The organism is Vibrio sp. 2130-1 (assembly GCF_033339515.1).
The window spans coordinates 346,028-403,698 of record NZ_JAWOUT010000004.1 but is presented as its reverse complement, the minus strand read 5'-3'; the positions used below and the strand labels follow the sequence as shown (position 1 = coordinate 403,698).

The following is a 57,671-nucleotide window of genomic DNA, read 5'->3' as shown; positions in this document are numbered from 1 at the left end:
TCAGCGTCTTGTTGACACTGCATATAGCGCTGACTGGCTTCGTTTAGTGACTGCTGCTTACCTACAGTTAGCGCATTGAGTTTAGAGAGCTCTAAAGTAAGATCATGCAGCTTTTTTAGATCCTGTAGCAGCCGTTGTTTTTGTTTTATTTCCGCATCGATGCTGCCAATAAGCGCAACATCAACTCGTGCTTTCTCTAGCTCCTTCTGTCCCTGCTGGGCCTGTAACGTTAACTTATCTTTTAGTTCTATGTACTGTTTTAACGTTGCTTCAAATTGTTGTTTTTGTTGATAACCCGCCGTTATTTTACTTTCCAAATTGTCTTTCTCGACCAACTTGTTTTTCATACTTTCAAGCTGATACTGCAGTTGCGTTAACTGCGGGACCTTTGCCGCGGCCTCTTTTGCACTTTGCTGCAAGTTTTCTTGTTCTCTCGCAACGACATGAGCTTTTTCGAGACTCTCTTTCAAAGCTACGATTTTTTGCCTAAGCTCTTGCGTTTGAGCTTTTGCATTTTGTAATGAGACGTAGGGCAACTCTATCTTATTGGCATTTTTAGCGTTTTCTAATTGCTGTTGACGAGCTTTTATCGAATCTGAGTGTTCTAGATGCAGCTTGAGTGCGCTTTCTGCTTGCTCTCGTTTCGAAAACTCTCCATTCAAGGTTTCCGCTTTTTGCAATTCAGATTTAGCAGTATTGAGCTTATCTAACGCTGCTTGCTCATTCTGTTTATCAGACTCTAATTGCTTAGTTACTTGTTCCAGTTGTTGTAATAGTTCTTGTTCAGAACTCGCTTCTGCAACTTGTAAAGCACCTCGAATTTGATTATCAAATTCGCCTTTCGCTTTACTAATTGCACTCGCTTTATCTTTGAGCGCGTACTCAATTTTTTTATATATGTCAGTTTGAAAGAGTTGGCCAAAAATTTCTTCACGCTCTTTAGAGCTAGCAAGCAACAGTTCTCGGAATTTTCCTTGAGGCAACACCATAACTTGACGAAATTGAGTTTCATTCAAGCCAATAATATTGCTAACTTCAGTTTTAACCTGAGTCGTCTTGCTGGTGATAAGCGTTTCAGTCTCACCGAGTTCATAAAGAGCAGCAGTGTGCTTTTTAATCGTCATCCCTTCACCACGGGCCTTGGGCGCTTTCTGCTCAGGGGATCGAACAACTCGGTATTGTTTGCCGTGTAACGAAAATTCGAGAACTACTTCGGTTGGTAAATCTTGCGCGGATAAGTCACACCGCATCTGAATACCTTGTCGCTCATTACCTGTGGTTTCACCATAAAGGGCGAAGCAAATGGCATCTAAGATCGACGTTTTACCGGAACCTGTAGGACCATTAATCAAAAATAGAGGGTTACTGCCAAGCTTCTCAAAATCAATGATTTCAGTTTTTGCAAACGGACCAAAGGCTTGCATGATTAGTTTAATTGGTTTCATCTTTGGTCCCTATTGCTGTGATAATTGCTTAATAATGTCAGTAACAGCTTGCTCTTGCTCTTTAGACAACTGGCTATCTTGCGCCTCAATAAAAAAATCTCGGAACATATCAATTTCGCTTCGCGCCAACTTTGCTTGCGCCATTTCCTGCTCTACCCCAATTAACATGCCAGGTTTCTCAAGGTGTAAAACGTTTGGATACACTGAACGAAGTTTTTCCATTGGGTTTAAAATCGCATGTTTATCCATCAAACGAACTAACAAATAATCTTCATTCTTAGGGTCTGTTTTTCCTTGCTCAATAACTTTATCCAGCTCGCCCTCTACAATACGCATTTCATGAGGAGCCGTAAGATCAATATGCTTTGCAGAAACGAATCCTTTCTTGTTCAGTTCAACTAACGTGAAACCTTTTCTCTGGTTCTGTTCACCAAAGCTATACTTCATGGGAGAGCCAGAGTAACGGATATGCTCTGCGCCTTTCTTTTGAGGCTGATGCAAATGACCAAGTGCGACGTAGTCAAAATCTAAGAAGTGTTCATGACTCACGCGATCAGAACCACCAATAGATAATGGTCGTTCAGAGTCTGACTCGATGGCCCCATCAACAAAACAGTGACTCACGAGTACGCGCTTTTGCTTAGAGATAAAGCGCTCTTTAATTTGCTCAACAAGCAATTGATGAGCCTCATCATGAGTGGATACCGAGGCTTTGTAGGCAAACCTGACCTGTTCAGGGTCGTTATAAGGCATACCATAAAACGCGACCTCATCCCCAGAATCCGTTTTTATGATGATGGGAGTGAGCATATCTTCAAAGTTGCTAACAATATGAAGACCTGCATTTTTCATTTGCTCTGAGCCGAAACCTAACCTTTCTGCACCATCATGGTTGCCAGATATCAATATCATTGGTGTTTCTAACTCGGTACAAATGCGTTTCACGACTCGATTTAACAGTTCTATTGCAACCGTTGGTGGCACCGAACGGTCATAGATATCTCCCGCCACTACAACTGCATCGACGGGGTTGCGTTCAATATAGTTAATCAGTTGTTCGAGTACTGCTTGTTGATCTTCGAGTAGTGATACGTTGTGGAATTGTCGACCAAGATGCCAATCTGAGGTGTGGATAAACTTCATTCGAATTCACTTTCCGCCAATTCTATGAGTAGGCTTGCTTCTGTCAGAGTCCATGTACCGTTTATAAAAGGGAATGCGTCACGGGTGGGATCTCGAACAAGCCAAAACTCAAGTTATTTTATATCGGTAAGGATATCTTGAGTCGAACAGCTTTTCATGTGGTTTGTGTTCTATGGCTGGCTATTTAATCAGAAAGCGAGAATAACACTGTAAAAACGCGGTGAGCAAAGCTATTTTGACAAGCAAGCTGCGCCTAGTCATTGTCCAAACATCATTAAAGGGCCAGTTTCGAGTCAATCCCCCATAACATTTGCATCACTAAAACCTCAGCTACTAGAAGGAAAAGCAATAGCCAGACCTATTCACTACGCCAATTGTATATTACTCCTACCGCATAGCCATCTGGCTCGATGTCGGCTTGCAACACGTGAAAGTCTGGGCAGGGGCTGCTTCTTTGAAGCTCATCAATCACTAACGCTTTTAAAACGCCGCCACATGCACCCAATCCGCCAAGTTTGATATCAACAAATTGATACTGAGTTTGATCGGTCACCCACGGAGACAAGAATTGCATTGAGTTTAACCATTGCGGTTCTTCCTCATTAACGGATAAATACAATTGACTGAGTGGATGTTCACAACTTACTCCTAATTGCTTAAACACTTTGTCCACGGCGATGCGTTGTTGTTTGGCATCTAAATCAATTCGAACAACATCAGGCACAAGACCTGAATGTCGAAAAAAACACTTGGTTAAAATGATAGAGCTTTGAGGTTTGACATGCCCTTCTACATCGCTCGTAACCTCTATAGCCAGTATCCAAGTCGCTTGCGTTTCATTAACTTCACGATTTATCCGATTTAGTGCCATCAAAAATGCAGCTTGGCCATAAGGATAAAAGTAAATTTCAGTATTGACAGTTTGGTCAACGAAAATAGAAAGCTCGCTTATCAATGCTTTAAGCAAACTTTTGTCTACCGAAGATGGTAAAAGAACACAGAGATTCCCCTTGATATCAGCTTGCTCAAGACTCTCGCGCTCAGAGCGCACGAGGCTTAATATATGCTCATCTATTGATTGAGCAAAGTCAGGGGGTCGGATTTCCTCGGACAATCTAAAAGAATCATCAGCTATCTCGCGAACGGTGTGTGAACGGCCATTAAAGGATAGAAGATGCGTTTGAAATGCGAGTGGCATCTAGCCTCCGATTAAAACCGTAGGCATACCAGATAGAATTTTGCCACCATGAGACGTTGAATCGCCGACTCTCGCGGCTGGTTTACCGTTGATTGTTACGCTAGAAGAACCTGCTGAGATACTATCCGGAGGACCGATACAAATAAGCTTGTCGCCTTGTCTTGCCGCAGGTATCCCGCCAATCGTTACGTTTGGTGAACCAACAACGACGGGACCACCGACATGCGGTATCTTTCCTGTTTTTTTAGGGCAAAGATGAAAGCTGCCCAAAATTGCGGCTGGTTTACCCACTTTAAATCACCTTAGTTCAATGAAATTTGCCCAGCTTTAAGAGCAATAGCTGAGCCGTTAATGGATATTTTATTACCTTTGATATTGATTTCTCCAGAGCTAGACATCTGAATAGAAGCACCACCTACTTTGATCTCGACGCTCTTTCCTGCATTAAAAGACAGTACTTCACCCGTTTCATTCGAAAAGTTTTTACCTACTTTCAAGCTCGCGTTCTGACCAACCTCTTGATTAACATCATTGGTCACTTTTTCGGTTTTACTGTTTTCAACGGCGATATCAACACAGTCTTCAACTAGCATTTGGAACAGTTTTTCAGCATGAAGATAAATGTGCTCTTCACCAGGCTTATCATCGAAGCGCAACTCATTAAAATTGGATGTACCTTTTTGTACAGAGCGTGATTTATAACCACTCTGAGAACTTTGCTCTGGTAAAGCGTAAGGAGGGAGTTGACTACCGTTATATAGTGACCCCGTTACGATTGGTTGATCAGGGTCTCCGTTGACAAACTCGACGATGACCTCTTGTCCGACTCTAGGGTGAAACACCGACCCCCATCCGTTACCTGCAATATTTTGCGCAACACGAATCCAACATGAACTATTTACATCGTATTTACCAACACGGTCCCAGTGAAACTGAACTTTGATACGGCCATGTTTGTCTATGTAAATTTCACCATCTTTGTTCCCCGTAACTACTGCGGTTTGCAAACCTTTCATCTGAGGTTTCGGGTAGTTAACTGAAGGACGCAGGATTGTCTTTGAGTCAACACAACTAAACGAGACTTTGACACCTTGCGCACCGGTCCCACCTTGACCAGTCTGGTTATAAACAGCAGCAGACAAAAAAACAGAAGACAGTACATATTCTTTGCCGACTCGAGATTTATCTTCATGCTTTTTAAACTTGAAGCACTTGCCTACACTGAATGTTCTGCACGTAGCCTCGCCACGACACAAATATGCACTTTGCTGTAGTGCTTCTATTGCATGCGTGTTTCTCAGTGCGTATTGATCATTGCTCTCCATTTCACCCATGTATTCAAAATACTCGCTTCCAGGTACTGTAAAAAAATCACTTTCACCCTTTGCAGTATTTTTAGGATTCGAAGAAGGCTTGAGCATGTTATAGCCTGACTTTTGACTCGCTTTAGTAGTCAGAATTTGCGTTTCATGCCAAGAAGAAATGTGGCTAGACTTCGCCGTACCTGTATCAAAATCGACTAAAAACTCAGTACCCGGCTTATAAAAACTGATGTCATCAAAAATATTGAGCGTATGGGCAGACTTAGTATGTGTAAAACAAAATGATAGCCCCTCCTCCGATAACAGACGTCGAACAAATTCAAGATCTGATTCTTCATATTGTACTTTGTATGTGTATTTAGGATAGGACTCGGTTAACTCAAAACTAAAGGCAACACTATGCTCCGATAGTACTTCAGAGATAATTTCCTTTATATCTTTATGCTGAAATATTCTGCAATTTTTTCGATATTCAGCGAAACGTAATTTAGGCTCTATTAATAATTCTATGTTTTTATAATTTTCGCCTTTATGTGTATTAGAAACCCTTTTCCCTTCTAATCTTGCAGCAGAAACATAACCATGCATATAACGAGGATTTGAAGAAACATCCTCATTATTTTCAAGGGTAATGGTAACTTCCTTACCAATAATTTCGTTTAACTCACTTCGTTGATCATTAAAGTAAGCTTTAGCACGCAATGAAAAAAGTTCTGAGATCTCTTCTCTATACTCAAACGAGTTTAGTATGATGGCATCTTTACCGAATGGCGAAGAAATTCGGATGAAATTGTTATCTTGAGTTGCTCTTTTCATTAAATACTTCTTTCAAAAAAATGCGGAGGAATACTCCCCCGCATGAAAATTACATTTGTTGACCTTTAACACCGCTGTAGCCGTATACCAATGGAGCAGAAGTGTTGTTCTTATCGTCAGTAGGAGTCACTGTCATCATCATTTCTGTGTAAGAAATTGTGATAGTTTCAACTGGACGATCGTCTTGGATAGAAACTGAGTAGTTAGAAATCATCGCATCAGTCAGTTCGATCTTCATGATCTCTTCAACCTTCTCACCCTGCTTAGTAATATGGAAAACCGCTGGTTTACCTTTACCAATCGTCGCTTCTTTAAATAAGTCAGGAGAAGAACGGTCTTGAAGTTTAGTGATAGTCAAATCATATAGACGAGTAGCGCTCGCTTCACGGTCCATCGCTGTACCAGTGTATGATGAGATCTCACGACCTACACTCCAATCTACAGATAGTAGTGTAATCAAATCTTTGTATTGCTCGGCTGTTGCCTCACCCTTAATATCTGCGTATTTAAGATACGTATTAGACTGCATGCTAATCTCCTATAGCATTATTAATTGACATATATCGTAATAATTTAATTATCTGACGTTTGGTGATAATTAGTGATTAATGTATCAAAAACTTCATTTTAAATACGCCCTGTTATATCTTTAAATAAGATTTAATTTAAGCGTTTTTTATAAAAAATAATAGTTAATATGAACCAACTCCCAATTATTATTGAGAGTGTAAAGGATGTTAAACTATTGAGACATCAAGTCCACTAGTTGTACCTTTAACAATAATTTCATCAAACGTCTTATCATTAAGAATTGCATGCAATATTTCATGAGAAATCTTCGGAAGCAATGTATTTTCTATGGTTGTTTGTACCACACGCGCACCACTCCCAGACTCATTGCTATTGTCTACAATATCATTAATTAGTTCCTCATCAAAAAACAGGTCAGCGTTATAGTGCTTACGAATACGAGTCGTAATTTTATCTAACTTTAATTTTGTTATTTCTATCAATACTTTTCTTGATAGAGGCAAATAAGGTAATACATTCACACGCCCTAAAAATGCTGGTTTAAAGTCAACCAACAAATCATCGCGTAAAGCATCTTTTAGTGCTGACGGCTCAGGCGCTAAATCAGGATCAGAATACAAAGACATCGTCGTTTCGGTCCCTGTGTTCGCGGTCATAATAATAATAGTGTTTTTAAAGTCTATATCTCGACCTTCACCGTCTTTAATTGAGCCTTTATCAAATACCTGATAAAAAATATCTTGAACACCAGGGTGCGCTTTTTCCATTTCATCGAGGAGAATTACACTATAAGGTTTACGTCTAACAGCTTCAGTCAGTACACCTCCTTCTCCATAACCGACATAACCAGGAGGAGAACCTAATAGCAATGAGACTTTATGCTCTTCCTTAAATTCCGACATATTGATAGTCGTGACATTTTCTTCACTACCATACACTTTCTCTGCAATCGCCAAAGCCGATTCGGTTTTACCCACTCCGCTTGGTCCGGTTAGGAGAAATACACCATTTGGTCGTGTCTCATCCGTGAGCTGCGCACTCGCGGTTTTTATCACTTCAGACATGAGCTCTAAAGCGTGATCCTGCCCGACAACTCGCTTACACAAACTTTCTTTCAAACCCAATACTGCTTGGATTTCATCATCCTGAAGTTTACCCAGCGGTATACCGGTCCAATCCGAAATAACTTCTGCGATTAGCGCTTCATTTACATGCGAAAAAACTAAGGGCTGTGAGTTAGCGGAGAGGTTATTTTCAAGCTCTTGTAACTTGTCTCTCGCAGTCTCAGAACCCTCCTGGATTATTTGGGTTCTAAGTGACTTAGCTTCACTTACCCATTCTTTTTCTTTTTCCCAAAGTACTTCTAATTCAATAATGTCATTAGATAGCGCATCAATCTCTTTTCGGACACTTTGCAGCTGTACATCAAGAGATGCTCCTAGCCGATTCTCTTGGCTAAGATGCTCATACTCAGCTTGCTTTGCTTTAAGTTTATTTCTTTTCGCATCTAGGCCTCCCGGTGTAGATGACTGACTTAACGCAACTCGAGAGCAGGCCGTATCCAAAACAGAAACCGCTTTATCTGGCAGTTGACGACCATTAATGTATCGAGCTGAGAGTTGGACCGCTGCATTGAGAGCTTGGTTAGTGATATGAACATCGTGGTGCTGTGCCATTACATCAAGTAAGCCTCGTAACATTTCGATCGCGAGTTCAGGGGCTGGCTCATCAACCTTTACGACTTGAAAACGCCTAGTTAAAGCTGCATCTTTTTCAAAATACTTTTTATACTCTGCCCACGTTGTTGCTGCGATCGTTCTGAGTTCACCTCTCGCTAATGCTGGCTTCAGAATATTCGCCGCATCACCTTGGCCCGCTTGCCCACCACCGCCAATTAGGCCATGAGCTTCATCAATGAACAATATAATAGGCTGTGGAGCGTCGTTTACTTCCTTCACAAGGTTCTTAAACCTGTTTTCAAACTCACCTTTCATGCCTGCGCCGGCTTGCAGTAACGCCAAATCCAGAGACTTAATTGCCACATTTTGCAGAGCGGGAGGTACATCGCCATCAATGATCTTTTGCGCCAAACCTTCAACAACGGCTGTTTTTCCAACACCAGCTTCTCCGGTAAGAATCGGGTTGTTTTGTCGGCGTCTTAATAAAATATCGATCATTAGGCGAATTTCATTATCTCTACCAATCACCGGATCTATTTTACCTTCCCTAGCTTGCTCAGTAAGGTCTGTTGTAAATTGATTCAAGGCGGAACTCGCGTTTGACTGTGCTAAGTCATTCGATCTTGATTGAGGCGCATTACTTTCTTTAAAGTTCAATAAGCGAGATGGTTCTATCTTGTTTAGTTCAGGACTAATCGAACCAGCCATGTTGACTAACGTATCATCAGACAAGTAGGCAAATAAAAGATGGATGCACCCCAACTGTTCTTGATTGAATTCAATGGTTGCAGACAACAAGGCATTTTGCATAACAGTCACCGTATGAGCTGATAGCCCAGGCACCGACTGGCATCCTGTTTTGTATTTTTCTAATGCCTTTTGAATATCGGTTTCAACCTTGATTTTATCGACATCAAATTCGTCAAAAACTTCAGAGTAAATATCGTCAGGATGGCGGATAATCATCATTAACCAGTGAGACATTTCAATACTGTGATGAGTTCGGGAGCTTGCCATCGCAGCTGCCTGTTCAAGTGTTTCCTTAGCCTGAGGAGACAATCTTTCGACCAACGCTGAAAGTGAGAGTGAAGCCATTACATTTCCTTTAAATAGTAATTGTTATAGTTCGATCTTTTGTACGTTCGTGTTTTTTAAGCACAGAACCAATACCTAACTGCCCCTGCTGTTTCGATAAACAAGCTTGTGGTAGCAAACTATGTTTGGTGGTGAGCTGCCACTTCAGTTGTTTATGTTTTCCAATCAACTCATAAGCAGCGTTCTTAATGATTGCTATATTGGGTTGGTTAGGAAGCAATTTACTAACTAGCTGTTTATCTTTTGGCAGAAATTCTATTGTTGTCCCCGCGTTGATATTCCATGCTTTCGAACCCAAAGACGCTCCTAAACCAAGTTGAGCAAACTGCCCTTCAGGCATAGTTCGGGATGCAAGGCGTGTTTGCTCTTCTTTCGTAAGGTGTAACCATTGTCCTTGAAATTCATGAACTTTTACTTGGCATCCAGATAAACATTCAAGAATACTTTTTAGTCCACCTTTACTTCTCACTGGTGAAGCAAACACACCACCATAGTGCCGGGACAGTGAACTCCCTTTCCCAGTTAATGCCGATTTACAGCTTTCTAACGGCGAACGCGCGCCCTGCGCATGCGCACGAGACTGAACAGTCAGCTGACTCAGTTGCCAACATCGATAATAAAGAGATAATAAGCGATGATTGAAAATATCGTAGAAGTCCACCATAGCCGTATCGCCTTCTTTTTGGCGATGTAAAGCTAATTCACTATAGTGCTGGGGAAGCACACCTTGCTCACCCGTTAGGCCTATTAAATTGGTCTCAATCTCTAACTTGCTGTCATCTATATTTTTCAGTTCACAAAGCTGAGCATTTTCAAAACCTAATGATGGATTAACCTTTAAGTTTAGCTTTTCATGCTTCGGTAACGCATCTGTTCCTATTTGCGCCTCTGCTTGCAGAACTTCGTGTTCAATAAGATGAATCGCTTCAAACAATGGATGTTGCTTTAATTCTCGATAAAATTGTTCCGCGCTCATAGCAACACCTTATCGCCAGTTAATGCGGGCCATAGGTGGAAAGACTTTCCTGTGGACTTAAGTCTTATTTCTAACTGCGTAAAAATGTTAATTTCAGCATATTGCGAGAAGTAAACAGATAAAACACTACCTAAGAGAAAGATCTGCTCTTTAGGTAAAATTTGATCAGAAACCGTCAAAATAATTTTTATACCGTGCGCAAATCCAACTTTGCCTTTCTGACTAATTCTTCCTGTAGTAGGCTCAAACTCTAACTTAGTTAAAGCATCGATTACCGCTTTCGTTTCTGCTGTCCCAGAAAATGCATAGAGATTAAGGGTCTGCTTCAAAGTTGCTAAACCATCTTCCTCGGTAAAATGGTTTAAAGTTAAAAGCTTAGTTAACTGCCATCGTGTGCTTTCATCCATTTCTGGCCGAATAGTTTCTGATAAAGAAACTAAACAACGAACAGATTCGAAATTGTCATTTACCTCCGGTAAAGATACTTGCGGCAGCCCACCTCCAAATGGAAGTTTCTGCGCTAAGTTGCGGTTACAGCACTCAGCTTCCACGTACATTAACCAGTTTTCCCGGCTATCCGGGCTGAACAATTGATGTTTTTTATCAACAAAAGAAATGTAAGTTTCTCTACCTGGCTCATCATACCCACCAGCCCAGTTCTTATCCTCACGTCTCATCAACCAATAAATCTCACTAGTGTTCGTATAATGCGTGTGCTCACCAGCGTGATAACATGGCAAATTGTGGTACGTTTTGTTCCAGTTTCTCAACGTTACGTCAGAAATTGAGACAACCTCATTACTTTCAGCTTCTTGGTATTGTGGAGACAAGTGGTAATCGTATTCAGTTGGTAGAATACGCTTAGGCTCCATAATACTTTTAAATAAGTTGATCACAGGCACACAGCCTACCATTAAGCTTTCTTCGTCCACTTGCTTTGGAAGCCAGTCATCGTTGGTATCAAAGTAAAAATACAGTTCGACTTGCTCTCTAAGATCTAGCTCTGATAATCCAAGTTCGGTGATATCAAAGAACATAAACTTCTCAGGAAAGTGTAAATACTCAACAAGTAATCTTGCTCCTGAAAAGCTTCTTTTACTGTATGGCACAACTTTCTCATCTTCTGAAAATCCCACTTCAGAAAGATGTCTTTTGGTTAAAGGACGAACTTCTTTGCCATCCACAACAACAGATAAACCAATTAGGTTTTGAAACAGCATTTGGTAGAGCTTAAAAGTCAATTGAGATTGACCGTTTAAATAGAAGCGCAGCCGTTCTACCCCCATTTCACCAAGAGGAGTCTCTTCATCTTGAGCCGTGAGCTGTACTTTCAAAACTGAATGAGCATTGCTTTCCCATCGTGAGCCAACTGGCTTGAAAGGCGCATTTTTAAAAACGCCAGAGGTCACATCAACAGGATACATTCTGACCGGATAACAAGTTCTAAACTCGCACTCATGATATCCAGGAGCACCGATAACAACTCGCTCGCCTTCTTCTACATCAAAATAAGAGGAAGTGGAGTTAGAACAGCTCATTTTAATGACTGACATTGACGGGATTGGGGCGTGAAAATCCGGATATAACTGTCCCATCAAAGACTCTGTAAACTGAGGGTAACTATTGTCTAAGCTTTGTCTAATCCTTGCTGTTAGGAATGCGCAGCCTTCTAACAATCTTTCTACGTGTGGATCGTCAACCTGTTCCTCACTAATACGAAGTCTCGCGGCAATCTTGGGATACTGCTCACCAAACTCTTGCCCTTTGTGACGCAAATAAGCTAACTCGCGATTATAGTACTTGAGAAACTCTTCACTCATTTTGCTCTACTCAGTTTCATACCTAAATTTACCGGCTCTACTTCAGAATTGAATCGCACTTCATGAATACTGTTATCAATTAAGCAAGTGGCATTTATCTGTAACCTCAATACCCTATCAATAGCGTTTTTCTCGTCCGAAATCTGGACATGAGGGTTCCTTAACCTCGGCTCAAACTCTTTAATTGCATCATGAACGATGTCGCAAAGCTGATTCTGCCCTTCTTGGCTGCTATAGGGCATTGAGGAAAAATCTGGCAGCCCATAATTCAATATTGAATAACGAACCTCTAGAAGATCATCAGGAATGTTTTTCCATCCAATACGACTATTCAGCATCGACTCTAGATCTCTAAGTAAGCTGCTCAACATCTGTTGCTGGCTTGCAGGGAAGTCTTTCTCATCTCGAGTGAGAGGATCACTATCTATCAATTTGTCGAGCAGAGAAACGGTTAACGACATGATATTTCTACGCTATTTGTTTCTGTTCTAATAATGTAGTCAAATCACAGATTGGAAGCGCTGAGTCACCGACTAACCAACATTTTTGACCCAAGCCAACAAAAGATTCTTGCTCACCAATCTGCTTCCAATCCGTTTCTCGACCTAACTTTTGCGCATCGGTCTCTGAGTCGACATACGTCAAAGGCATATGGCCTTCGCCTTCACCAAGTCCATCGATATCAAACTCGACAGGTCGCCAAATACTCTCTAACAAAGAAGTAGGTGCTTTAACTTCTAGCGTATGGATGCTCGATATGGGTACAAGAAAATAGTTACCTGCTGTAGAAAACAGTTCAATGTAACCACCTAAACGATCATCAATATCTCTAGCATCTTCGTAGTTTGTGCCGTTTACGTTAAACCCTTTAATAGTACGATGCTCTTCAATGCGATGTGATAGACGTGACGCTTCTTCGTACTCTTGATTTCCGAGAGCAAGATTAAATCGAACAAGATCTTTAGTTAATTCCTCATCACCTAATACTTTGGCACTAGCCGCACCATTAATAAAATCCTTTCTAGCTTGAGCTGCTTTCACTAAATGTCGCAGCTGACTTGCACCAGGCAGATACTCAGGAAACAATTTAATCGATTGCATGAGCTGAGCGTCCGCACGCTCGAAGTCCCCATCAATGCACAGAAGCTCAATGAAAGAACTTCTCAAGCTCGCATCTTTAGGCGTTGCTTTAATTTCATCAATTAATTGCTCTAGAGCGTGTTGCAATAGGCCTTGGGACAAAGCATTTTTCCATTGAGTCATTGTTATTTCCTTACACCATGTGCTCTGGTGATAATTCGGTAATTAATTTAATGCTAGATACCATTTGATCGAGTTGAAAATGCGGTCGCAAATGGATAACTGAGTAATAATGTCCAGGAGTTTCTCTTTTCTCTCGAACTGTAATTTTTGCTTCATTTAGGGGGTATTTAGCCCGAAGCTCATCAGACGCTTCATCTGATGCGGTAGTGTACTGGTGTAACCAGCGTTGAAAGTCACGCTCTAGGCTTTCCGCGTCTTGATACCCACCAATTTTGTCACGCCCCATAACCTTGAGATAATGTGCGACTCGCGATACACACAATGTGTATTGCAACATCGATGTCAGTTTTGCATTCGTTGAAATATGCTTTTCTGCGTATTGTTTGGGCTTGTAGAGAGATACATTCGAGGTCATCCCTACCATATCGGTCTCAGGTATTGGAGAAATAGAAATAAAACCGCACTCAGACAATTCTTGTTCTTTTCTCTCAGAGATTTTCAAGTTTAACGGACATCTTTCACGGTCATTCTTGCCATTAACACGCATCGTGCTCCTTGTAGGAGCGACGATAATACCCTGACTGTAATCGCCTTGTTTAATCCCTCGCATATGCGTGAACCAACCATGTTCCTGAAATGCTCTAATTGATACGGCAGCAAAACAGTACGCACTACTCCCCCACAGCAAATCTCGGTTGGAGTCGTAGATGTGTTCTTGAAAGTTGAATTTATCATTCCGCGAGCCATCACTTTTGTATGGCTGACGGAACAAGACGTTAGGTGCAGTCAAACCAATAAATTTAGCATCATCGTTGTCTCTCAAACTACGCCACTTTGCATAATCTTCCTGTTCAAATTGGGCTGCTATATCTCTTATCGCAGAGAGTTGAGCGAAACTATCAACACCAAACATCTCTGGCGACGCAGACATGATAAATGGGCTGAATGCTGCAGCTGCAGACTGAGAGATCTTACTCAACACAGACAGATCTCTATCAAAATAATTTTTACTAGGATCACAGCGAAGCTGATAATCTCCAACCACCACACCAAAGGGTTCTCCCCCTGCCGTGCCATATTCATTTTGATAGAGCAACTTAAATAGTGCTGATTGGTCAAACTCGATGGCTTTTAAAGCATCTTTACTGATTTCATTCCATGTCGCCGTTAAAACCTTAACTTTTACAGAATCCGATGAACGAGAATCAACCTGTTCACATAAATACCTAACTCCAACCCACCCCCTTTCGAGCTGTTGAAACTCAGGATGATGTAATATTTCATTGAGTTGAGATTCTAATAGCTCATCAATGCGGTTAATTGTGTTCATCACACTATGACGAAAGCTGTCCAAATCTCTTGAACGTGTACCTTCTAACCAAATTCGCGCTGACGCTACAAGATCAGAAGATTCATTGAATCGAGTCAACCACGGGCTATCAAGTTCAGCGTAGCCTCCGGTACTGAACTCATGTTTTAGCTTGCTAGGGTCGCGAAAGTTAAGTGACACTGCTAATTCCATCTAGAACATAAAGATTGGTCATGGCTGGCCTTTCGACCAGCCAATTCATTTCTTATCCACCTGACTGAGGGATCTTGGCCACAAGTCGCAAAGATGTCGTCAGTTCTTCCATTTGCAACCAAGGTTTCAGCCATGCTACGGCATTGTAAGAACCAGGTGCGCCAGGAATTTCCTTAACCTGAACACGAGCGTCTGCTAGAGGGTATTTCGCTCTGATCTCTTGACCACCGCCTTCAGAAGCATTGACGTAACCTAGGATCCAGCGGTTCAGCCAAGACTCAACGTCTTCTGCTTCCATAAAGCTACCAATTTTATCTCGAGCCATTACTTTCAAATAATGCGCAAAACGAGATGTTGCCATCATATAAGGTAGGCGGGCAGAAATGGCCGCATTGGCCGTTGCTTCAGGGGATTCATGATTCGCTGGTTTTTGACAGGTTTGCGCACCAAAGAACACTGCATAGTTGGTGTTTTTGTAGTGACAAAGCGGTAAGAAACCAAGCTTACCAAGCTCCGCCTCACGTCTGTCGGTAATACCAATCTCTGTTGGGCACTTCATATCAGGGTCGCCATCATCACTCATGAAGAAATGCGTTGGCAAGTTATCCACTCGACCGCCGCCTTCTGCACCACGGATGGCAGTACAAAATCCATATTTTGAAAATGCGTCGGTTAACTTAACACCAAGAACATACGAAGAGTTCATCCAACAGTAGTCGTTATGTTCAGCGTTAACAGCAATACCTGAAACAGGATCTACTTCGAACTCTTCAAACCCAAACTCTTCGACTGGAGCGGTAGCTTGTCCGTATGGCAAACGAGCAAGGACTTTTGGCATCGTCAGACTAACGAAGCGCGAATCGGCACTCTCGCGGAACGAACGCCATTGGGCGTATTCTAGTGATTCAAATACCTTATCTAGGTCGCGTGGTTTTGACAGCTCAGTCCACTCATCAAAGCCGAATAGTGCTGGTGAAGCCGCGGACAAGAATGGAGAGAAACCAGAAGCCGCTACATTTGACATTAGGCGTAACGACTCAATATCTTCTGGGTGGTTGGTAAACTCATAGTCTCCAATCAATGCACCATACGGTTCACCACCAGCACTACCAAACTCAGACTCGTAAACCTTTTTAAAGATCTGGCTTTGATCAAACTCAACAGCTTTGCTCAAGTCTTTATGTAGCTCTTTCTTGGTCATACTCATCATGCGAACTTTCAGAGTAGAGCTGGTCTCTGAATTCATCACTAGATAATTTAAGCCGCGCCAAGAACCTTCGAGTTTCTGTAATTCTGGGTGATGCATTACTTCAGACAACTGATCAGAAATCTGCCTATCGAGCAAATTAATCGCTTCACGAAAAGTTACTGTTAGGTTTTTGTTCCAAGTAACTGTCCCTTTCATTGCTTCTTCAGCGAGCGTTTTAATCAGCTCCTCAGCACGAGAAGCTTCGGTCTGCTTAGTCGCACCAATAGCTTGATCTAAGAATGAAGTTGTCTGTTCATTAACTGTTGGATCTAACTGTTTTTCAGCTTCAGTCGTCATTATTCCGCTCCTTCAGTACTGTCTGACTTCGCTTTCTTGTCAAGATCTAACTCGCCTGCAAGTCTTGCCAGATTGTCCGTATTGTTCAAAACATCCTCTAGGATATTTTCAAGCTCTTCTGAGCGGTCAACTTTTGTCATCAAATCACGCAGTTTATTACGCGTTTCCATCAATTGGCGTAGTGGATCAACTTGATTTACGATCGCAGCAGGCTCAAAGTCTTGCATTGATTTAAAGTTTAAATCGACCTCAAACTGTGAATCGTCATTCGCAAGCTTATTCGCAACTTTAAACTTCACCGATGGATTCATTTTTTTGAGTACATCGTCAAAGTTATCTCGATCGATCTGAATAAAACGGCGGTCTTTTAATGGCTTCAACGCTTCTGTGTTTTGACCAGCGAAATCACCCATTACACCTACAACAAAAGGCAGTTCTTTCTTAAGAGTTGTACCTTCAGTTTCAACATCATAGGTAATGTGGACACGAGGCTTCCGTACTCGTGATAGTTTCGAGTGGATACTCGTCATACCATTCTCCCTTTATTAATTTTCATTTTGTTCTGCTATGCCAACCAAACGGAAGTAGCTTTTCTTTGCATCCCCGTCGGAGATAAGTTCCGCCAGTAACTCCGGCAGAGGCATCCCACACCAACGAATGATCTGTTCGATGGAGTAAGAAACTGGTGAGTGAGGTTCACTCTCTAGGAAGAAATCAGCTACTTGCTGCAATTGTCTAATTGCCTGCTCTCGTGATTTCATGTTTGTCGCTAATAATGCATCACAACTTTGTGAACTTAACGGTTGTTCAGAAGAAGATTCATCAAGATCCTCTAGCTCTTCAATCACTGCTTGTGGTTGATTAAAACGATCTCCAAGAAGGTGCTTTAATGCCGAGTGTATTGATTCAAGTCTTTTTGATATATAAGAACTAGGAGTCACATCACCGACCGCTTCATCTAATCGCTGACTGAATTCATTAAATGATTCCTTAGCGAACTCCAAATCCGTGATTAATTCTCGATAAAACGTATCAGAAGTCGACTTAACCGTAGTTGTAATTTCAGATAGCTCAACAGCCCCAAGCTCGACTCGATTTCGGCGCTTATCTTCGTCTAAGCGCTCAAGCTCTATAGCTTGCTGATATTCCCAATAGGCATAAGCTTGCTCCACGCCTAAGTCAGTCAATGGTATACAAGCAATTGGAAAAATAAGTGTTCCTTCACTATCGATACCATTGAGGCCAATAATCGCCGATATTCTTGTCTCAATACCATCTTCATCAGGCATTGGGTACAGATCATCCCAAAAGTTCTCAATTAAACTGGTTGCGAGTTTGTAGCCAACGCCCATACCACGAAAACCATACAATCGAGTTAGGGCTTCTATAAGCCAGGCAACAAATTCCAAATCTTTAGACTGATTCGTGAGTATTTCTGGGACATCTTCAATAAATACTCGCCATAAATTACTGTGGGTATAGATACTTTCTTCTTCTATAAGAGCATTACGTTCAGCGTTGCGGGCGGCCATACGCTGATCTTTCAACCGATAGTAAGCAGACTGTGGTGATACATCCTCTCTAGGATCAACACCTGTAGGATTTTCTTGAGATATAGGGGCCAACGCTTGTTCATACCAATCAAACATTTCATTACTCATAAGCTCTCCCTCTTAGAAAGACAGGTATTGTCGCGTCTTCTCTAGTTACTGTTTCACACTCCGTTTGCGCTTGGCGAACTTTGATCAAAGCACAAGTTACGTTATCACTTGCGCCCCGAACCAAAGCCGAATGCATGAGCGCTAATCCAGCTTGGTTGACTGAGTCTGCATACAATGTCCGATGAATTTCCTCACTCGTAAGTTCCTTAGAGAGTCCATCGCTACAGAGTAGAAACTGATCGCCGTCAGCCAACTGCCCTGAAACTTGATCAATAGTGACACTTTCGTCGACCCCAACAGCTCTGGTAATAACATTTGCAAGAGGGTGAGATTCGGCATCTTCAAATGCCAATAAGCCCTGATCCACTAAGTCCATGACTTGACTATGATCACGTGTTTTTTGGACAAAATTACCACTTCTAAGCTGGTAAATTCGGCTATCACCCACCCAAAGACAGTGGTAATACCCATCCTGAATAAACAACAAAACAAGTGTTGTTCCCATCGTTTTACCGTCTAAGTGATTTTGTGCGTATTGGTAAATTTCTAAGTTCGCTTCTTGAACCACTCTTCGGATATCATCGATACTAGTATTGGAGACATCCTGCATGTGGCGCGCGACTCTATCCACTAGCATCTGGCTTGCTATATCGCCAGCACTGTGTCCACCCATTCCATCGGCAACCACCCAAATATGCTGTTCTGTCATATCCAACAGAGCATCCTCGTTATAAGGGCGTACTTTTCCTGCGTGCGATTTAGCAAAGGTAAAATAGTTCCAATTCATTCTTCTATCCTACCAATTCCACTTTTTCCAGCCGCCATCAAGCATGGCTGAAAACTGACCAATTGAAGGAAATCCACTAGTAATGAACATGCATGGTTCAACCTTCGTTGAACCTTCAGTCCACCAAAAACATGGTTTACTCAATTTTTCTTTAATGAGGTAATTCAAAAGCGTATTTTGATCAGTATTGCCGTGATCATGAAAAACTGTAGATATTTGGCTTTGATAAAGAAACTCTAGAGGCCTCACTTCACTTGTTACATTCGCAACGAGGTCATTTTTTTCTTGAGTACTCTTATGCCAAACATCAAAGACAAAGTCGTCCTCAAGTACTGAAAGAGCAAGAGCGGCACTGTCCTCTGTCCAAGCTCTGTCACCCCAATATTGCGCAGCTTCACCTTTTACGGCACGAGCTATAGTAAAGAAAAAGTATCTACCGCATGCATCAACACTAGGAATCATGCTACCAATGTAGGTTGAGTCTTCTAAATAGCTAATATCCAAAGCAAAGTGCCACACAGGAGCCGTTAAAAAGTGCTCATTCCAGCTTTCACCCAGTTGTTCCCTGCTGACTGCAATAACCGCCTGTTGCCAATCATGCCAACGCTCCGAGAAATCTTGTGATAAACCATCTTTCACAAAGTCCCCTTTTGCAGGCATTTTGCCGATATATCCCCAGCCTGATGTTATAAGGTTCGTGGACATCTGAACCTCTCCATTTCATTTGACCAAAACGGATTAATGGCACTAGAAGGAATAAGCTCTAGTTGCACCTTGTTTCCCTTTAAATCAATCATAACTATATTGTCTTTACGCGATTCTGGCCTTGCTTTAAGTGATTGATCCAAAAGCTTGAATATGCCCCACTCACCTTCATAGGTATGCGCAATTTCGCGTTTAGATTCAGGTGGTGTGAACACAATTCGAGTCTGATCTTGACCGGCAGGCCAACTCAACGATTTAGCTCTTGCTGGTCCATGCTTATAAACCAAATCTTGTCCACCCAACTCTAAGACAAATCGAGTAATGTGCTGGTCTAGATAAACAGGCTTCATCCCAAACTCTACGCGTAATGAATTATCAGATTCAAAGAAAGACTGCCTGATACGTTGCGCTCTTTGAAAGACCATTAGTGTTTCTGGACGAACTCCAATTTCCTTTTCTAATCGCCAACGACTTTTCGAAGTATCCACAAACGGTTCGAGGTATTCTTGGAAGAATGCGTCAAGAGTACCTCCATAACCAAAGAATCGCTTAAAGTCTTTCAATCTAACTTCTCTGCTCGCGTTGGGCTCGAATGGGTATCTGCCAGCAATAGTCCGCTGATAAGGGCGGACCACCTGTGTTACCCAAAGTTGATTTAGATGATCCTTCGAACCGCTCTCCGCAAACTTAACCGACTCTTGAGAAAGCTCACCTAGCCATTGATTAAATGGTCTCGGCAAAAGTTCTTTAGCACGAGCAAAGGAAGCTGCGACATCTTGTGTAACGGTTCCATCTAAAATACTTTTGTAGGCAATTTTCTGATTGTTACCAGAGCTTGATAAGTCACTTAAATACGAACGCAAGTTAACCATTGCTTGTTGAATATCATCAAAGTCTTGCTCACCAAGGCGTAAGATCTCTGAAAAATGCGATTCGACTTCTTTACCTGGCAGAGCAACATTGAAACCGTTTTCTTCAGGTAAATACATGTCTAGTCTATCTGCCGTATTTGAAAACTTAACTTTGGCAACTTTACCAGCAACTTCAGAAGCGGCTTTTTGATTTTCTGACAATGATACTTTTGATAGAGCAACCTCTTTTTGGATTGCTCTCAACAAAGATTCGATTGGTCTTTCAACTCCAGATAAAACCCTCGCTTGCTCTGTCGCAAGTTCTAGGCTCGGAGCCTGCTTCAATTGAATATCTTCGATCAACGTTTTCCATTCATTAACATAATCTTGATAGTATCGTGACTGAACGCCTTGGATGGCACTATCTTGATCAATTTCATGAGCCTTAAGATCGTCACCATAAACCCAGTTCTCTTCCATTAGGCTTTTTACTGTACGGTTGATCTGAATCTGAAAAATGCTATGAAAACCATTGTACGTGTAGAAACCCGAAATGCCTTGTGATAGCGGTTTTCCACTAGCTCGCTCGAACTGCTCAAGCCCTTTAGGTCCCAATACATCAGTCAAGCGAAATGAAGGTACATGACTCTTAGAAAATTGTATTTTCATTCGCTGATAAGCACGTTCAGGTAGAGACATTTGAGTCAACACTTCTCGAGCACTCGTCACAGCAGCAGTGTTGTAAGTAAAGCCTTGTCCATCGTTGCCTAATAAATATTGAGTGTGCTGTAGCAAGCGTCTTCTTAAGTCTGCGTTTAGCTCACCCGGATATTGACGTTCGAAATAAAAGTTAAACCAAGCCAACACTTCATCTTGTTGATATTTGTCTGGATTGAATAACATCAAATACGTTTTTAACGTTTCGTACAAATACTCACGATGCTGTTGATTGCTCTCCATTTCTGACACCAGGCTATCAAGAAGCAAAGGGGCGAAATATTGGGTCAAAGCATCAGAATATGCATTGTTTGCCGCCTGAGATACTTTGTCTCCTTGATAGAGACCAAACCTCTTTACAGAGTCGGCATCACCGTAGTTGCTTTGCTTTCCGAGAGGAAGCGTCATCAACCTATCTAATGTTTCTACAGCTGAAACAATATCCGCTTCAAAATCTAAACTTTGAGCGCCAATCAGTGCATCAATATGGCTAGCTTGTTCATTGGTATCGACAATTAACTGTGAGTTCCACTTATAACTCATAAACCAAAGCGCAGAAGCTCCTAGCAGTAGCGTTGTACATCCAATGTAAACACCTCGACGCATCCAACCTGACTGCTTTTGATAGTGACGATTAACTGTTCCTAACAGTTGCTCTTTGAAAATAACCTTGTCAAAAAGATTCTTTACGAAATAACTATGAGAACCAGTCTGACTCTTTGCTAGAGCTAAACGATTTAACCCAAGTCCATTGGTTGATTCATTCATCAGCTTATCGACTGGTAAGCCTTCTTGAACCGAACTCAACATAAACACACCACGAATCAAGGCAGGCTCTTCAAAACTGTTTTGTGCAAAAATTTCAGCTAAAAACTCGTCAAGATTAGCTTGTAGCACTCTTAATTGCTTTGGAAATTCAAAGATAAGCGCGCGTTTATCTAAATCGTCCTCAGTTTCAAGTATTCTAAGCATACGGGCATCAAGGCGCTCCAACATGCCATGAAACTCTTTGTTGAATAGAGAAATAACGCCTCTTTCATCATCCACTTCACGAGGGAACATGAAACCAAATAAATCATCTCGTTCTTCCTTACTTAAATCGGCAAAGAATTCATTGAAACCGGCAACTAAATCCATTTTGGTGAGCAATACGTAAATCGGAAACTGCATGCCTAACTGGTTTTTCAGTTCTTGAAGTCTCGACTTAATTGCTCGAGCATGAAGACTTCGCTCGGTTCGAGTCTGAGACATCACGCTGGCTAAGCTTATCGTAACAATCGCACCATTAATTGGTCTTTGCGTTCTATACTTTTTCAACAATCCTAAGAAACCATGCCACGCTTTAGAGTCGACCTTTTCTTGACTGTCTTGTGTCGTATACCGGCCAGCCGTATCTATAAGAACTGCTTTATTTGCAAACCACCAATCACAGTGACGAGTGCCACCTACACCGGCAATAGAGTCAGAGCCAAGGCTGTCTCCTAATGGAAACTCTAACCCCGACTGCTTTAATACGGTTGTTTTCCCCGTTCCAGGAGGGCCAATCAATACATACCACGGTAAGTCATACAAGCTTCTCTTGCCTTTGTGTGTTTTCGTCACTACTTTGACAGCTTGCTCAATACGCTCGCGCATTAAGTCAATTTCACTTGCCGCTTCTTTATCTGATTGGCTATCAACCTCAAGCAACGTTTGAATACTTTCGTCTTCTTTCACCTTTTGCTTATGCTGCTTGGTAACGTTAAATATCGCCCAAAGCAACACCAACACTAGAATAGTGACTAGCCGTTGAAAGTCACTCTTTAGGGGCTCATATCCCGCTATCGTAATAAGTGGACCAACAACCCAAATGAAAATAGAACAAGCAGCGACACCGATAAGACCGAGAAACCATCTTTGAGTAAATATTCTGCCAATTTCTTTAATACGCATCTCTATCTACCTATTATTAATTCGCGACAAGAAGGTCGATTTCAATCCGGCGGTTAATAGCTCGGTTTTCATCACTACTGTTTTCAACTAATGGTCTTGCATCCCCCAATCCCTCGGGTATCACTCGCCCTTCTAATGCACTATTCGAGATCAGTTGTTCAGACATAGCAGTGGCTCGAGCTAATGATAGGTGCCAGTTCGAGGGATATTTACTCGTGAAAATAGGCCTATCGTCGGTGTGACCAGTAACAATGATCTTGCCTTGGGTCGACTCCAATGTTCTCGCAAGCTTAGAAATAACGGGTTGGATGTAAGCGACAACATCAGCACTACCTGATTCAAATAGATCTTGAGACTTTAACGAAATTCTTACCCTGTCTTGCAGCGGCTCAACATTGATTAGCCCCTTACCGATCTCAGTTGCTAGATACATTGAAATCTTTTCTGCAATTGGCGCTGATTTTGATTCTGACGTTGCATCTTGGTTAAGTTGTTGCGGTTGAATCAAATTGACTAATTGAGAAAAGGTGCGATTGGATGCCTTATTTAGCTCATAGCTAAAATACATATATATGCAGACCAATAATGCCGCCGTTACAGAACATACAACCCAAAGAGGGGCTCTATCAGAAGCTTTTGAGCCATTCAAAATGTGTTGGTCGATACTATTACTTAGCTCCTGAGGGACTCCTCTCCCATAAGACTTAAGAGTAGCAATAACCTGTCTTCTCAATTTCCGGTGCGATTCCAGTCCATTTTTTTCTAAACGGTATTGACCCAGAAACCCGAGAGATAAGCACACATACATTAGTTCAAGCAAATCTAAGTTCGCATCTGGTTTCGCCATGCACTTATCAAGATGCTTAAAGAACGCTTCCCCACCTTGACTGCTAGCATAGAAGGAGCTAAGTAATGAATCGTGACTCCAGAATGAATGCCCACCCCAATTGGTGTTAAGGACAACTTCATCTAGTGAACAGCATAAACAATAACGAGCTGTATCAATGGTATCCAAATCAACGTCATGCTGACGTAATCGGTTCTCATAATCTCTAAGCTTTTGTGCCAATGTCTCTTTTAGAAACAACGGATCGGAATGAGTCGCTGTCGACCGAATTTGACCGATAATAGATAACAGGCCATTCGCCTCTGCTAGTAGAGAGTTATTCCCATAAGCGACCACTGAATCATTGTTCACCAATTCAGGGCTTTTTGAGATAACTACGGTATTATCCAGTGACTTTTCTGATTGTGGTTTCGATGCGGGTGCTCTTCCACCCGGTGTTGGTTTTACGATCGTTTGTTCCATACTGAGCGCGCCTATTGATTAATACTCCAAAGCTCAAGTTCAGCATTCGGAAAATGCCCTGATAGGTGAAGCGCAATACCGCCACTATCTTTTAGCCTCATCCAAAATGGCCCTTTCTTGACAACTTCGAAATAGACATAGCCCGTTTGGTAAGGAATCTGTCTCGGGACGACACTCAACGGCACTACGTTTATACCGTTGATTTGATTATTAATTAGATCGCGAATCTGTTCTGCCGGGCCAAACTTGAGTTGCGCTGGGACCAGGCGTCTTATTTCATCTGTTGTGGTATCTGCTTTAATTGCTAGCACAAATTGGCATGACTCAAGCAAGCGTTTATCTGGAAGTGGCGTCACTTGAATACCGTACTGGCGAGGCTCCAACGGAAGTTTGGTCGCAGTTTGGTCAAGAACAACACTGAGGTACTGACTGAGTATCTGATTCAACTCGCTATAAACACTTGATACATCTAAGTGATCATACGCAAGCAAACTTGGGACTCTTTTAGTTTTATTAGAAAAAGTGGCTAACTCACCAATGTAACCTTTAAGTGTCGTCGCTAATTCCAGTGGATGTAACCTATCTAACTCACTGAAATGCTTTAACTTCGCCTCATATCGGTTCAGCATTTGGAGCATGATGAAATCAACAGCAGATGCCGATGCAGATTTACCCTTAATCAAGCGCTGCGCAATAACGTCAGCACGCATCTTTGTCATCGCGATAACGTTACGTAGATAGGCTGACATAACTTTGTCGCTAAGGAGATTGATAAGCGGAGGAACGTACTCATCGTCTAGTATAACTTCACCTTCAGGAGTTACCTCTTTGATCCTTAAGATAGGTAACTCCACATAACCCGCTAATTTGTCATTACTCGCTTTCAACTCTAGGTTAAGGGCTGCAACTTGGATGGTTTCTTCATCTTGTCCTGTAAGGTTATCTATCACGTCGATATCTTGAAGTACATAACGAGAGACGATCGATTCGCTTACATCCGAAACGTTTTTACCTGTAACACTTGAAAGAGGGAGAGTTATTTTTACTAACGTATTTTCAGTGTTTTTATCAATAAGTAGAGGCGAAACTGAATCGTTGGATATTAACGTATTAACCAACGTCATATCTGGCAAAACAGCTTCAAGATGCTCAAGTTCAATAAGACCATCTTTTAGCGCGTGTTTTTTTACTCGACATTTCCAAACTCCCCAATTGTAAGCCCCACCTAACTGATGTAAGCCCTTGAATTCTTGAGAGGTTGCGCGTTCTTGTTGTTGGAAGTGCTGGGGACGTAAAAACATTCCTTCGCACCAAGCCGTCTTGGAGTATTGCGTCATTTATAATTAGCCAACTAAACGTTATTTAACGACCAAAGACAGATCTTCTAACAATACTTGATATGTGTTGTAACCGGTCTTATCCACTTTAATGACTTGTCGCCAATTTGAGTTTTCAATATCTCGAAACGCTACGACAATGCCTAAATATTCTGTCTTTGGAGACATACTTGCTTGATATGTTTCTTTCTGACCTGGAGTTAATGAAACTTCATATTTATTCACTAAATCAGGTCCTAAGACTTTTTCACTTTCTTCATAAATAGAAAAAAAGTCCTGGCTTTCGAAAATGGTATTTGACGTTAATTCAAATACATACACCACTACAGGAGAAGGCCTGCCGTTTGAATCAGGATTAATGTTATGACTTGCTGCTATTTCTAAATCTGAGTATGGATCAACAACTAGGTTCGCTGCTGAGCACCCAAATAAAGCTATTGAAATTAATAACAAAATATATTGGTAAAACTTTTTCATCACCCTAATTCCTAGCCTTTGTTTTTTAATGCTAATTCATAGTGCTTAGCGAAGTCTTCTAAATAGAACGGAGACTCTTTATTGATAATATCATCGGATAACTTTTCATGAATATCCTCAAACCTCTTCCAACTTTGAGCATATTTTCTAGCTGGAATAACCTTATTAATAACCGTGTCTTTCGCTAAAGCATCTGAGTATATAGAAGTAGGTTCAACAAGTGACATAACACTCGAAACCGTACCTTCAACACCTTTCATTAAGGCTTGCTCATGACTTTCGATGTCATTAAATGCTTCTTTAATGGCTGCATTTGGCTTTAAGAAGCTAGCGGTTTGACGGTTATATAAGTTATGAATCGCATCTTCTAAGTTTGCAGAAAACTTTAAAGGGTTATTTTCTGACTTACGAAATGCGGTATGACTAAGTCGATTTGTTTGTTTAAACACTGCTCTGTTATGCAGTGTTTCCATTAAACCAACTAGCATCAAAGAAAATGACTCCCCCAGTTGTTCGAACCATTCCTCTCGGTTATCGCTGGGAATCATCATTGGATCTATACCCACCCCTCTAACAAAAGCCGCAAGTTCACCCCCATTGGTATCAAAGTTGGGAGTCGATAGGTGTTCTGATTGTCGGTTAACTTTCGGTAAAGTTTCAGATACGGTGCTCTGTTTTTCGGGCTTTGGGATATCAATAAAATCATCGACTAAACCAATATCTAGCTGAAAGTCAGAAGGAACACTTTCGTTTAAGAGTTCACTAGCACTAAGGCCTAGGTCAACAAATTCTGCTTCCGATGGACTTGAGACTACTTCAGGGGGTGCGCTAGAAAGACTTTTACTTGTCTCAAGACTGAATACATCTGTATCTGTTTGAATAGAGACTGAAATTTGATAATCCCCTAAGCTAACCATATCGTCATCGCTTAGTGCTATTTCATTTCCTTGACCCACAGGAGTTACAGCATTATTTACAAAAGTACCATTAGTTGAGAGGTCTTTTATCAAGTATTTGTCACCAAACTTAATCAGTTCTCCGTGGGTTCCGGATACCACTCTTTCAGGATCTGGTAGTGTCCAATCACATTGTTCAGACCTACCAAATGTAACCTTGGCATGTTCATCACTTGATTCAAACACGAACTCACTCTCAATCTCTGGAGTAAATTTGTGAAAACTTGTTATGGTTAAAACCAACTTCATGTAAACCTCGCCAAAGACCTGCTAGATATTATTTTTAATTTTATTATTAACTGCTTTCTTATTAACAGTAAGATTAATAAAAATCTTAATACTGCCATTGAAAATCATGCACGGAATAATGAATCATTTTTTTATCAAAGCAATCACGTATTGTTCAACAATTTTAATTATCCAACCAAGTTCAAATTTTTGACACTTAGACTTTCATCAATAAAAAAACGAATGTTAGTTTGGCCGAGAAATTCTAACATAATGACTTTTCATTGAGCAGAAAGGTATATATTCCCCCATCATTTATACGGAGTTCTTGTGATGGAAGACAGTAATAAAAACAATTCTATAAATAACGAAGAAAGCGGAGATAAAACTAAAATTGTAAAGACTCAAAAACGAGACAATGCAATTAAATCAACCAAAATCACTAATAATGAAACCTCCGTTAAAAATAAAAATGAAACAAATACAAAACTGTCTCAAAAAGAAAACACTCCGTTAGTTAATAAGAAAAAAAACAATAAAGATGACTCATTAAATAATAACAAAGATGTTATTAACGAAAGCTTAATAGGAACGACCGTTAAAAATCGGTATGAAATTGAGTCGGTTATTGGGCATGGTGGGCTTTGCGATGTTTACTTAGCTAAAGATAAGATTCTTGAATCTTCAGGTTCAGAAACACCCTACGTTGCGTTAAAAATATTACAGAAAGAGTTTGCTTCTCAACCAGAGACTGCACGCATGTTAATACGTGAAGCTCAACAAACTCAAAGGTTAAGCCACCCTAATATCATTAGGGTTTTTGATTTTGGTGTTGATGGCGAAATATACTTTTTAGTTATGGAGTATATTAACGGAGAAACATTAGAGAGTTTAATACAGCGTTCTAGGCCCCATGGGCTGAAGTTTAATGCAACTTTATCAATCCTAAATCAGGTACTCGATGCACTCTCATATGCTCACTCTCTTGGTGTAGTGCACGCCGACCTAAAGCCCGCTAATGTGATTTTAACGTCTGAGGGTAACGTTAAGCTGCTTGATTTTGGTGTATCTAAAACTCATCAATTAAAGCAGGATCAATATGCGGCTAAACGTAAATCCGAAAATGTTGAAACGCTTGGTTATACTCCCAACTATGCATCACTCAACCTGTTATCCGGTAAGGAACCGAACTTAAGCGACGATATGTTTGCTCTATTTTGTATTGCTTACGAGTTATTGAGTTGCAAACACCCTTACGCAAGAACTCCAGTTAATGAAGCTCTCAAACAGAAGATCAAGGTCTCTAAACCAACTAACATGCCCGCATCTAAGTGGCCAATATTTTCAAGCGTATTTTCAACTGGCATCATTCCGAACGAGCTGACCCCTGAGCAGTTGAAACGCAAATTGAATATTCGCTATTGGCCTATCGCTAGCGGCGCGGCAGCGAGTATATTATTAGTTAGCGGCATTGTATTTGGTTATCAGCAGCAACAAGAAACCATCGCCACTTTGGAAACCGTTATTAGCAAGCAAAATGATCAAATTGCCGGACAAGAGTGGCAGCTTGATACGCCAGCAGAAAAAAGTTTGGCACTGATTGATAGTGAAAAAAGCTTACATCCAGTCGTTAAGGCTGGCTTATTACGCTTACACAAGACCTATATTCTCAGCGAGTTTGAATCTGAAATTGATCAGGTTTTGAATTCTGATGCCAACAACTACCCGAATTATGATGAAATTGAGTCCATACTTGATAAAGCAAAAACCTACTACCCTGACTCACATAAAATAGAAGTTCTTGCCTTAGATATTCAGTCAAGCAAGCACTCCACGTTACTTTCGATAGCAAGGCAAATCAACAGTCAACTTGAAAAGTCTCGGTACAGTAAAGAAGACGGCAGTAAATCCATCTATGAGCTCAAGGATGAGTTAAATCAGATTCATCAAGGTTATCCTTTCACGCCAAGTTCGTTATCTAGCGATGTTTTCGGTCAGCACCTCACTGAAGCACTCAAAAAGAAAGACGCAGCTGCACTTGTTGCTCTTATTAAGGTTGGGAACACCTTCTTTTCAAACGTAGAAGAGCATCAAGAGAACTTACAGATAAGTAATGCGATGAAAGATGCAGTGCTGGAAATGAAATTATATGAGACAGCGCTAGATTCCAACAACCCTCTACCGTTTCCAGAAGATGCCGCTAGAATCCTGTTCCAAGAAGAGTTTGAAAACTTTTATTCTCGCCTAGAAAAGGCAAGGACGACAACTCATCTCGATAACTTGGTGAAGGATGTGGATCTGTTCTCGAAAAACTTTCCTATTGGTTTTCAGGATGTTAACGATTTAAGATTCAAAACTGCTGATAAATACTTACGCTTCTCCGATATATTGCTTAATAAGCGAAGGACTTCAAGCGCAAGACGCGCTATGAAGAAAGCCAACGAGCTTATGAAGCAAATAGAACAGGACTCTAAGCAAAGCTAGTAATACAAAAGGGACGCGAGTCCCTTTTTTGCCGTAGATTACTTGCCAATATGCAACTAGATTGCTAATTTATACTTGTACTTAATGAGGAGAGTTAGCCTTGACTGAAGGAATAGTCAAAGTTGGCGAACGTCTGGCGTCCGTATGTAACGATAGCCTTAAACTAGGACTGCAAGACACTTACCGACTCGGCGTTTTACTTGGAAACATCCCCTTTGCTACTTGTGTTAAAAACACGCGAGTTGAAGTTTTTTCATCCCTACATTTCGACCATTGCCGTTTGGATATAAGTCAAAATATCTTTAACAATCACTTTCTTTTTGTAAGTTTATCTCAAGCGACAAGCAAACTATTTCTGCTCAAATACTGGTTATGCCATTCATACCTTCGGCTAAGCCTTCATTATCCGAAACATTCCTCTACCTCAACGTTTAATAGGGGTATACATGATTAATTTTGATGTTCTCAATACATACATGGATAACGACGTAGATCTGATCGTCACTGTTTTTTCTACATACCTTGAAGATCACACGAATGATATAGAGCGTATAGATGAGCTATATGCAAGCAAATGTTGGTCAGAACTCTATCTATTAGCTCATAGTTTAAAGGGCATTCTAGAGAGTTTCGGAGAAGACACCGCGGTCATTGCGTTTCAAAGAATAGAAGAAAAAACCAGAAACGATACAGCGCCAGATAGCTCAGATATAGCTATAGTTACTAAAGAGCTAGCTGCAATTAATCAACAAATCTTCACTTACTTGAAGAATATGCAATAAAGAAATTCAAGGCTTAACTGGGGGAAATATGGCAATGAATAATAGCAATTTTAGGGAGTTGATTGAGTCTCTCAAAGACCTAACACCAACTCAAAAAAGGTACTTACTTAGCCGTACAAAGATGGCGCTAGATGATGAAAGTAATATGTTAAACATCAGTGATATTCTAACACCAGAAGAGTTGGAGGCGTTACTATCACCGGCACCAACAACGAATACAAAATAACAATGATATACAACGCAACCGTCAGATTAACGCTAGGGACCAAGTGAAGCAAATCGACTTTGCTTGGTTGTTAGTTTCTCTCCCTATTCCTTTTCACTACAACAAACGTATTGTTTTCGAAACCTTTTTCCAATGTAAACAGGTCAGATAATTGAGCGACTAACATCAGTCCGCGACCAGAGGAGGACCAACTATCGTCATCCATTAAGTTAGGTGCCTCAATCTGTTTATTTTTATGTTGGATGAACGTCTTTTCATTGATCGGCGCTCCGCAATCAGAGACTCTCAGTTCCACGAAACCGGACACTTGGTCATCCCCAACCCTACACTCCACTTCAATTGGCAGGCCTTCTATTTCACTGTAAGAATGAATATAAGCGTTATTCATGAGCTCAACGACACAAAGCTCCAATGATTGAATTGCATTTAAGGGGATTTGATGACCCATCAAAAACCGAACAACGTCTTTGCTCGCACTTCGTGAGTGAGTAAGGGAGCTCCCGTAAGTTCGTTTAAATTCGCTCTTTGACATTCTTTTCCTTAAAATCGAGCCTCTCACCATGCCATTTTACCTGTAAAAGGCTGGCATCATCATCAAACTCATCTTCGTTGTGCCAAGATTGTACTTTTTTAAAGACGTCTCCCACTTGATCTTCAACTGGCAGCGTGCAAACAGCTTTTACACTCGATGCCAATCGTTGTAGTGAAAACATCTCCTCACCCTGTCTCGCTTCAATCAAACCATCCGAATAAAGCCACAATGCATCGCCCTCATCCAGACTAATTTGGTTACCGATATATTCCATCGGCTGCATTGCACCAACGATAAAGTTATCGTCACCTATCTGTTCCATCGTTTTCGTACTCGCTCGCCAAACTAAGATCCTGGGGTGGCCAGCCGTGCAATAGCTAAGTCGCCCTGATTTTGTGTTAAGAATGGCGTAAGCCATAGTAAAGTAAAGTTGACTGTTTCTAGTTTGCTGATAACGCCGATTTAGCCGTTCAATCACAGATGCAGGCTCACTTACGCAATAGCCGTCATCTCTCAACTCCATCGTGATCGAATCAGGCCCCTGACTTTGAGATAGCGTCTGTTGAATAGAAAAAGCCATCAAAGCTGAAGAAACACCATGACCAGAAACATCAAATACATAAAACGCAACATGTTGTTCATCGAGCTCCAAATACCCCAACATATCACCACCAATCTGGGAGCATGGTTTGTAGACATAACTAAACTGTATATTTTGGATAGTTGATTCAGAAGGGAGTAGTTGCTCCATCAGATGACTCGCAGACTGCAGGTCTTGGTGAATTGTTTGATAGGCCGCATCTAGTTCTTTATTTCTCTCAACGAGTTTGTTGTGCAGTTCTAAAGTACGAAACCCCGCACGGATTCTGGCCTGAAGTTCCTCTACAGACGTCTTCTTATCTACGAAATCATCTGCGCCAGCATCAATGCCTTTCACGATCGAACTTTGGTCATTTCTAGAAGACAGTAGAACAAAGAAAATGTAACGCTCGCTAACTTTAGATTTTAATTGGCGACACAATTCAATACCACTAATTCCAGGCATCATTAAATCACTCAGCACAAACTGAATATCAGGGCGGTGGGTTAGCACTTCGAGCGCCGCTCGTCCGTCTTCAACAGCAAGCACTTCATAGCCTTGCTTTTCCAATGCACTGCTGATGTAAAGCAGGACTGTTTTACTATCATCGACCAAAAGAATGGGTTTCATCTTCCTCCTTAATACGGTTGCTTTACTGGCTAACGCAAAACACTAGTCACTGACTGCTCATTTCTAAAACGGCTGTAGTCTTCGGCTAATAATTGGTGTTGATATCGAGTGTAAGACAACGCTTCATTAGAAATTAGTATCTGATGCTCTTTTTCGATTAACTGACTTTGCAGCCTTTCAATCTGTTCATTCTGCTGTGTGTAATTGAGGTACAGTGCGAATAGACCAAAAACCGAAACCATTAACAGGGCTATTAAAATATTATTGATAGTTTTCACTTGAATATTCATGACCTCTCCTTGTCTATTATTAGACTTTCCATGATGAAAGAGAGCGTCTACGGACCAAGAGCTCGAGGCTCTAAAACGCAACGAAGCAAATTGAGGTTGTTTTTCCAATTATAGGCGATAGGAGAAAAAATAAGAAAAATCTGAAAAAATTTGAATATCCTGCTGAGTTAAGAATCGGTAAGGTAGTAGCAGCGAGCTATCATCCACTCGCTGCAATACATTAACTCTGAAATGCAGGTCTAGCTAAAATTTGGTTATACCATCGAGCAATGTTTGGCGACGTCGATAGCACATCAATTTCTAGGCCTTTAATTGCGAAACTGATCAAAATAAAGCCTGTTATATCGACAATAGTAAAATGGTCTACGGCGATAAAATCATTATGTTCAAGACGCTTGTCTAAGACAGGCAGAAATTCGTAGACGCGTTGTTTTGATTCTTCGCCCCATGCTTCAACGCAACGTTCTCTGTCTCCATAAACTCCGGTCATGTTTCGAAACGCCTGAAATGCCGCATTTAGTCCTTGGAACTCCACCACACGATGCCACATTTCCACCTGAGCACGTTCGAGCTGGTTAGCACCAAACAGCGCCAGATCATTTTCAAACGCTTCATCTAGGTAGCGACAAATCGCCACGCTTTCACAGATCGTCGTACCATCATCCAGTTCTAGTAGAGGCACTTTACCGTTCACGCTTTTCGATTTAAACGGTTCAGATAGGTTATCGCCCTCACGAACGTTCAGCGCAATTCGCTCAACCTCGCCACCGATTTCCTTTAGAAAAATGCTAACTCGCTTACAACTTGGAGTCATTGCGGTTTCATAGAGCTTCATTTCACATCCTTTTATCTTTTTCTAACCGATTGGTTAGGATATACTGTAGCCAGTTTATAAACGATCAGTCAAGAACTTCACTATCAAAAATTTTCAAACAGTTGTGGGTCTGTTTGCTGAGCGAGATTTTTGATGCCGTTTGTGAGTTCACATGAATTTGGAGGTTGATACCCAAGAATAGATGGGTATTCATCATATTGGTTCAGTTCGAACGCTAGAGGTTCTCTGTACCATCCCTCCAAAGCAATTTAATTACCCGATAAGCAGACCCAGGCAGGTAATTTATGGCAAGAAAAGCCAACTTCGACCGAGATGAAAAGCTTCTCGTGGCTATGGATGTGTTTTGGCGCAAGGGCTTTGCGAACACGTCTATCTCGGATCTCACCGACGAGTTGAACATCAACCGCTTCAGTCTTTACAACACCTATGGTGACAAGCAACAGCTCTACTACGAAGCGCTCGATACCTACTTGAAAAAGGTCTCGCTACCGTCACTGAATGATTTGGAAAAAGACGACGCGTCCTTACCTGAGTTGGAATCGTTCCTCAAATCCTTTGCTGAACTGCAACGCAAACGCAACTGTGGGTGTTTTATCCAAAATGCGTTGATTGAGCACGCTGGTGAAGACGATGATGTACTGCGTAAAGGGCATTTTTTGTTCGACCATCTTATCGACATCATTGCGGATGCGCTGACCAATGCGCAAAAAGAAACCTTAGTGCCGAAAACGTTGAAACCAGAAGAGCTCGCTCGTTTTGTTCTCAACAACATGCAAGGTATGCGCGTACTTGGCAAAGCCAAACGTTATGCCGACTTGGATACCGCGCTTTCCTGCTTGCTGGTTTTGATTAGGAAGTGACATGTCGATTGAAGTGATAGCAGTACGTCTTACCAAAGGCATGGACTTAAAGCTGAGCCTAGCGAAATTGGTCGAGCAGCATGGTATCAAAGCAGGCTCGATTGCCTCATGCGTTGGCTGTATCTCTGACCTCAACCTTCGTTTGGCAGGTGCAGAGAGTAAGTTAACCAAACAAGAGCCATTTGAAATCGTCTCTGTGATGGGAACACTAACGCCTGAGCATCAGCACGTTCATATCTCGGTGTCTGATCGTGATGGACTAGTTTGGGGTGGGCATTTGCTGGAAGGCACAGTGATTGATACTACCGCAGAATTGATCATCCATTCTTACTCAGAGCTTGAGTTCACTAGAGCGATGGACGACTCGACTGGCTATACCGAACTACAAGTGAATCCTTCCAAATAGTAAAAAGCTCCAGAGCCATACTGTGGTGTCTCTGGAGCTTTATTCGCTTGTCTCTTACGCTAAGAATTTACTCATATCGCGCAAGCTAATTTCGAGGATCATTCTTCGACTAAATAACAAACCTGATTATCGTCGATCGTTACTTGCCACGTTTTTAGGCAGTGCGCATCGTCTTCCAAACACTGCCCACTCTTTAAACTGAAGTGTTGTTTGTATAGCGGTGATGCAACACACATCTCACCATCGATATCACCGACAATCCCTCGACTCATCACATAAGCCTTACCAATTGGGTCCCAATCTTGAACGGCGTAAACACCGCTATCAGGAATGTAGAATAGCGCGACATGCTCGCCTTCAATCAACACCGTGGCACCGATGAACGGCATTAGGTCACCAAGCTGACACAATTTCACTTTGGTTAAAGCTGCCATTTACACCTCCTGTTTCACTGGAATACGCTGACCGCGCACACGTTGGTACGGTAAGACTTTACTGCCCGACGTGCTGTTCAAGAAAGGACGGAAGCGTTGCAATTTTTGAGGATTATCCAACGTACTCTTCCACTCACATTGATAAGTATCTACGACTCGCGCCATTTGTTCATCCAAAGAATCACATAGATTCAGATAGTCATCCAAAATCACTTGTTTAAGGTAATCTAGGCCCCCTTCCATGTTCTCCATCCACACTGACGTGCGCTGCAAGCGATCAGCGGTGCTGACGTAGAACATCAAGACTCGGTCAATCATGGTGATCAACTCTGGTTTGGATAAGTCGGATGCAAACAAATCAGCGTGTCTTGGTCTCATGCCGCCATTACCACACACATATAGATTCCAGCCGTTTTCAGTGGCGATCACCCCAATGTCTTTACTTTGCGCTTCTGCACACTCGCGAGTACATCCCGATACGGCAAACTTAAGCTTATGGGGCGCTCGCAATCCTTTGTAGCGGTTCTCTAACTCAATGGCTAATCCGACCGAGTCATCAACACCATAGCGACACCAAGTAGAACCCACACAAGATTTCACGGTGCGCACCGACTTGCCGTAGGCGTGCCCTGTTTCAAAACCAGCATCGATTAAGGTTTGCCAGATTTCAGGAAGCTGTTCTAACTGCGCACCAAATAAATCCACGCGCTGACCGCCAGTGATCTTGGTGTATAGATCGTATTGCTGAGCAACTTCGCCTAGCACGATAAGTTTGTCTGGTGTGATTTCGCCGCCCGGAACACGAGGCACTATCGAGTAAGAGCCATCTTTTTGCAGGTTAGCCATGAAAGCATCGTTAGAATCTTGCAGAGATTGATGCTGTGGCTCCATGATGTGTTCATTCCACAAAGAAGCAAACACAGATGCCGCTGTCGGCTTACAGATATCACACCCATGCCCTTTGCCATGCAGTGCAATTAAGGTGTCGAAGTCTTTAATCTGTTCTACTTGGCAAATATGGAACATCTCTTGGCGACTTAACTCAAAGTGCTCACAAAGGTGGTTGTTAACCTCTACCCCCATGGCTGCCAGTTGAGTATCCAATACCGACTTGACCATATTGCTACAGCCACCACAGCCAGTACCGGCTTTGGTGTTGGCTTTAAGGTCCGTCAGGTTTGTAGTGCCAGCTTGTATCTCGGCAACTAAGTCGCCTTTTGTGACGTTGTGACAAGAACAGATGATGGCGCTGTCTGGCATCTCTCCATCAAGCATTCCGGTATCAAACAACAGGTTCGCGGCGTGGTCTGGTAGAACCGTTTTGTTCAAATAACACTGTAAGAGCGCATCGTAGTCACTGTTGTCACCAACGAGAATCGCACCAAGCAATTGGGTGCCGCTCGCATCAACCACCAGCTTTTTGTAGATGCCTGCAACCGCATCTTGCAACACCATTTCTTGAGCGCCTTCGGTTTGCATTTGTGCATCGCCGATAGACGCCACATCCACCCCAAGCAGCTTGAGCTTGGTGCTCATGTCTGCGCCTTTAAAACCTTCGCTTGGCATACCAGTCAAGACATCGGCAGTGGTTCTCGCCATGGTGTAACCGGGTGCGACTAAACCAAAGATCTTCTGCTCCCAAAGGGCACATTCGCCAATCGCGTAAATGTTCTCATCGCTGGTTTGGCATTGGTTATTAATCACAATGCCGCCTCGCTCGCCTATTTCTAGCTCAGCCAGCCTTGCCAACTCATCTTGAGGACGAATGCCTGCGGAGAAGACAATCACATCCACTTCGAGAGGATCTTTGTCTTTAAACACCATACGATGCTTAGCCGTTTCACCATCGCAGATTCGTTCCGTACCCGTTGAGGTGTGAACGGTTAGCCCTAGCGCTTCAATCTTCTCTTTTAGCACTAAGCCAGCACCATCATCTAACTGTACAGGCATCAGGCGAGGCGCAAATTCAATGACGTGAGTTTCTAACCCCAATAGTTTGAGTGCGTTTGCCGCTTCTAAACCCAATAAGCCACCGCCAATCACTGCACCTGTTCTTGCACCTTCACATGCCTTTTTGATCTGTGAAAGATCATCAAGCGTGCGGTAGACAAACACATTGTCGCGGTCTTTACCTTCAATTGGCGGCACAAATGGGTAAGAACCGGTCGCGAGCACGAGTTGGTCGTAACCCAGCACATCTTCACCATCAAGAAGAATGCGCTTTTGTTCTCTGTCGATGCCTGTTACTTGGCTGCCAAGTACGAGTTGGATGCCATGTATGTCGTACCATTCTTGGTTACTCAGCATTAAATCATCATGAGACTTACCCGCAAACAAAGAGGACAACTGTACACGGTCATACGCGATAAAACGCTCTGCACCAATCACGGTAATTCGGTGCTCCAAATGCGCGTTTTTCTGCACCAACTGCTCGACAAGGTGTTGCCCGACCATACCGTTACCTACCACAACGATGTGGCTCAATGCGTTCTTTACTGGAATCGTTAAAGGACTGTTCATCGCTGCCTCCTTATGCCGTTTGCGCTGCGGTTTTGGGTTTGTCTTCTTTCGAAGCAGGAATCTCGACTTTGGATTGCTTCTCGTAAAGAAACTTCAGCACCGCTTGTCGACACTTCTGATACTGCGCATCATCCGCCAGTGCTACACGCTCACGAGGGCGCGGTAGATTCACTTCTAACACTTCACCAATGGTTGCTGCTGGTCCGTTAGTCATCATCACGATTTTGTCAGATAGCAGCACGGCTTCATCCACGTCATGGGTAATCATGATGACGGTATTGTTTAGCTCGGCTTGAATCTTCATCAGTGCATCCTGCAAATGCGCACGAGTTAACGCATCCAACGCGCCAAATGGTTCATCCATCAGCAAAACCTTTGGTTGAAGTGCCAGTGCTCTCGCGATGCCGACTCGCTGCTTCATACCACCCGAGATTTCATCCGGTTTTTTGTGCGCGGCATGCTGCATTTGAATCAACTCCAAGTAGTGATTCACTTGTTCCTGAATCCACGCTTTGCCCTTTTTGACTGCAATTTGTTTTACTGCAAGCTCAACGTTTTGATACACGGTGAGCCAAGGCAATAATGAATGGTTTTGGAACACCACTGCGCGGTCAGGTCCCGGTCCAGCTACTTCTCGTCCATCGACGATCACGCCGCCATCTGTTGGCATGTGCAGCCCTGCGACTAAGTTCAATACCGTTGATTTACCACAGCCAGAGTGACCAATTAGGGATACAAACTCGCCTTTATTGATTTGTAAATCGACGTTCTTAAGCGCGATGAACTCGCCATCTGGCGTTGGGAATCGCATCCCTAAACGCGTTAGATCTAATAATGCTTTTTCCATGATCTTTTCCCTTATCTCAACGCTTGTTGTTTATTCCAAGACAGCCACTTTTGAAGTTGCAACATGCCTCTATCGAGCATCAATCCAATAAAGCCGATCGTGATGACGGCGACCATAATACGACCCAATGATGCCGAGCTGCCGTTTTGGAATTCATCCCAAACGAACTTGCCTAACCCTGGGTTCTGAGCGAGCATTTCTGCCGCAATCAACACCATCCAAGCGATACCTAAAGAGAGACGTAAACCGGTGAAGATCATTGGAATGGCAGAAGGTAAAACGATGGTGCGAATGTGCTGCCACCACGAAAGTTGAAGTACTTTGCTCACGTTGACCAAGTCTTTATCAACGCTCGTTACGCCCACGGCGGTATTAATCAGCGTCGGCCATAAGCTACACAGCGCCACTGTGATCAGAGAGTTAATGAACGACTTAGCAAACATCGGGTCATCACTCACATAAGTCGCACTTACAACCATAGTGACGATAGGCAGCCAAGCCAAAGGTGATACGGGCTTGAGCAATTGAATGATTGGGTTGAACGCTTGATACAGCCCTTGATTAAGACCAAGCACGATGCCAAGCGGAATCGCAATAACCGTCGCCAACAGAAAGCCTGCAGTCACAGTCACTAAGCTTGTTATGATTTGGTCGAAGAACGTCGGTTTACCTGTGTAAGGACGAATCTTCACTTCCGCATCCGGATTCTTGACTAACTTCGCAGCATTGCGTTTTTCCTGACGTTCGATAAACGCTTGTTCCTTTTCTCGCTCTTGCCAATGGTCATCGACAAGGTTGCTGAACTGCTGAAAAGTTTGCACAGGCCCCGGTAGCGTACCTAATGAGGTTTGCACTTCTCTCGCTGCTAAGTGCCACATTGCCAAAAATATCAGCAAACCAATGACGGGCAAAAGTACCAACCGACTTCGGTTCACTACCTGCTTAGCAGGAAAAAGGGAAATGACATTACTAGACATACTCACTCCTAAGAAATTTACATCCTTGTTGCCACAAGCGAATCCCCTCGCCTGTGGCGTTTATCGTTATGGTTAAACCTTGTCTTTTCCTTTAAGCCCGATAGAGAACTTCTCTAGATATTTATTTGGCTCGCGACCGTCATAAACGATGTTGTCGATAAAGTGTGTTTGTGGTGCACGGAAACCATCTTCAGCACTAAAATCTGGGAAGTCTTTTTTACTCAACACACCATCTTCAATTAGCGCTTGAGCCGCTTGTTGGTAAATGTCCGGTCGGTAAACCTCTTTTGCGACATCCATGTACCAATCATCGGATTTCTCGCTTGAGATCTGTCCCCAGCGACGCATTTGGGTCAGGTACCAAATCGCATCGCTGTAATACGGATAAGTGGCGTTATGACGGAAGAACACGTTGAAGTCTGGCACGTCTCGTTTGTCGCCTTTCTCGTATTCAAATGTGCCCGTCATCGAGTTAGCAATAACTTCGGCATCGGCTCCAACGTATTCGCTTTTTGATAGCATCTTCACTGCCTCTTGGCGGTTGGCATTGTCGTTTTCATCTAACCAATGTGCCGCTCGAATCAAGGCTTTCACTACGCGAATGTGCGTGTTTGGATACTTCTCAGCCCAAGCTTTAGAAACACCAAATACTTTCTCTGGGTTGTTCTTCCAGATCTCGTAATCGGTCACGACTGGTGTACCAATGCCCTTGAACACAGCTTGTTGGTTCCATGGTTCGCCAACGCAGTAGCCTTTGATTGTGCCCGCTTCCATTGTGGCTGGCATTTGTGGTGGCGGTGTAACACTCAAAAGAACGTCAGCATCCAACTGGCCACTGTTATCGCCTGATTCTGGTGCGTAAAAGCCTGGATGAATCCCGCCTGCCGCTAACCAATATCGCAACTCATAGTTGTGCGTCGATACCGGGAACACCATGCCCATGTTGAACGGTTTGCCTTTATCCAGATAGCTGTCGACCACAGGCTTCAGTGCATCCGCTTTGATTGGGTGAACAGGTTTGCCATCTGGTTGTTTTGGAATGTATTGCTTCATCTGCTCCCAAGTATCATTGGAAACCGTGATTGCGTTGCCGTTCAAATCCATACTGAACGCGGTAATCACTTCTGCTTTTGTGCCGACACCAATCGTCGCGCCCAATGGCTGACCAGCAAGCATGTGCGCGCCAGCCAGCTCACCGTCGATGACTCGGTCTAAAAGCACCTTCCAGTTTGCTTGCGCTTCTAAAGTGACGTACAAACCTTCGTCTTCAAAAAAGCCTTTCTCATAAGCAACCGCCAGCGGTGCCATATCGGTTAACTTAATAAAACCAAACTTCAGGTCTTCAATTTCTGGCTCACCCAACTCTGCCTTTACGCTGACCGTGGTGAATACCGATAACGAAATTGCTGACACTTTCAGCATCGAACTCCATTTCATTGGTTTGCTCCCATAAAAAAAGCGCCACTACTCCGAAGAGCAGTAGCGCCGTTGCTAAGTCTACAATTACCGCCGTTGATAATTGAGATAAGCGATTCAACAATAAACCCATACCTACTAATCCAATTACTGTGCCAACTTATTTTTCACAGTAAATACAATGAATTAGTTTATTCTACCGTTTCTTATTCCCTGCTATTGCTTGCTGATAGTGCAACACGCACCACGTTAGAAAACACACTCTAACCCCAAAGTGGTAAGGCAACTAATCAAGTACCTCCAAAGTCATAATCAAATTCTTGGCAACTTGTGCGAGCGTTTGGCTCGATTGCATGGCTGAATTTCTAAGCGCTTTATAAGCTTGCTCTTCATCAACGCTGTGCATCTTCATCAGCAGACCTTTGGCTTTTTCCACCAGCTTGCGCTCTTCGATCTTATGGGTCAGCGATTCAATTTCCGATTGCATACTTTCGAATTTCGCTCTCACTAATGTCGCATGCTCAATCCAAGGTTGAAGTGCAAACTCACTATCGTGCGGCATAAGAACATAGTCCATTTTCTCTGATAACCGATTGATATCATTGGATGATAATTGCTTTAAGACGATAAGAAGTGGTGCCGATTTTCTGCGGCAGAAATCGACGATCAAACGCAGTTCCGCGGTTGGTTGCTGCCATCCAACCACAACGCTTGCTGAGGGTTCTCGTTGCATTAACGTTTCTAGTTGTGCCAATTGGCAACCGATGATGTTGTCGTAATCTTTGCTCAATAAGCCGGACAATCGAGCCTGCTCTTGGAGGCTATCACAACATACTATGATGGGTGTTTTTGACGTTGATTGAGTCATGCACATTCCTTGTTTATATCTCACTCACTAAGAGAGACATAACAAGGAATGTGCCAACTAAAATAGACGCGTTTTAACTAGAGGCGAGATGTTCTTTGAAGAAGCCGAGTGTGCGCTCCCAAGCGAGTGCTGCTTCTTCCGGTGCGTAGCGTGCTGTTGAGTCGTTATGGAAGCCGTGGTTGACGTTCTCATACATTAACGCTTGATACTGTGCGTCGGTCGCAATTAACTGCTGCTCATAAGCAGGCCAAGTGTCGTTAACACGCTTATCGAGCCCTGCAAAGTGAATCATTAATGGCCCTTTGACTTGCTTTTGGATCTCTTGCGCCGCTGGTGTTCCATAGAAAGGCACACCTGCATCGAGTTCTTCTGGCATAACTGCTGCAAGCATGTTGACAATGTATCCACCGAAGCAGAATCCAACCGCGCCCAATTTACCGTTACCACCCTCGTATTGCTTAAGGAAGCTAGCCGCTGCAATAAAGTCTTGTTCGATCTTGGCTCTGTCCATCTCTTTCTGCATTGCGCGACCTTCATCGTCGTTCCCCGGATAGCCGCCAAGTGGATAAAGCGCGTCTGGAGCGAAAGCAATAAAGCCATCTTTTGCAAGTCGCCTTGCGACATCTTTGATATAAGGGTTCAGACCTCGGTTTTCATGAATCACCAACACAGTCGGCGATTTTAAGGTCTTCTTCTGTGGCATCACCAAATAACCACGCCCTTCTCCATGCCCATTTGGAGATGGAAAGGTTTCGTAAGTTGCTTTGATGTCAGGATCGTTAAATGAAACTTGTTCTGCGAGTGCATAATTCGGGGTTAGCGCGTCGACCAGTGCTGTCATGCTAAAGCCAAGCACAGCAAGGCCACCCAGCCTATTTAGAAACTCACGGCGCGAGATTTTTCCGTGGGCGTATTCGTCGTACCAATCGAAGGCTTCTTGTGGGATCGGATGAGAAGCCTTTTCACTAGGAGTGGTATGCTTTAGAACCATTATCCATGTCCTCTGTGTCTTACCATATGGGAATTTCTCATTCTCAAAAGCGAAGCTAAAAACGAACGCGATTGAGGCTAAAACTGCGGTTTCACCACTCTGATACGGAGCAAGGTGGTGAAACACATCATTGGCGAGCTAGGATCTTTTACCTTCTTCAAACAATAGATAATGGATTCAGATTCAACAACTTTGCGTCGTTGGTTTTACATTAATTGACAATAGTGCGTCATTGCTGGCCACAATAGGCTTGCCAGTAAGAGAAGGCACGTTCGAATGCTTTTTCCCTGTCATGCATTTGTGCAAACAAGACCACTGTCATGGTGGCGAGAACCGTATTCGCCATTTGGTTCATGTCATCTTCTGACGTCCCAAACGGGCAGTTCGCAGGCATTGGCACCTCAGACAGCATTTGCTCCGTCCAGTAGTGCGATGTCACGCCGCTTATTTGGCTTAACCATACGGTTTGACTTACTTTCGGGTTGTATTCTGACTCACCCGATTGTCCTTTGAATGACACAACAGCGTGAGCGGTTTGACCAATCTCGTATTCGACTTCAGCATGAAGTTGTTGGAACCCAGGATGGAAACTACCACGAATACCAACCGTCGCCTGCCCCGGATTCAGTGCTCGAACCACGGTATTAATCGGCGTTCTAAGCCCATAACGATTCTTCCAACCGATCATGGTTTCTGCTTGAGGAGCAAACGAATTCAGCGGTAGATACACAATGTTTTGTGTTTCTAACACACGCTTTGCGTCTTCTGCTGATTCCGCTTTCGTAATAGCAAATTTGTCGAGGTAGTCTTCAGCGTGTAAACGACCAGATTGACGGTCGTGATAGCCGTGCATCAGCACTTTATGACCATTATCGGCGAGGATCTTGGCTGCCAACAGGTGCCAAGGTTGACCTGCCGCTTCACGTTTACCTGCATAACATGGCCAGTCGATGTCTGCACCAATAGCAGGCATGCGGGATTGGAATGCTTTCACAAAGCCAGCGATTTCTTGTTGAGTCTCGTTCTGTACGCGGATCAGCATCAACAGCATTGCCATCTGATCGTCGTCGCACTCACCGTTTAGGTATTCATCCATAACTCGAAACGCTTGGTCAAAGTTCAGTGGTTTTCTACCACGTTCGCCACGACCGACTGTTCTAATACATTCCAAAATGCTGCTCATATTCCCTCGTATTCCGTCACTGACTGTACGGTTTCTATTAGTTGTTCGCGCAGTTTGACAACTTCTCCCATCACAATCAATGCTGGGCTCACGCCTTTAAGTGTAATCGATAACTCATTGAGCTGATTGAGTTGGGTAACGTGCACTTGTTGTTGAGGACTGCACCCATGAGTAATGATCGCGACTGGGAAATCTTCTCTCAAACCGGAGTTGATTAAACCCGTTTGTATTTGCGATGACTTTTCTAACCCCATATAGAAGACTAACGTTTGTCCGCTTTGCATCAGTTGGCTCCACGCTTCAAATGCGCCTGTTACCACTTGCCCCGTCACAAAGGTAACGCTACGAGCAACGCCACGATGAGTCAGCGGAATCAAGCTGTTTGCTGAACATCCAATCGCAGCGGTAATGCCGGGAATGACTTCGTACGCGATTGAGTGTTTGACGAGCGCTAATGCTTCTTCGCCTCCACGGCCAAATACGAAAGGATCTCCCCCTTTTAAGCGCACAACTCGCTTTCCTTGTTGAGCGAGCGATACCATCAAGTCACAAATTTCTTCCTGACCAATACTAGGTTGTCCGCATCGTTTGCCCACGTAAATCCAATCGGCTTGTGGCGGAGCCAACTCCAAAATATCTTTGTTAACCAAACGGTCGTACAGCAGAATCTCTGCCGACATAATCGCTTTCACAGCCTTTACGGTTAACAAGTCTGGATCGTGCGGCCCTGCTCCGACAATCGAGACAAAACCTTTGTGGTTCGCGTCTAGGTCTAGTGAATGGTCTTCTAAAAGTTGGTTCAGTTTGCTTGCTTGGTCATGCTTAGAAAAGCGAGACGAGCGTTCTTGTTTCTGACTCGCTTGTCCTTTCTTAAACCAAGATTTTTGATAAGGCGCTTCCATGTGCTTATCCTCTTTGTAACTTACTTTATTTGAATAGCCAGACTTTGCTGGTTCGCTTGCTGTTTGCCCTTTTGATGCTGATGGTTGTCGACCATTTGTTTGATTTGAGAGACGCACGAGCCACAGTTAGTACCGCATTTGAGTTTGTTTTGAAGTTGAGTCAGTGAAGTGCAGTCTTGTTTCTCCATCGCGTCATGTATTTGTTTATCGGTGACGCGGAAACAACTACAAACCAGTTTGGCACTGCTTTGCGATTGAGTGATGGTAAGCAGTTGCGATAGCTCCATCGGCTTGCCAATCAAGCCAGTAAAGTTGGTGTAGTCGGTTTGAATCGGTTCACTAGACACCACTAAAACAGAGCGAATGATACGAACGTCTCCAACAAGGTCGTAATCCACCGCTAGCCAGCCTTGGGCAATATCTATCGTAATTCTGCGGCTCTTTTCCGTTCGACAAAAACTCTGCTTCTTTGGTCGCTTATCGTTTGCAAAGCGCCAGATGCCCAAATTACTTTCTGCTTGAAATGCGCTGTAGAGAAATTTACCGGAATCAAACTGTGTACCGATGAACATACCGTAGTTTTTTACCGCTGTGTCTTGCACTTCAACATAAGATGACTTAAACGCAGGCTGCCCAGAAATAGGGTCTTTTGCGCTGTTTACTATCGCATTAACACTGCTTTCACCGCCATATCGACCCGCCCAGTGCATTGACATAAATAGCTCTTGAAAACCCAAACCTTCATCAATGGCAACTTTGGCATATATACCGGTGTTTGAAGTAGGCTGAAACAGCTTGGTGAGTTGTCCTGCTTTTAAGCGATTTTGAGTGGCAGAGAGTGTGTTCATGTACACGGTTGGTTCTAACTCAGAGGCGGCAAGGTGTGCGATATGCCCTGTGCGCGTCATGGTATGCCATTGGTCGCGTTGCCTACCCGTATTGAGCCACCAGCCTTTTGTTCTCTCTAAACGTGTTGGAGATTCACTGGTCACGACAAAACGCGCTTTTCCATCTTGGTGCGAATAGATTCCATCAGCAAAAGGACGCTCTCCTCCCCATTGTGTCGGCACCCACTCTTCGTATTCTTGCTCGGTTAAGTTGGCGTATTGAGAAAGATCTAGCTTCAATGGCGAATCTGCATTCATGCCTGTCATCGCGGCATATTCTCTGAATACCGCCCGCTCAGAAGTAAACGCAAAGCCATTTTGTGTCTTTTCCAATGCACACAAAGCTTGTCCAACTTGGCTTATCGCCCACCAATCTGATTTTGCTTCACCCGGAGGCGTTTGAAACTGGCGCTGCCTTGAAAGTCGACGCTCAGAGTTGGTTACCATGCCTTGTTTCTCCCCCCAGCCAGCGGCGGGCAGCAACAGGTCCGCGTAATGCGCGACATCCGAATCCGCTGTGATATCGGAAACAATCACAAACGGACAAATCTCTAGTGCACGTTTTACCAATTGGTTATCTGGTAAAGAGACAACGGGGTTGGTTGCCATGATCCACAGAACTTTAATCTCACCACGTTCTAGCGCCTCAAACAGTTCAACGGCTTTTAAACCGGGCTGAGTAGCAATTTCTGGTGAATCCCAAAACGCCTGCACTTGCTTGATAGACTCCGCGTCAAAAGCACGATGAACCGCTAACTGGTTGGCCAATCCACCGACTTCTCGCCCACCCATTGCATTCGGTTGACCTGTAATAGAAAACGGCCCGCAACCTGACTTGGCAATTTTACCTGTCGCCAAGTGTGCATTAATGATTGCATTGCCTTTGTCTACGCCATTTTCGGCTTGGTTTACCCCTTGGCAAAACAGCGTGATTGCTGTTGGGCTTTGCGCAAACCATTGGAAGAATGTCGTGAGTTTTTCTTCTGAAATGCCAATGGAAGACGTTAGATTAGTGACATCGTAACGCAAATCAGAAGCTTCTTCTGCAAGCGCATCATACCCGTCGGTATAGGAATTTATGTATTGAGAATCAACGCATTGCTGCTCAATAAGAAACTTAAGCAGCCCATTAAAAAGTGATACATCCCCATCGTTTTTAATCGGTAGATGCAAATCGGCTTGCTGCGCGGTGACCGTTTCACGCGGGTCAATGACCACCAGCTTGAGGTTAGGATTGCTTTCTCTCGCTTGTTGAATACGTCGGAATAAAACAGGATGCGTCCAAGCGGTATTAGCACCGCAAATTATCAATAGCTCAGTCTTATCAATATCGTCGTAATTGACGGGAACGACATCTTCACCAAATGCTCGTACATGAGCCGCAACCGCCGAAGACATACACAAACGGGAGTTCGTATCGATGTTTGCGCTGCCAACATAGCCTTTCATAAGTTTGTTGGCGACGTAATAGTCTTCCGTCAACAACTGGCCTGACACATACATCGCGACGGAATTCGACCCAAACTCTGCTTTCGCTTGATGAATCTTTTCTGCAATCAGATCCGTGGCTTGTTGCCATTGTACTTCTTGCCCTTGAGGTCGCTGCTTGGTGACAAGCTTTGGATACAGCAAGCGCGAAGGCATATTCAAGCTCTCTGCCAACGCGACGCCCTTTACGCACAGTGAGCCCGCATTTGCAGGATGACACGCATCCCCAACGATTCCTTTCGCATTGACCTCGACACCACATCCAACACCACAATAGGGACAAGTGGTTTTTTTGCATCCTTGCGACATAACACCTCCAGTGTGATTCAGCCCAACTTACTAGCAAAAAAAAGCCTCTCCCGAATCGAGAGAGGCAGCAATGCCTTTAACGCTGTTAGTACATTTTCAAAAAGTAATACCCTATACCGCTCTCGCCTGCTATTAAGAGCGGCGCATCGAGTTATCGATGAACGTTTATGTAAAGCAAGTGAGGTGCCAAGATTAAAAACCCTTACTATACAAAGGGTTAGCTTAAAACCAATTATAGCAACGTAATGCTACGCACTGATTGTGTGCAAATTTCGGTCATTATCGTGCAGTATTACTTTACTAATTCCATAACTAACCTGGATTCTTCGTCACCAAAATAATGCGCTTCTTCTTCTAACGTTTTAAAGCCAAGGGAGAGGTATAAAGACAATGCAGGTTGGTTCTTAGGATCGACAGTCAATTTCACGCTTGAGCCTAACGTCAACGGCTCAATTACGTTTTCTAGGAGGGAACGCGCAATACCTTTACCTCTATGTTGAATATCGACGGCCAATGACATGATCCAATATTGATGTGCATTTGTGCTAGTCGTTAGCAATATATACCCTGCGACCTGCTCTCCCTCTTTTGCTACCAGTAAACTCTCTCCCCAACAATCAAAAGCTTGCCGAAAGAAAAATTGAGGATAGGCGTGTTCTCCAAATAAAGTATTTTCGAGCTTATATATGGCAAATAAGTCCTCTTTTTGCGCAGACAAAATGTCCATTCAATGACTCCTTCTTTAACATGAATGGCAGCAGTATACCTAAATCTCATCTAAATGACGGGACACAAACATCTCAATTAAGTGCTTAAGAAATGTAATATTCTTCCTGAAAATTAGGCCTAACTCACTTAGAACATACATCCGTGATTAAGTTTTAACCGCAAAATCAAAAACCACACAATATTAAAATTTCAACACATACAACCATTAAATACATTAAAATTAAGAACTTTATTCTGGTTTATTGAAAAATTCATAGTTGGATAATTTACAACCACCCCAAATCCACAGCATTATTCACCAAGCTTCGCATGTGATAATAAACACTAAAACCTTTACCATTTTCAGCATTATTATTTTTATAAAAGCGAGTTTTAAAGTGAAAGAATCTCGAAATGCCTTAAATCCTAGTGAAATAAACACAACCACAGCTTGGTCAAAACATGATACACATTGGGTTCTTAGCCTATTTGGAACGGCCGTTGGCGCAGGCATCCTGTTTCTGCCAATTAACCTTGGGATTGGTGGTTTTTGGCCTTTAGTCGCGATGGCAGTACTTGCTTTTCCAATGACCTATCTTGCGCACCGTGGCTTAGCTCGTTTTGTACTATCTTCTAAGATCAAAAACGCAGACTTCACTGATGTAGTGGAAGAGCACTTCGGCGCAAAAGCAGGCCGTTCTATTTCACTGCTGTATTTTCTTTCGATCTTCCCGATCCTGTTGATATATGGGGTTGGAATAACAAACACAGTAGATAGCTTCATGGTAAATCAGGCTGATATGGCTTCTTTACCTAGACCTTTGCTTTCTGGCGTACTAGTGTTTGCACTAATTGCTATTATGATGGCGGGTGAAAAAGTAATGCTACGGGCCTTTGCCATTATGGTGTTCCCACTTGTTGCCATTCTTGCCTTTCTATCATTTTACTTAATACCGAACTGGACCATGCCTGTCATGGATGTGCCAGAAGCGTCAGCTTTTGCTAGCACTATGTGGTTAGCAGTTCCTGTAGTGATTTTTTCGTTTAGTCACGCAGCTGCAATTTCAAGCTTTGCAAATGTACAACGTCGCCATTACGGTAAGCAGGCAGATGCCAAATCCGAAGTTATTCTTCGCCGCACTAGCATCATGCTGATTGCCTTTGTTCTTATTTTTGTATTTTCCTGTGTGCTAACACTGTCACCTGAACAATTGGCTCAAGCAAAAGAACAAAACGTATCCGTATTGTCTTACTTAGCGAACGCAACCGATAATCCATTTATTGCAACACTTGGTCCTTTAGTAGCGTTTGTTGCTATCACTTCATCTTTCCTTGGGCATTTTTTAGGTGCGCGTGAAAGCTTAAATGGTTTAATTAACAAGCATTTTAACCTATCTGAGAAGCGTGTTGATCGTATCAGCGTGGCAGCACTGTTCTTCTCAATCTGGGCGGCGGCGATCATGAACCCAAGTATTCTTGGTATGATGGAAGCATTGTCAGGGCCTGTTATTGCAATGATCTTATTTATTATGCCAATGTTAGCGGTGTATAAAATCGAGGCGATGAAACAATATCGAGGAAATGTCTCTACTTACTTTGTTCTAGCAGCAGGCATTGTGGCGGTAAGTGCATTGATTTTTAGCTTCTTCAGCTAATAACTAAAGACTAGCTTGGATTTTCAGGGGAATACCTTACACAAGGTTAAGGTGATTCCCTGAATTTTCTTACTCTTTAAAAGGTAATCATCGTTACCCTTGACTCTTAAATAAGAGCGAAAACACCCGCAATCATAAGTACTGAAGCGATGCAGGTACGGCCGATAATGCCGAAGTGCGAAGGTTGAATCATTTCATTATGCATAGTTAATCTCCTATTTATTATAAATAGCCATTTTTTATTGGCTTAATAACACTATGTCTAATATCCAGTTTTTTAACAACCCATACAAACATTAAATATTTATGACAGAAACGTAATTTTTTACACTTCACCCTGATTTCGAGCGATGAATCCGCGGCTTAAATCATTAGATTGAGTCCACCGAATATGCTCACTTACCTTCCATCGTTACCCTACCTATGCCATCTTCCAATCATTACATAAGTTTTCAATAGATTTTGTTTTTATAAATCATAATATTATAGAGATCCTTCTCGTCTCTCACTCCCAAAGCACTTTGCCACTGGGAATCCATCCGCACTTAACCAAGAAGAAATGGTAGACTTAACTGGTATTCGGTTAAGAGATCACATTTTATTAATACGCTCATGCACTTCTCAATTAAAAAACTGGCTTGCGCACTTTGTACTGCACTTGGACTTTTCTTGCATCCGACCAACGTACTGGCGAGTACCGAAAAGCAAGCTTATCTGGAAGAACACATTTCAGCAGAAAGCAAGCCCATGTTAAAACTCTACTTTCGCTCGATGGGTAAGCCGCGATCAATTCAAAAAGATGAGTTAAATGCGCCACAGAATGCATCAGCGGAGTCTCTTGCTCTGTATTACTTTGCACGAAAGTACCTTAAGCGTTACGAAGGCGTTCCATTACCGAAAGATATGCCCGATTTAATCGAATTCGGTAAAAAGCACCATTTGGAATGGGTCGTCGCTGAAGCACAGCTCAATAAGGCTGTAACAATGATTGAGCAAGACGATAACTGGAACGCAGAATTGTTACTCCATGACGTTGTTTCTACAGCCCGTGATCTTGGTTATCTAGCATTAGAAGGCCGTGCTTACCGCTGGTTAGGCAATCTAGAAGTATCTCGAAATCAACTACGCAGTGGCCTAAAATATTATCGCAATGCCTATGAGTTATTAGAAAAAACAGTATTTGAAATACAAGTCGCGATGACACTGAACAACATTGGGACGGTCTACATCGATGCATCAGATTGGGCTCGGGCCAACAGTTACCTAACGCAAGCTCTCGACACTTACCTAGAGAGCGAATATCAATACGATAATAGCTTTTTTATGGGGGTTATCTACGCAAACCTTAGCATCGTTCACTCGAGCCTCGGAGATAACAAAAAAGCGGAATATTATTTCAATGAAGCCATTCGACTTTCAATGCAAACGGGGTCGGACACAGTCAAGCACCACTCTTTATCCAGCTTTTCACAAATGTTGAGCTCGGTAGGAAAAATTGATGATGCATTAATGGTCGCACAGCGTTGCGTAGACCTGCCCATTCCAAAAAATCTAGAAATGCTAAAAACGTCTTGTTACGAGGCATTTGCAGAGGCTTACCTCGCAAACAAACAATACGATAAAGCTATTACAACAGCACTTAACGTTCTAGAACAAACCAAATCAACCAGTGAATTAGAGCTGCGTCAGCGTATTGATATGCTTTCGGTACTGGTAAACGCTCATCAAATTCTTAATGACTATGAAGCGGCTTTTCATTATTTAACCCAATTAAGAGAGCTAGAGGCTGAGTTTTCTCATCATATTCATGGTGAAGAGATGATTAACATTAAGTTTGACCTCGAAGCTAAGTTAGCCCAGAAAGAACTCAAATTGCTAGAAACAAAAAATGCGCTACAAGCCTCTGAACTGCGTTCACAGCGCTATCGAGAAATGTTCTACTTTATCGCTATTGCGGCAATTGGAGTCGTTGGTTTTCGTTACGTACTGCGCGTTAGACGTATTAATAAAGCACTCACTCAAGAAAATACTACCGATCCATTAACTCAACTGCATAACCGTCGCTATCTTCACATTTGGTTGGACAAAATGGCTCGTAGAAGCCCAGATAGAACATTTGCCTTAGCCGTTTTAGATGTCGATCATTTTAAAACCTTTAATGATCAATATGGACACGATATTGGCGATAAAATGCTGACTCATATTGCCACGCTATTTAATGAATCCACTCGCTCTGGTGACCTACTCATTCGTTGGGGTGGAGAAGAGTTTGTCCTATTATTCGAAGTACAGCGAGTTGAAGATTGCGCTAAGTTTTTGGAGCGATTGAGATATACTGTTGAAAACACGCCATTGGTGGTTGACTCCAAACCATTAAACGCGACAATTTCCCTTGGAGCAGTGGACAAACTGTCGGCACAAATAATTAAACAAGAATGGGATCAGTGGTTTTTCTTGGCAGACCAAGCTTTGTATGATGCGAAGCAAGCTGGCAGAAACCAGTTCATCATTCACCCTACATCATAAAAAAGCACACATGAAAAAAAATCTAATCATTATTACTTTTGCGCCTCTATTTCTTATGGCGTGCAGTAATCAGCAAGCATCTCAACTGGGAATGCGCAGCAGCAGTGTCAACGTATATGCCCAGCAAATGAGTAACACTCAACTATGTGAAACTCTCTACTACAACCGTGCAACTAACCAAACCAAAGTGGCGATTGGTGCTGAGTTCAATCGACGTGGATTAAACAAAAAGTGGTGTGATAAAGAATTCGATAAGTTGTACATTAAAAAATGGATTAATAACGTGCTGCCTAAGGAAAAAGCCGAAGCTAAAAAACCAATGGCAACTATTCAACCCGCTTCAACTAAATAACTCCTCTCTTGAAGCAGACGGTACACTCGTATTTTCTGCTTTTCACTTTTCATGCATGTTCGATACGACATATAAAAACCTCATAGTTTCAGCAAATTAACAAAGACTTATGTTGTCTATCGAACTTTTAATGTAAACAAGTTGTAAATGGTTTTCGTCCTTATTCTTTGTCGTTAGCTTTGTTTGTTCCTGTTAGCGGAATATGAAACAGGAACTAAAAAATTCCAAACAAAGACATGAGGTCAAAAATGGAAATACGCATTAATCGCCTATTTGCTGCTATGTTGGCAGTAGGCATTGCACCTGCCGTCTCGGCGTTTGATCCACTCTATTCTGAACAATGGCACTTAGACAACACGGGGCAAACTGCGTTTGCGGCTAATCCTGCTGTTGCTGGGAACGACTTAAACACTAAGCTCACTCAGGCAATGGGGATTGCAGGTGTTGGTGTGAAAGTTGCCGTTATTGATTCTGGAGTGCAGATCGATCACCCCGACCTTGCAGGTAATATAGTTACAGGTAGCAGAAACTTCGTCGAAGACTCTTCATTCCCACCAAGTTATCCGGTTGATACTAATGGTCATGGCACTGCTGTAGCCGGTTTGATTAGCGCCGTCGGCAACAACGGTGAAGGCGGACGCGGTGTCGCTTCTCACTCTTCCCTCATCGGTTTTAACTGGTTAGCCAACCAGACATTAGAAGGCTGGTTAATCTCCCATGGCATGGACCCAGCAACACGCGATGTTCGCGTATTTAACCAAAGTTACGGTTTCAGCCCTATAAACCCGATTACTTTTGATGAAAGCGACCCTCAGCTAAAACTTGAAATGGACGTGATGAAAAACGTCAGCAACAGTAACGCCTGGGGTCGAGGTGCTGTATTTGTAAAGTCAGCAGGTAATGGTTACCGCTATTTCAATGCAGGGCGATTCTTCGTATTGCCAAGTAACTTCTTTGCTGGTGGAGACAATCAAGGCTTACCGATGCACAACTCTGCTCAGTCTTATGATAACGCCAATTACTTCAATTTAGTCACTAGTGCACTACGAGCGGATGGTACGCGAGCGAGTTACTCATCGGTGGGTTCGAACGTGTGGGTTGCAGCACCAGCAGGTGAATATGGGCAAGATTTCCCTGCTATGGTCACCACTGATTTAATGGGTTGTGAAGAAGGGCAAAATACCAGTGAAGGCCTTGGCATTAATGGGTTACACGGCGGAACGGAGCTCGATCCGAACTGTAACTATACCAGTACGATGAACGGAACCTCATCGGCTGCGCCAAACACATCGGGTGCCATCGCGGCAATCATGTCAACCAACCACGCACTTTCTGCTCGTGATGTACGTGCTTTACTAGCGAAGACAGCAAAAGTAACGGATAAAGCGCATCCAGGCGTACAGCTTGAATTTACTAACCATAAAGGTGAACAGGTTAGCTACGAGGCCATTGCCCCTTGGCAGAAAAACGCAGCAGGCGTAGATTTCCATACTTTTTATGGCTTCGGTGCTGTAGATTTAGATGAAGCGATGCAACGTGCCCGGATGACGAATCGTGTTTTACCAGCTCAAGTCATTACGCCATGGGTTAATAACGCTACAGAAGTAAGTGTACCCGATGCAAGTCTAGTTGGTGGTTCTTCAAGTATCGCCATTGCCGATGAGCTGACAGTAGAATCCGTTCAAGTGACATTGACATTGGACCACGCTCGTCTGCCCGACTTAGCTATCGAGCTCATTTCGCCATCAGGGACTCGTTCCGTTTTGCAAACACCGCGCAATGGTCTTGTTGGTCAATCTCTTGATCCAACGATTACAGGCTACAAAGATCAATTAATGTTGTCTAACCAATTTTATGGCGAAGATGCAAAAGGCGAATGGACGTTGCGAGCAATAGATACGAACGGCGATGAAGTCTATTCTTACATTGCATATTTCAATTCTTCCACCATCTATGACGTTCCGATGGCAAACAACGCTCAGCCCGGTGTTATTAAGAACTGGTCGATGCGCATATTTGGACACTAAGGAGTCAATAACATGAAATACAAATCATTTTCTATGCTGGCTCTCGTTATCATGACGTCGAGTGTATACGCTGAGCAACAGCTCTCTCAACAACCTGCACCAGAACTGTTTGTGCCATCAGAAGCGGTTGAGATTAATGGCCAAGATTATCGAAAAGTGCAAACTGGCACTGTTAGAACCCTATCTGAAGACGTAAAACTTCAAGCGGGTGATGAGGTGTTTAAGAATGCGTTTAGTAACGTATCCAAAGCCACTGGACTGGTTTATATCACCGTAAACAATCCTAACGAAGCGAAAGCAGTCGCCAAAGAGTTAAAATTAGAAGTTATCTTCGCAGAAGGGGAATCAGCGGTGTTAAAAGCATCTCAAGATCAAGATCTGCTAAGTATTAGCGACTACCTAAACGCAGACAGCCGGGTAAAAGCGTCTAAAATTGAACTAAACAGCGGTAAATACCGTGCACAATAATTCTCTAACAAGAGAAGTTGGCCTGTAAAACCATGCCTCAGCGATTGCTGAGGCATTTTTTCGGGTAGGAACAGATACGCTATTATTCTTTAGTAACATTTCGCATAACTAGTATGATACCTAAACACCCTACTCGCCTGCGCCTGTCATTTCTTAAACAAAATAATTTCCGTTCTTAGCTCTTCTTCCGTGGTTTCCTTCGGACTATTCAGATAGCGTTCGATTCCTAAAGGACTGGTTTTGACTTTCATACCACTCTGACGAACCAAGTTCATCGCTAAAGCCCATGCATTTCCCAAAAACTGATATTCACCTCGGTGTTCAACGACAAATGTTTCACTCTCAGGAATGGTACCGGTAACCGCCCCTTGAGGCGCTGGTACTGAGTTATGAAGAGGAAAGCAAGTGATAAACTCGAATGTACCTTTCTGCATATCCATCGACTGGTAATAACAAAACAATTCACCATTCACGGATAGGGTTTCGTCACTAATTAACTGTTCTAGTTGCTGAACATGCTTCTCAATTACCGAACCTAATTCCTGCAAGCTAGCCACACCCTTGATCCCAATATAATGAATTTGAGGCAACGTTCGGTTCCCAATTTCGACTAAGTCTGAATGCACTCTTCCGGTTTCAAGCTTACTTTTAAGCATGCGTAACCCACGTTGATAATCCATCTCTATCATCGACTTAAACATACTTTTCAGAAAGAACAGATACCAAGGGACGCGAGATTGCATTTGCCATTCGACTAAACAGCCATTTTGTGACGGCGTCACGATTAGAGTCACCTTTCCATGGCTCTTGATTGGACGAAAGAAATGCAGCTCCATATCTAATCGATGCTCTTGAGTACTTTCCAGTACAATCGCGCCAGTCCCAATACGCTGACCATTCCATTGATAACCAGCTCCAACGTGGCCCTGATTATCACTGAATGTCAGCTCGCAGCTTGGTTCAAGAATGATCCATGGTGACCAGCTGGGCCAGTGTTTGAAGTTCTTGAGATAGCCAATAATTTCACTTTGATTCTTATTAATTTCAATACTTCGGCTGACCTGATAAGAGAGCATAACGGTTCCTCGAGTTTCCGCTTCACTAACTTCAGTCTAATTCAAATTCCAGTTTTTTCTTGTTTGACTGCGGGTTAGATGCGTACGACAAGAAAAAGCCAGAGCGTTAAGTCTCACTTGAATCAATACGCACAAAGCTAAGAGCAGAACTCCACTTTTGCACTAAATCGAACACCATCATCGTCCAGTACTAACGCCCACCCCATCCGTTCACATATTCGTTGTACGATAACAAGCCCACAACCATAACCAGCGTTGTACGTCTCGTTGCCATCGTGACGGTTTAGGATCTTAAGCGCATGACCTTTCAACTCAATTTCAATATCTCCCACACTATAGCTAAAGGCGTTTTTAATCAGATTGTTGATTACAATGGTCACAAAACTCTCCGGTGCCTTCACTACACCACTATGTTGTTCGTGCAAAGCGTAGTTCGAATCTTGCTTGGCAAATAAAGGAGCCAGCTCTTCCAGTTGTTTTTGTAAACAAGTAAGAAGCTGATGCTCTCCGTAATGCTGAGGCTCTATTTTCTCTTTACCAAGTAAGAGAAACGCTTCTGTCAGTACACGCATCTCGTCACAAGCTGACTGCATCCTCGTGATGGCTTTTTGCGCAACTCGAGGTTGATCAGGAAGACGCGTCAGAATGTCTGTTGAGCCTTTAATCACCATGATTGGCGTTCTCAACTCATGCGATGCAAAACGGCTAAATTCTTGTTCTCGTTTGAAGTAGCCCGCGATATCGTTCTTATTATCCAGCAAAGTCTGCTCTATCTGGCGTGTTTCGCTGAACTTAGTTTCAACTTGGAAAGCGGGTTGATCCGGTGACATTTGGCTAATTTTGTCTTCAATTTGCGCTAATGGCCGAGACAATATTCGCACCATGTAAATGCCATACCCAACCATGACAAATGAAAACAAACCACCGAGCAGCAGCGTAAACTGATGCAGCGAGCTTTCGTATTCGTCCAAGTAATCATCTGAGTCATCTTGAAATACAATGTACATAAGCCCCTTCCCTGAGGGATGGTTCAATACAACAAAGTGTTTATCTTCTTCACCAAGCAGGTATTCGTAAAAACCAGGTGAAGTAAAAG

Annotated in this window: 49 protein-coding genes (2 of these 49 running past the window's edge); 10 read left to right on the top strand and 39 right to left on the bottom strand. The window is 42.8% G+C overall.

From position 1 onward, the window contains the following. The 22 genes from R7Q09_RS08510 to tagH form a co-directional block, all read right to left on the bottom strand. On the bottom strand, nucleotides 1-1,445 hold the 5' end (the start) of the coding sequence (locus R7Q09_RS08510) for an SMC family ATPase (protein WP_318070635.1). Its footprint begins 1,612 nt before the window's first position; 1,445 of the gene's 3,057 nt are visible here — the first part of the coding sequence; it begins with the start codon at nucleotides 1,443-1,445; its stop codon lies off the left edge, out of view. Between the two features lie 9 nt (nucleotides 1,446-1,454). Then, nucleotides 1,455-2,588 carry an exonuclease SbcCD subunit D gene (locus R7Q09_RS08505; RefSeq protein WP_213970842.1) on the bottom strand — a complete coding sequence of 378 codons (1,134 nt, stop codon included), beginning with the start codon at nucleotides 2,586-2,588 and terminating at the stop codon, nucleotides 1,455-1,457. A gap of 358 nt (nucleotides 2,589-2,946) precedes the next feature. Further along, a complete protein-coding gene (locus R7Q09_RS08500) occupies nucleotides 2,947-3,786 on the bottom strand; it encodes an NAD/NADP transhydrogenase subunit beta (protein ID WP_158155199.1) in 840 nt (279 codons plus the stop codon). Continuing rightward, nucleotides 3,787-4,077: a PAAR domain-containing protein gene (locus tag R7Q09_RS08495; protein WP_005375969.1), complete on the bottom strand. Its 291-nt coding sequence runs from the start codon at nucleotides 4,075-4,077 to the stop codon at nucleotides 3,787-3,789. Nucleotides 4,078-4,088: 11 nt separating this feature from the next. Continuing rightward, the gene (gene tssI / locus R7Q09_RS08490; protein ID WP_318070636.1) at nucleotides 4,089-5,924 is read right to left on the bottom strand and encodes a type VI secretion system tip protein TssI/VgrG; all 1,836 of its coding nucleotides are present in this window, start codon (nucleotides 5,922-5,924) and stop codon (nucleotides 4,089-4,091) included. Between the two features lie 49 nt (nucleotides 5,925-5,973). Then, the gene (locus R7Q09_RS08485) at nucleotides 5,974-6,453 is read right to left on the bottom strand and encodes an Hcp family type VI secretion system effector (RefSeq protein WP_005375967.1); all 480 of its coding nucleotides are present in this window, start codon (nucleotides 6,451-6,453) and stop codon (nucleotides 5,974-5,976) included. A 208-nt stretch (nucleotides 6,454-6,661) separates the two neighbouring features. Then, on the bottom strand, nucleotides 6,662-9,229 hold the full coding sequence (tssH, locus tag R7Q09_RS08480) for a type VI secretion system ATPase TssH (RefSeq protein WP_318070637.1): 2,568 nt from the start codon (nucleotides 9,227-9,229) through the stop codon (nucleotides 6,662-6,664). Between the two features lie 10 nt (nucleotides 9,230-9,239). Further along, nucleotides 9,240-10,205 carry a type VI secretion system baseplate subunit TssG gene (gene tssG / locus R7Q09_RS08475; protein ID WP_005375963.1) on the bottom strand — a complete coding sequence of 322 codons (966 nt, stop codon included), beginning with the start codon at nucleotides 10,203-10,205 and terminating at the stop codon, nucleotides 9,240-9,242. Continuing rightward, nucleotides 10,202-12,025, bottom strand: a complete 1,824-nt coding sequence (gene tssF / locus R7Q09_RS08470; RefSeq protein ID WP_005387518.1) for a type VI secretion system baseplate subunit TssF — start codon at nucleotides 12,023-12,025, stop codon at nucleotides 10,202-10,204. Before tssF ends, tssG begins: the two co-directional genes overlap by 4 nt. Continuing rightward, on the bottom strand, nucleotides 12,022-12,486 hold the full coding sequence (tssE, locus tag R7Q09_RS08465; protein ID WP_017635621.1) for a type VI secretion system baseplate subunit TssE: 465 nt from the start codon (nucleotides 12,484-12,486) through the stop codon (nucleotides 12,022-12,024). The genes tssF and tssE overlap by 4 nt, the downstream gene beginning before the upstream one ends. 7 nt (nucleotides 12,487-12,493) lie before the next feature. Further along, complete coding sequence (locus R7Q09_RS08460; RefSeq protein WP_318070638.1) at nucleotides 12,494-13,288, bottom strand: type VI secretion system accessory protein TagJ; 795 nt, start codon at nucleotides 13,286-13,288, stop codon at nucleotides 12,494-12,496. Nucleotides 13,289-13,298: 10 nt separating this feature from the next. Continuing rightward, nucleotides 13,299-14,810 (bottom strand): type VI secretion system contractile sheath large subunit, encoded by a 1,512-nt coding sequence (gene tssC, locus R7Q09_RS08455; protein WP_225473122.1) that lies wholly within the window; start codon nucleotides 14,808-14,810, stop codon nucleotides 13,299-13,301. A 52-nt stretch (nucleotides 14,811-14,862) separates the two neighbouring features. After that, nucleotides 14,863-16,356 (bottom strand): type VI secretion system contractile sheath large subunit, encoded by a 1,494-nt coding sequence (gene tssC, locus R7Q09_RS08450; RefSeq protein ID WP_005375950.1) that lies wholly within the window; start codon nucleotides 16,354-16,356, stop codon nucleotides 14,863-14,865. Continuing rightward, nucleotides 16,356-16,886 (bottom strand): type VI secretion system contractile sheath small subunit, encoded by a 531-nt coding sequence (tssB, locus tag R7Q09_RS08445; protein ID WP_005387524.1) that lies wholly within the window; start codon nucleotides 16,884-16,886, stop codon nucleotides 16,356-16,358. Before tssB ends, tssC (R7Q09_RS08450) begins: the two co-directional genes overlap by 1 nt. A gap of 15 nt (nucleotides 16,887-16,901) precedes the next feature. Continuing rightward, on the bottom strand, nucleotides 16,902-18,017 hold the full coding sequence (gene tssA / locus R7Q09_RS08440; RefSeq protein ID WP_318070639.1) for a type VI secretion system protein TssA: 1,116 nt from the start codon (nucleotides 18,015-18,017) through the stop codon (nucleotides 16,902-16,904). Next, nucleotides 18,010-18,804, bottom strand: coding sequence for a PP2C family protein-serine/threonine phosphatase (locus R7Q09_RS08435; protein ID WP_005387527.1), 795 nt, complete (start codon nucleotides 18,802-18,804; stop codon nucleotides 18,010-18,012). The genes tssA and R7Q09_RS08435 overlap by 8 nt, the downstream gene beginning before the upstream one ends. A gap of 9 nt (nucleotides 18,805-18,813) precedes the next feature. Next, nucleotides 18,814-19,509 (bottom strand): type VI secretion system-associated protein TagF, encoded by a 696-nt coding sequence (gene tagF / locus R7Q09_RS08430; RefSeq protein ID WP_005387528.1) that lies wholly within the window; start codon nucleotides 19,507-19,509, stop codon nucleotides 18,814-18,816. Continuing rightward, on the bottom strand, nucleotides 19,491-23,009 hold the full coding sequence (gene tssM, locus R7Q09_RS08425; RefSeq protein WP_213872419.1) for a type VI secretion system membrane subunit TssM: 3,519 nt from the start codon (nucleotides 23,007-23,009) through the stop codon (nucleotides 19,491-19,493). Before tssM ends, tagF begins: the two co-directional genes overlap by 19 nt. A 16-nt stretch (nucleotides 23,010-23,025) precedes the next feature. Next, the gene (gene tssL, locus R7Q09_RS08420) at nucleotides 23,026-24,318 is read right to left on the bottom strand and encodes a type VI secretion system protein TssL, long form (protein WP_053307737.1); all 1,293 of its coding nucleotides are present in this window, start codon (nucleotides 24,316-24,318) and stop codon (nucleotides 23,026-23,028) included. An 11-nt stretch (nucleotides 24,319-24,329) separates the two neighbouring features. Continuing rightward, nucleotides 24,330-25,655, bottom strand: a complete 1,326-nt coding sequence (gene tssK / locus R7Q09_RS08415) for a type VI secretion system baseplate subunit TssK (RefSeq protein WP_080276943.1) — start codon at nucleotides 25,653-25,655, stop codon at nucleotides 24,330-24,332. Nucleotides 25,656-25,676: 21 nt separating this feature from the next. Then, nucleotides 25,677-26,132: a type VI secretion system lipoprotein TssJ gene (gene tssJ / locus R7Q09_RS08410; RefSeq protein WP_005375933.1), complete on the bottom strand. Its 456-nt coding sequence runs from the start codon at nucleotides 26,130-26,132 to the stop codon at nucleotides 25,677-25,679. Nucleotides 26,133-26,143: 11 nt separating this feature from the next. Beyond that, nucleotides 26,144-27,337, bottom strand: coding sequence for a type VI secretion system-associated FHA domain protein TagH (gene tagH, locus R7Q09_RS08405; protein WP_005375931.1), 1,194 nt, complete (start codon nucleotides 27,335-27,337; stop codon nucleotides 26,144-26,146). Nucleotides 27,338-27,649: 312 nt separating this feature from the next. Between tagH and R7Q09_RS08400 the strand changes: the two genes are divergently transcribed. The 3 genes from R7Q09_RS08400 (at nucleotide 27,650) to R7Q09_RS08390 (ending at nucleotide 30,808) form a co-directional block, all read left to right on the top strand. Further along, a complete protein-coding gene (locus tag R7Q09_RS08400) occupies nucleotides 27,650-29,800 on the top strand; it encodes a serine/threonine-protein kinase (protein ID WP_318070640.1) in 2,151 nt (716 codons plus the stop codon). Nucleotides 29,801-30,246: 446 nt separating this feature from the next. Continuing rightward, nucleotides 30,247-30,582 carry an Hpt domain-containing protein gene (locus R7Q09_RS08395; protein ID WP_031781126.1) on the top strand — a complete coding sequence of 112 codons (336 nt, stop codon included), beginning with the start codon at nucleotides 30,247-30,249 and terminating at the stop codon, nucleotides 30,580-30,582. A gap of 34 nt (nucleotides 30,583-30,616) precedes the next feature. Next, the gene (locus R7Q09_RS08390) at nucleotides 30,617-30,808 is read left to right on the top strand and encodes a hypothetical protein (protein ID WP_025767706.1); all 192 of its coding nucleotides are present in this window, start codon (nucleotides 30,617-30,619) and stop codon (nucleotides 30,806-30,808) included. A gap of 70 nt (nucleotides 30,809-30,878) precedes the next feature. Here the strand turns inward: R7Q09_RS08390 and R7Q09_RS08385 are convergent, their stop codons facing one another. The 4 genes from R7Q09_RS08385 to R7Q09_RS08370 all read right to left on the bottom strand — a co-directional run bounded on the left by R7Q09_RS08385 (nucleotide 30,879) and on the right by R7Q09_RS08370 (nucleotide 33,675). Continuing rightward, entirely contained in the window at nucleotides 30,879-31,340 is a 462-nt protein-coding gene (locus tag R7Q09_RS08385; RefSeq protein ID WP_025998580.1) for an ATP-binding protein, read from the bottom strand. After that, nucleotides 31,321-32,550: a PP2C family protein-serine/threonine phosphatase gene (locus tag R7Q09_RS08380; protein WP_318070641.1), complete on the bottom strand. Its 1,230-nt coding sequence runs from the start codon at nucleotides 32,548-32,550 to the stop codon at nucleotides 31,321-31,323. The genes R7Q09_RS08385 and R7Q09_RS08380 overlap by 20 nt, the downstream gene beginning before the upstream one ends. 29 nt (nucleotides 32,551-32,579) lie before the next feature. Next, on the bottom strand, nucleotides 32,580-32,840 hold the full coding sequence (locus tag R7Q09_RS08375) for a hypothetical protein (protein WP_005375908.1): 261 nt from the start codon (nucleotides 32,838-32,840) through the stop codon (nucleotides 32,580-32,582). 220 nt (nucleotides 32,841-33,060) lie between these two features. Then, nucleotides 33,061-33,675, bottom strand: a complete 615-nt coding sequence (locus tag R7Q09_RS08370) for a glutathione S-transferase family protein (RefSeq protein ID WP_005375905.1) — start codon at nucleotides 33,673-33,675, stop codon at nucleotides 33,061-33,063. 284 nt (nucleotides 33,676-33,959) lie between these two features. Between R7Q09_RS08370 and R7Q09_RS08365 the strand changes: the two genes are divergently transcribed. Further along, nucleotides 33,960-34,535, top strand: coding sequence for a TetR/AcrR family transcriptional regulator (locus tag R7Q09_RS08365; RefSeq protein WP_005375904.1), 576 nt, complete (start codon nucleotides 33,960-33,962; stop codon nucleotides 34,533-34,535). 1 nt (nucleotide 34,536) lies between these two features. Next, nucleotides 34,537-34,941: a PPC domain-containing DNA-binding protein gene (locus tag R7Q09_RS08360; RefSeq protein ID WP_151515507.1), complete on the top strand. Its 405-nt coding sequence runs from the start codon at nucleotides 34,537-34,539 to the stop codon at nucleotides 34,939-34,941. A gap of 98 nt (nucleotides 34,942-35,039) precedes the next feature. Here the strand turns inward: R7Q09_RS08360 and nirD are convergent, their stop codons facing one another. The 11 genes from nirD to R7Q09_RS08305 all read right to left on the bottom strand — a co-directional run bounded on the left by nirD (nucleotide 35,040) and on the right by R7Q09_RS08305 (nucleotide 48,490). Beyond that, a complete protein-coding gene (gene nirD, locus R7Q09_RS08355) occupies nucleotides 35,040-35,375 on the bottom strand; it encodes a nitrite reductase small subunit NirD (protein ID WP_005387555.1) in 336 nt (111 codons plus the stop codon). Next, nucleotides 35,376-37,895 (bottom strand): nitrite reductase large subunit NirB, encoded by a 2,520-nt coding sequence (nirB, locus tag R7Q09_RS08350; protein WP_318070642.1) that lies wholly within the window; start codon nucleotides 37,893-37,895, stop codon nucleotides 35,376-35,378. A 10-nt stretch (nucleotides 37,896-37,905) separates the two neighbouring features. After that, a complete protein-coding gene (locus tag R7Q09_RS08345) occupies nucleotides 37,906-38,742 on the bottom strand; it encodes an ABC transporter ATP-binding protein (RefSeq protein WP_005387561.1) in 837 nt (278 codons plus the stop codon). 11 nt (nucleotides 38,743-38,753) lie between these two features. Further along, nucleotides 38,754-39,719 carry an ABC transporter permease gene (locus R7Q09_RS08340; RefSeq protein WP_005387563.1) on the bottom strand — a complete coding sequence of 322 codons (966 nt, stop codon included), beginning with the start codon at nucleotides 39,717-39,719 and terminating at the stop codon, nucleotides 38,754-38,756. Nucleotides 39,720-39,791: 72 nt separating this feature from the next. Further along, nucleotides 39,792-41,156, bottom strand: coding sequence for a CmpA/NrtA family ABC transporter substrate-binding protein (locus tag R7Q09_RS08335; protein ID WP_005387573.1), 1,365 nt, complete (start codon nucleotides 41,154-41,156; stop codon nucleotides 39,792-39,794). 265 nt (nucleotides 41,157-41,421) lie between these two features. Beyond that, nucleotides 41,422-42,003 carry an ANTAR domain-containing response regulator gene (locus R7Q09_RS08330; RefSeq protein WP_031781127.1) on the bottom strand — a complete coding sequence of 194 codons (582 nt, stop codon included), beginning with the start codon at nucleotides 42,001-42,003 and terminating at the stop codon, nucleotides 41,422-41,424. A gap of 73 nt (nucleotides 42,004-42,076) precedes the next feature. Beyond that, entirely contained in the window at nucleotides 42,077-42,994 is a 918-nt protein-coding gene (locus tag R7Q09_RS08325; RefSeq protein ID WP_318070643.1) for a dienelactone hydrolase family protein, read from the bottom strand. Nucleotides 42,995-43,223: 229 nt separating this feature from the next. Further along, nucleotides 43,224-44,177: a glycosyl transferase family protein gene (locus R7Q09_RS08320; RefSeq protein WP_318070644.1), complete on the bottom strand. Its 954-nt coding sequence runs from the start codon at nucleotides 44,175-44,177 to the stop codon at nucleotides 43,224-43,226. Beyond that, nucleotides 44,174-45,079, bottom strand: coding sequence for a uroporphyrinogen-III C-methyltransferase (gene cobA / locus R7Q09_RS08315; RefSeq protein ID WP_318070645.1), 906 nt, complete (start codon nucleotides 45,077-45,079; stop codon nucleotides 44,174-44,176). Before cobA ends, R7Q09_RS08320 begins: the two co-directional genes overlap by 4 nt. A gap of 20 nt (nucleotides 45,080-45,099) precedes the next feature. Further along, on the bottom strand, nucleotides 45,100-47,763 hold the full coding sequence (locus tag R7Q09_RS08310; protein WP_318070646.1) for a nitrate reductase: 2,664 nt from the start codon (nucleotides 47,761-47,763) through the stop codon (nucleotides 45,100-45,102). A gap of 292 nt (nucleotides 47,764-48,055) precedes the next feature. Next, complete coding sequence (locus R7Q09_RS08305; protein WP_238952593.1) at nucleotides 48,056-48,490, bottom strand: GNAT family N-acetyltransferase; 435 nt, start codon at nucleotides 48,488-48,490, stop codon at nucleotides 48,056-48,058. A 379-nt stretch (nucleotides 48,491-48,869) separates the two neighbouring features. Between R7Q09_RS08305 and R7Q09_RS08300 the strand changes: the two genes are divergently transcribed. The 5 genes from R7Q09_RS08300 to R7Q09_RS08280 all read left to right on the top strand — a co-directional run bounded on the left by R7Q09_RS08300 (nucleotide 48,870) and on the right by R7Q09_RS08280 (nucleotide 55,499). After that, nucleotides 48,870-50,126 (top strand): aromatic amino acid transport family protein, encoded by a 1,257-nt coding sequence (locus R7Q09_RS08300; protein WP_017820237.1) that lies wholly within the window; start codon nucleotides 48,870-48,872, stop codon nucleotides 50,124-50,126. A gap of 612 nt (nucleotides 50,127-50,738) precedes the next feature. Further along, entirely contained in the window at nucleotides 50,739-52,652 is a 1,914-nt protein-coding gene (locus R7Q09_RS08295) for a tetratricopeptide repeat-containing diguanylate cyclase (protein ID WP_318070647.1), read from the top strand. Nucleotides 52,653-52,662: 10 nt separating this feature from the next. Continuing rightward, the gene (locus tag R7Q09_RS08290; RefSeq protein ID WP_258641602.1) at nucleotides 52,663-53,004 is read left to right on the top strand and encodes a hypothetical protein; all 342 of its coding nucleotides are present in this window, start codon (nucleotides 52,663-52,665) and stop codon (nucleotides 53,002-53,004) included. 248 nt (nucleotides 53,005-53,252) lie between these two features. Beyond that, nucleotides 53,253-55,031, top strand: coding sequence for a S8 family peptidase (locus R7Q09_RS08285; protein WP_318070648.1), 1,779 nt, complete (start codon nucleotides 53,253-53,255; stop codon nucleotides 55,029-55,031). A gap of 12 nt (nucleotides 55,032-55,043) precedes the next feature. Then, complete coding sequence (locus R7Q09_RS08280) at nucleotides 55,044-55,499, top strand: hypothetical protein (protein WP_025767689.1); 456 nt, start codon at nucleotides 55,044-55,046, stop codon at nucleotides 55,497-55,499. Between the two features lie 146 nt (nucleotides 55,500-55,645). Here R7Q09_RS08280 and R7Q09_RS08275 read toward each other — a convergent pair whose 3' ends face one another. Both R7Q09_RS08275 and R7Q09_RS08270 read right to left on the bottom strand, forming a co-directional pair. Then, complete coding sequence (locus R7Q09_RS08275; protein WP_005375849.1) at nucleotides 55,646-56,575, bottom strand: SRPBCC family protein; 930 nt, start codon at nucleotides 56,573-56,575, stop codon at nucleotides 55,646-55,648. 137 nt (nucleotides 56,576-56,712) lie between these two features. Continuing rightward, nucleotides 56,713-57,671: the 3' portion of a sensor histidine kinase gene (locus R7Q09_RS08270; protein ID WP_017634216.1), read on the bottom strand. It continues 283 nt past the right edge of the window; 959 of the gene's 1,242 nt are visible here — the last part of the coding sequence; the start codon falls outside the window, past its right edge; the stop codon is at nucleotides 56,713-56,715.

Excerpts from the sequence above, each read along its gene's own strand:
- R7Q09_RS08285 (WP_318070648.1), top strand. The coding sequence starts at position 53,253 with ATGGAAATACGCATTAATCGCCTATTTGCTGCTATGTTGGCAGTAGGC.
- R7Q09_RS08345 (WP_005387561.1), bottom strand. The coding sequence starts at position 38,742 with ATGGAAAAAGCATTATTAGATCTAACGCGTTTAGGGATGCGATTCCCA.
- R7Q09_RS08380 (WP_318070641.1), bottom strand. The coding sequence starts at position 32,550 with ATGAAACCCATTCTTTTGGTCGATGATAGTAAAACAGTCCTGCTTTAC.
- tagF (WP_005387528.1), bottom strand. The coding sequence starts at position 19,509 with ATGTCCACGAACCTTATAACATCAGGCTGGGGATATATCGGCAAAATG.
- R7Q09_RS08375 (WP_005375908.1), bottom strand. The coding sequence starts at position 32,840 with ATGAATATTCAAGTGAAAACTATCAATAATATTTTAATAGCCCTGTTA.
- R7Q09_RS08370 (WP_005375905.1), bottom strand. The coding sequence starts at position 33,675 with ATGAAGCTCTATGAAACCGCAATGACTCCAAGTTGTAAGCGAGTTAGC.
- R7Q09_RS08435 (WP_005387527.1), bottom strand. The coding sequence starts at position 18,804 with ATGAATTGGAACTATTTTACCTTTGCTAAATCGCACGCAGGAAAAGTA.
- R7Q09_RS08485 (WP_005375967.1), bottom strand. The coding sequence starts at position 6,453 with ATGCAGTCTAATACGTATCTTAAATACGCAGATATTAAGGGTGAGGCA.
- tssG (WP_005375963.1), bottom strand. The coding sequence starts at position 10,205 with ATGAGCGCGGAACAATTTTATCGAGAATTAAAGCAACATCCATTGTTT.
- tssI (WP_318070636.1), bottom strand. The coding sequence starts at position 5,924 with ATGAAAAGAGCAACTCAAGATAACAATTTCATCCGAATTTCTTCGCCA.
- R7Q09_RS08335 (WP_005387573.1), bottom strand. The coding sequence starts at position 41,156 with ATGAAATGGAGTTCGATGCTGAAAGTGTCAGCAATTTCGTTATCGGTA.
- R7Q09_RS08400 (WP_318070640.1), top strand. The coding sequence starts at position 27,650 with ATGGAAGACAGTAATAAAAACAATTCTATAAATAACGAAGAAAGCGGA.
- R7Q09_RS08365 (WP_005375904.1), top strand. The coding sequence starts at position 33,960 with ATGGCAAGAAAAGCCAACTTCGACCGAGATGAAAAGCTTCTCGTGGCT.
- R7Q09_RS08280 (WP_025767689.1), top strand. The coding sequence starts at position 55,044 with ATGAAATACAAATCATTTTCTATGCTGGCTCTCGTTATCATGACGTCG.
- R7Q09_RS08290 (WP_258641602.1), top strand. The coding sequence starts at position 52,663 with ATGAAAAAAAATCTAATCATTATTACTTTTGCGCCTCTATTTCTTATG.
- R7Q09_RS08310 (WP_318070646.1), bottom strand. The coding sequence starts at position 47,763 with ATGTCGCAAGGATGCAAAAAAACCACTTGTCCCTATTGTGGTGTTGGA.
- R7Q09_RS08320 (WP_318070644.1), bottom strand. The coding sequence starts at position 44,177 with ATGAGCAGCATTTTGGAATGTATTAGAACAGTCGGTCGTGGCGAACGT.
- tssJ (WP_005375933.1), bottom strand. The coding sequence starts at position 26,132 with ATGAAAAAGTTTTACCAATATATTTTGTTATTAATTTCAATAGCTTTA.
- tssE (WP_017635621.1), bottom strand. The coding sequence starts at position 12,486 with ATGTCGTTAACCGTTTCTCTGCTCGACAAATTGATAGATAGTGATCCT.
- R7Q09_RS08505 (WP_213970842.1), bottom strand. The coding sequence starts at position 2,588 with ATGAAGTTTATCCACACCTCAGATTGGCATCTTGGTCGACAATTCCAC.
- R7Q09_RS08330 (WP_031781127.1), bottom strand. The coding sequence starts at position 42,003 with ATGACTCAATCAACGTCAAAAACACCCATCATAGTATGTTGTGATAGC.
- tssM (WP_213872419.1), bottom strand. The coding sequence starts at position 23,009 with ATGCGTATTAAAGAAATTGGCAGAATATTTACTCAAAGATGGTTTCTC.
- tssC (WP_225473122.1), bottom strand. The coding sequence starts at position 14,810 with ATGGAATTAGCAGTGTCACTTAACTTTCGCGACCCTAGCAAGCTAAAA.
- R7Q09_RS08340 (WP_005387563.1), bottom strand. The coding sequence starts at position 39,719 with ATGTCTAGTAATGTCATTTCCCTTTTTCCTGCTAAGCAGGTAGTGAAC.
- nirB (WP_318070642.1), bottom strand. The coding sequence starts at position 37,895 with ATGAACAGTCCTTTAACGATTCCAGTAAAGAACGCATTGAGCCACATC.
- R7Q09_RS08395 (WP_031781126.1), top strand. The coding sequence starts at position 30,247 with ATGATTAATTTTGATGTTCTCAATACATACATGGATAACGACGTAGAT.
- R7Q09_RS08390 (WP_025767706.1), top strand. The coding sequence starts at position 30,617 with ATGAATAATAGCAATTTTAGGGAGTTGATTGAGTCTCTCAAAGACCTA.
- tssF (WP_005387518.1), bottom strand. The coding sequence starts at position 12,025 with ATGAGTGAAGAGTTTCTCAAGTACTATAATCGCGAGTTAGCTTATTTG.
- tssK (WP_080276943.1), bottom strand. The coding sequence starts at position 25,655 with ATGACGCAATACTCCAAGACGGCTTGGTGCGAAGGAATGTTTTTACGT.
- R7Q09_RS08360 (WP_151515507.1), top strand. The coding sequence starts at position 34,537 with ATGTCGATTGAAGTGATAGCAGTACGTCTTACCAAAGGCATGGACTTA.
- R7Q09_RS08500 (WP_158155199.1), bottom strand. The coding sequence starts at position 3,786 with ATGCCACTCGCATTTCAAACGCATCTTCTATCCTTTAATGGCCGTTCA.
- R7Q09_RS08385 (WP_025998580.1), bottom strand. The coding sequence starts at position 31,340 with ATGTCAAAGAGCGAATTTAAACGAACTTACGGGAGCTCCCTTACTCAC.
- nirD (WP_005387555.1), bottom strand. The coding sequence starts at position 35,375 with ATGGCAGCTTTAACCAAAGTGAAATTGTGTCAGCTTGGTGACCTAATG.
- tssL (WP_053307737.1), bottom strand. The coding sequence starts at position 24,318 with ATGGAACAAACGATCGTAAAACCAACACCGGGTGGAAGAGCACCCGCA.
- R7Q09_RS08295 (WP_318070647.1), top strand. The coding sequence starts at position 50,739 with ATGCACTTCTCAATTAAAAAACTGGCTTGCGCACTTTGTACTGCACTT.
- cobA (WP_318070645.1), bottom strand. The coding sequence starts at position 45,079 with ATGGAAGCGCCTTATCAAAAATCTTGGTTTAAGAAAGGACAAGCGAGT.
- R7Q09_RS08325 (WP_318070643.1), bottom strand. The coding sequence starts at position 42,994 with ATGGTTCTAAAGCATACCACTCCTAGTGAAAAGGCTTCTCATCCGATC.
- tssC (WP_005375950.1), bottom strand. The coding sequence starts at position 16,356 with ATGACGACTGAAGCTGAAAAACAGTTAGATCCAACAGTTAATGAACAG.
- R7Q09_RS08305 (WP_238952593.1), bottom strand. The coding sequence starts at position 48,490 with ATGGACATTTTGTCTGCGCAAAAAGAGGACTTATTTGCCATATATAAG.
- tssB (WP_005387524.1), bottom strand. The coding sequence starts at position 16,886 with ATGACGAGTATCCACTCGAAACTATCACGAGTACGGAAGCCTCGTGTC.
- R7Q09_RS08275 (WP_005375849.1), bottom strand. The coding sequence starts at position 56,575 with ATGCTCTCTTATCAGGTCAGCCGAAGTATTGAAATTAATAAGAATCAA.
- tagH (WP_005375931.1), bottom strand. The coding sequence starts at position 27,337 with ATGAAGTTGGTTTTAACCATAACAAGTTTTCACAAATTTACTCCAGAG.
- tssA (WP_318070639.1), bottom strand. The coding sequence starts at position 18,017 with ATGAGTAATGAAATGTTTGATTGGTATGAACAAGCGTTGGCCCCTATA.
- tssH (WP_318070637.1), bottom strand. The coding sequence starts at position 9,229 with ATGGCTTCACTCTCACTTTCAGCGTTGGTCGAAAGATTGTCTCCTCAG.
- R7Q09_RS08460 (WP_318070638.1), bottom strand. The coding sequence starts at position 13,288 with ATGACTCAATGGAAAAATGCTTTGTCCCAAGGCCTATTGCAACACGCT.